The organism is Pseudomonas sp. 2957 (assembly GCF_031456345.1).
GTDB lineage: Bacteria > Pseudomonadota > Gammaproteobacteria > Pseudomonadales > Pseudomonadaceae > Aquipseudomonas > Aquipseudomonas siliginis.
Genome location: NZ_JAVDUL010000008.1, coordinates 113,329 through 170,999, shown reverse-complemented (window position 1 = coordinate 170,999; position 57,671 = coordinate 113,329). Strand labels below are relative to the sequence as shown.

General features: G+C 60.1%; 46 protein-coding genes, 3 tRNA genes and 1 pseudogene (1 of these 50 running past the window's edge). 36 read left to right on the top strand and 14 right to left on the bottom strand.

Going from position 1 to position 57,671, the window contains the following annotated elements:
• Positions 1-94 precede the first annotated feature (94 nt).
• The 6 genes from dnaJ (at position 95) to J2Y39_RS25535 (ending at position 7,685) form a co-directional block, all read left to right on the top strand.
• Positions 95-1,219: a molecular chaperone DnaJ gene (dnaJ, locus tag J2Y39_RS25560; protein WP_016771767.1), complete on the top strand. Its 1,125-nt coding sequence runs from the start codon at positions 95-97 to the stop codon at positions 1,217-1,219.
• A 9-nt stretch (positions 1,220-1,228) separates the two neighbouring features.
• A complete protein-coding gene (gene dapB, locus J2Y39_RS25555) occupies positions 1,229-2,032 on the top strand; it encodes a 4-hydroxy-tetrahydrodipicolinate reductase (protein WP_041477928.1) in 804 nt (267 codons plus the stop codon).
• Between the two features lie 258 nt (positions 2,033-2,290).
• Positions 2,291-3,427: a glutamine-hydrolyzing carbamoyl-phosphate synthase small subunit gene (gene carA / locus J2Y39_RS25550; protein ID WP_310220329.1), complete on the top strand. Its 1,137-nt coding sequence runs from the start codon at positions 2,291-2,293 to the stop codon at positions 3,425-3,427.
• 124 nt (positions 3,428-3,551) lie between these two features.
• Positions 3,552-6,773: a carbamoyl-phosphate synthase large subunit gene (gene carB / locus J2Y39_RS25545; RefSeq protein WP_016771764.1), complete on the top strand. Its 3,222-nt coding sequence runs from the start codon at positions 3,552-3,554 to the stop codon at positions 6,771-6,773.
• Between the two features lie 2 nt (positions 6,774-6,775).
• A complete protein-coding gene (gene greA, locus J2Y39_RS25540; protein ID WP_038861135.1) occupies positions 6,776-7,252 on the top strand; it encodes a transcription elongation factor GreA in 477 nt (158 codons plus the stop codon).
• Between the two features lie 28 nt (positions 7,253-7,280).
• Positions 7,281-7,685: a hypothetical protein gene (locus tag J2Y39_RS25535; RefSeq protein ID WP_056782864.1), complete on the top strand. Its 405-nt coding sequence runs from the start codon at positions 7,281-7,283 to the stop codon at positions 7,683-7,685.
• Between the two features lie 9 nt (positions 7,686-7,694).
• Here J2Y39_RS25535 and J2Y39_RS25530 read toward each other — a convergent pair whose 3' ends face one another.
• The gene (locus J2Y39_RS25530) at positions 7,695-8,003 is read right to left on the bottom strand and encodes a YhbY family RNA-binding protein (protein WP_016771761.1); all 309 of its coding nucleotides are present in this window, start codon (positions 8,001-8,003) and stop codon (positions 7,695-7,697) included.
• 101 nt (positions 8,004-8,104) lie between these two features.
• Between J2Y39_RS25530 and rlmE the strand changes: the two genes are divergently transcribed.
• The 16 genes from rlmE (at position 8,105) to J2Y39_RS25450 (ending at position 23,697) form a co-directional block, all read left to right on the top strand.
• The gene (gene rlmE / locus J2Y39_RS25525) at positions 8,105-8,734 is read left to right on the top strand and encodes a 23S rRNA (uridine(2552)-2'-O)-methyltransferase RlmE (RefSeq protein WP_310220326.1); all 630 of its coding nucleotides are present in this window, start codon (positions 8,105-8,107) and stop codon (positions 8,732-8,734) included.
• Between the two features lie 202 nt (positions 8,735-8,936).
• Complete coding sequence (ftsH, locus tag J2Y39_RS25520; RefSeq protein ID WP_016771759.1) at positions 8,937-10,844, top strand: ATP-dependent zinc metalloprotease FtsH; 1,908 nt, start codon at positions 8,937-8,939, stop codon at positions 10,842-10,844.
• Between the two features lie 8 nt (positions 10,845-10,852).
• Positions 10,853-11,704, top strand: coding sequence for a dihydropteroate synthase (folP, locus tag J2Y39_RS25515; protein WP_310220324.1), 852 nt, complete (start codon positions 10,853-10,855; stop codon positions 11,702-11,704).
• A 16-nt stretch (positions 11,705-11,720) separates the two neighbouring features.
• Positions 11,721-13,058, top strand: coding sequence for a phosphoglucosamine mutase (glmM, locus tag J2Y39_RS25510; RefSeq protein ID WP_310220322.1), 1,338 nt, complete (start codon positions 11,721-11,723; stop codon positions 13,056-13,058).
• A gap of 65 nt (positions 13,059-13,123) precedes the next feature.
• Positions 13,124-13,879 carry a triose-phosphate isomerase gene (gene tpiA, locus J2Y39_RS25505; RefSeq protein WP_056782873.1) on the top strand — a complete coding sequence of 252 codons (756 nt, stop codon included), beginning with the start codon at positions 13,124-13,126 and terminating at the stop codon, positions 13,877-13,879.
• Between the two features lie 4 nt (positions 13,880-13,883).
• On the top strand, positions 13,884-14,267 hold the full coding sequence (gene secG, locus J2Y39_RS25500) for a preprotein translocase subunit SecG (protein WP_016771756.1): 384 nt from the start codon (positions 13,884-13,886) through the stop codon (positions 14,265-14,267).
• A gap of 22 nt (positions 14,268-14,289) precedes the next feature.
• Positions 14,290-14,375, top strand: a tRNA-Leu gene (locus J2Y39_RS25495).
• A gap of 97 nt (positions 14,376-14,472) precedes the next feature.
• A tRNA-Met gene (locus J2Y39_RS25490) sits at positions 14,473-14,549 on the top strand.
• A gap of 139 nt (positions 14,550-14,688) precedes the next feature.
• Entirely contained in the window at positions 14,689-15,147 is a 459-nt protein-coding gene (rimP, locus tag J2Y39_RS25485; protein WP_007973115.1) for a ribosome maturation factor RimP, read from the top strand.
• A gap of 47 nt (positions 15,148-15,194) precedes the next feature.
• Positions 15,195-16,676 carry a transcription termination factor NusA gene (gene nusA / locus J2Y39_RS25480; protein ID WP_024011569.1) on the top strand — a complete coding sequence of 494 codons (1,482 nt, stop codon included), beginning with the start codon at positions 15,195-15,197 and terminating at the stop codon, positions 16,674-16,676.
• 27 nt (positions 16,677-16,703) lie between these two features.
• Positions 16,704-19,229 (top strand): translation initiation factor IF-2, encoded by a 2,526-nt coding sequence (gene infB / locus J2Y39_RS25475; RefSeq protein ID WP_041477933.1) that lies wholly within the window; start codon positions 16,704-16,706, stop codon positions 19,227-19,229.
• Positions 19,230-19,388: 159 nt separating this feature from the next.
• The gene (gene rbfA / locus J2Y39_RS25470) at positions 19,389-19,790 is read left to right on the top strand and encodes a 30S ribosome-binding factor RbfA (protein ID WP_252887304.1); all 402 of its coding nucleotides are present in this window, start codon (positions 19,389-19,391) and stop codon (positions 19,788-19,790) included.
• Positions 19,791-19,794: 4 nt separating this feature from the next.
• A complete protein-coding gene (gene truB / locus J2Y39_RS25465) occupies positions 19,795-20,712 on the top strand; it encodes a tRNA pseudouridine(55) synthase TruB (RefSeq protein WP_024011571.1) in 918 nt (305 codons plus the stop codon).
• A 143-nt stretch (positions 20,713-20,855) separates the two neighbouring features.
• A complete protein-coding gene (gene rpsO / locus J2Y39_RS25460) occupies positions 20,856-21,125 on the top strand; it encodes a 30S ribosomal protein S15 (RefSeq protein ID WP_016771751.1) in 270 nt (89 codons plus the stop codon).
• 204 nt (positions 21,126-21,329) lie between these two features.
• Positions 21,330-23,435: a polyribonucleotide nucleotidyltransferase gene (gene pnp / locus J2Y39_RS25455; RefSeq protein WP_024011572.1), complete on the top strand. Its 2,106-nt coding sequence runs from the start codon at positions 21,330-21,332 to the stop codon at positions 23,433-23,435.
• A 189-nt stretch (positions 23,436-23,624) separates the two neighbouring features.
• A tRNA-Thr gene (locus tag J2Y39_RS25450) sits at positions 23,625-23,697 on the top strand.
• A 20-nt stretch (positions 23,698-23,717) separates the two neighbouring features.
• On the opposite strand, the gene J2Y39_RS25445 is transcribed toward J2Y39_RS25450, so the two are convergent.
• Positions 23,718-24,059 (bottom strand): type II toxin-antitoxin system HicB family antitoxin, encoded by a 342-nt coding sequence (locus J2Y39_RS25445; RefSeq protein ID WP_056782875.1) that lies wholly within the window; start codon positions 24,057-24,059, stop codon positions 23,718-23,720.
• Positions 24,056-24,307 (bottom strand): type II toxin-antitoxin system HicA family toxin, encoded by a 252-nt coding sequence (locus J2Y39_RS25440; protein ID WP_056782877.1) that lies wholly within the window; start codon positions 24,305-24,307, stop codon positions 24,056-24,058. The genes J2Y39_RS25445 and J2Y39_RS25440 overlap by 4 nt, the downstream gene beginning before the upstream one ends.
• A gap of 354 nt (positions 24,308-24,661) precedes the next feature.
• Between J2Y39_RS25440 and J2Y39_RS25435 the strand changes: the two genes are divergently transcribed.
• Positions 24,662-24,961 (top strand): DUF6388 family protein, encoded by a 300-nt coding sequence (locus J2Y39_RS25435; protein ID WP_076565788.1) that lies wholly within the window; start codon positions 24,662-24,664, stop codon positions 24,959-24,961.
• Positions 24,962-25,041: 80 nt separating this feature from the next.
• Here the strand turns inward: J2Y39_RS25435 and nadC are convergent, their stop codons facing one another.
• Complete coding sequence (gene nadC / locus J2Y39_RS25430) at positions 25,042-25,890, bottom strand: carboxylating nicotinate-nucleotide diphosphorylase (RefSeq protein WP_076565789.1); 849 nt, start codon at positions 25,888-25,890, stop codon at positions 25,042-25,044.
• A gap of 266 nt (positions 25,891-26,156) precedes the next feature.
• Here nadC and J2Y39_RS25425 point away from each other — a divergent pair, with 266 nt between their 5' ends.
• The 5 genes and pseudogenes from J2Y39_RS25425 to J2Y39_RS26645 all read left to right on the top strand — a co-directional run bounded on the left by J2Y39_RS25425 (position 26,157) and on the right by J2Y39_RS26645 (position 32,068).
• Positions 26,157-28,334: a DUF1631 domain-containing protein gene (locus J2Y39_RS25425; protein WP_310220318.1), complete on the top strand. Its 2,178-nt coding sequence runs from the start codon at positions 26,157-26,159 to the stop codon at positions 28,332-28,334.
• A gap of 64 nt (positions 28,335-28,398) precedes the next feature.
• The gene (ampD, locus tag J2Y39_RS25420; RefSeq protein ID WP_095180353.1) at positions 28,399-28,959 is read left to right on the top strand and encodes a 1,6-anhydro-N-acetylmuramyl-L-alanine amidase AmpD; all 561 of its coding nucleotides are present in this window, start codon (positions 28,399-28,401) and stop codon (positions 28,957-28,959) included.
• Positions 28,956-29,795 (top strand): regulatory signaling modulator protein AmpE, encoded by an 840-nt coding sequence (gene ampE / locus J2Y39_RS25415; RefSeq protein WP_041477938.1) that lies wholly within the window; start codon positions 28,956-28,958, stop codon positions 29,793-29,795. The genes ampD and ampE overlap by 4 nt, the downstream gene beginning before the upstream one ends.
• A 275-nt stretch (positions 29,796-30,070) precedes the next feature.
• Positions 30,071-31,162: pseudogene (locus tag J2Y39_RS26650) on the top strand (methyl-accepting chemotaxis protein); the annotation flags it as partial.
• A complete protein-coding gene (locus tag J2Y39_RS26645) occupies positions 31,139-32,068 on the top strand; it encodes a methyl-accepting chemotaxis protein (RefSeq protein WP_371915159.1) in 930 nt (309 codons plus the stop codon). The pseudogene J2Y39_RS26650 and the gene J2Y39_RS26645, both read left to right, overlap by 24 nt.
• Positions 32,069-32,190: 122 nt before the next feature.
• Here the strand turns inward: J2Y39_RS26645 and J2Y39_RS25405 are convergent, their stop codons facing one another.
• Positions 32,191-32,967: a TatD family hydrolase gene (locus J2Y39_RS25405; protein ID WP_310220314.1), complete on the bottom strand. Its 777-nt coding sequence runs from the start codon at positions 32,965-32,967 to the stop codon at positions 32,191-32,193.
• 3 nt (positions 32,968-32,970) lie between these two features.
• The gene (gene cra / locus J2Y39_RS25400) at positions 32,971-33,966 is read right to left on the bottom strand and encodes a catabolite repressor/activator (protein WP_122699955.1); all 996 of its coding nucleotides are present in this window, start codon (positions 33,964-33,966) and stop codon (positions 32,971-32,973) included.
• Between the two features lie 305 nt (positions 33,967-34,271).
• On the opposite strand from cra, the gene ptsP reads away from it, so the two are divergent.
• From ptsP to J2Y39_RS25380, 4 genes are all read left to right on the top strand, one after another.
• Positions 34,272-37,133 carry a phosphoenolpyruvate--protein phosphotransferase gene (gene ptsP / locus J2Y39_RS25395; RefSeq protein ID WP_122610853.1) on the top strand — a complete coding sequence of 954 codons (2,862 nt, stop codon included), beginning with the start codon at positions 34,272-34,274 and terminating at the stop codon, positions 37,131-37,133.
• Positions 37,133-38,074 (top strand): 1-phosphofructokinase, encoded by a 942-nt coding sequence (gene pfkB, locus J2Y39_RS25390; protein ID WP_150743380.1) that lies wholly within the window; start codon positions 37,133-37,135, stop codon positions 38,072-38,074. The genes ptsP and pfkB overlap by 1 nt, the downstream gene beginning before the upstream one ends.
• Positions 38,075-38,085: 11 nt before the next feature.
• Positions 38,086-39,819 (top strand): PTS fructose-like transporter subunit IIB, encoded by a 1,734-nt coding sequence (locus J2Y39_RS25385; RefSeq protein WP_095180358.1) that lies wholly within the window; start codon positions 38,086-38,088, stop codon positions 39,817-39,819.
• Between the two features lie 114 nt (positions 39,820-39,933).
• Positions 39,934-41,475 (top strand): alkaline phosphatase, encoded by a 1,542-nt coding sequence (locus tag J2Y39_RS25380; protein WP_305382207.1) that lies wholly within the window; start codon positions 39,934-39,936, stop codon positions 41,473-41,475.
• Positions 41,476-41,941: 466 nt separating this feature from the next.
• Here the strand turns inward: J2Y39_RS25380 and J2Y39_RS25375 are convergent, their stop codons facing one another.
• The 3 genes from J2Y39_RS25375 to J2Y39_RS25365 all read right to left on the bottom strand — a co-directional run bounded on the left by J2Y39_RS25375 (position 41,942) and on the right by J2Y39_RS25365 (position 47,615).
• The gene (locus tag J2Y39_RS25375; RefSeq protein WP_056782898.1) at positions 41,942-42,310 is read right to left on the bottom strand and encodes an endonuclease domain-containing protein; all 369 of its coding nucleotides are present in this window, start codon (positions 42,308-42,310) and stop codon (positions 41,942-41,944) included.
• Between the two features lie 225 nt (positions 42,311-42,535).
• Positions 42,536-45,064 carry a sulfite reductase flavoprotein subunit alpha gene (locus J2Y39_RS25370; RefSeq protein WP_310220373.1) on the bottom strand — a complete coding sequence of 843 codons (2,529 nt, stop codon included), beginning with the start codon at positions 45,062-45,064 and terminating at the stop codon, positions 42,536-42,538.
• Positions 45,065-45,299: 235 nt separating this feature from the next.
• A complete protein-coding gene (locus tag J2Y39_RS25365; RefSeq protein WP_150743585.1) occupies positions 45,300-47,615 on the bottom strand; it encodes a TonB-dependent siderophore receptor in 2,316 nt (771 codons plus the stop codon).
• Positions 47,616-47,822: 207 nt separating this feature from the next.
• Between J2Y39_RS25365 and J2Y39_RS25360 the strand changes: the two genes are divergently transcribed.
• Together J2Y39_RS25360 and J2Y39_RS25355 are read left to right on the top strand one after the other, a co-directional pair.
• The gene (locus J2Y39_RS25360) at positions 47,823-48,503 is read left to right on the top strand and encodes a Fe2+-dependent dioxygenase (protein WP_024011586.1); all 681 of its coding nucleotides are present in this window, start codon (positions 47,823-47,825) and stop codon (positions 48,501-48,503) included.
• On the top strand, positions 48,500-49,255 hold the full coding sequence (locus tag J2Y39_RS25355; protein WP_310220310.1) for a tetratricopeptide repeat protein: 756 nt from the start codon (positions 48,500-48,502) through the stop codon (positions 49,253-49,255). The genes J2Y39_RS25360 and J2Y39_RS25355 overlap by 4 nt, the downstream gene beginning before the upstream one ends.
• A 294-nt stretch (positions 49,256-49,549) precedes the next feature.
• On the opposite strand, the gene J2Y39_RS25350 is transcribed toward J2Y39_RS25355, so the two are convergent.
• The 5 genes from J2Y39_RS25350 to J2Y39_RS25330 form a co-directional block, all read right to left on the bottom strand.
• Complete coding sequence (locus J2Y39_RS25350; protein ID WP_016771733.1) at positions 49,550-50,713, bottom strand: type III PLP-dependent enzyme; 1,164 nt, start codon at positions 50,711-50,713, stop codon at positions 49,550-49,552.
• 654 nt (positions 50,714-51,367) lie between these two features.
• Complete coding sequence (locus J2Y39_RS25345) at positions 51,368-52,525, bottom strand: betaine/proline/choline family ABC transporter ATP-binding protein (protein ID WP_016771732.1); 1,158 nt, start codon at positions 52,523-52,525, stop codon at positions 51,368-51,370.
• Entirely contained in the window at positions 52,522-53,175 is a 654-nt protein-coding gene (locus J2Y39_RS25340) for an ABC transporter permease (RefSeq protein ID WP_039759484.1), read from the bottom strand. Before J2Y39_RS25340 ends, J2Y39_RS25345 begins: the two co-directional genes overlap by 4 nt.
• 13 nt (positions 53,176-53,188) lie before the next feature.
• Positions 53,189-54,082, bottom strand: a complete 894-nt coding sequence (locus tag J2Y39_RS25335) for a glycine betaine ABC transporter substrate-binding protein (protein WP_236169299.1) — start codon at positions 54,080-54,082, stop codon at positions 53,189-53,191.
• A gap of 20 nt (positions 54,083-54,102) precedes the next feature.
• The gene (locus tag J2Y39_RS25330) at positions 54,103-54,792 is read right to left on the bottom strand and encodes an ABC transporter permease (RefSeq protein ID WP_166554532.1); all 690 of its coding nucleotides are present in this window, start codon (positions 54,790-54,792) and stop codon (positions 54,103-54,105) included.
• A gap of 358 nt (positions 54,793-55,150) precedes the next feature.
• Between J2Y39_RS25330 and J2Y39_RS25325 the strand changes: the two genes are divergently transcribed.
• Positions 55,151-56,734 carry a peptide chain release factor 3 gene (locus J2Y39_RS25325; protein ID WP_016771727.1) on the top strand — a complete coding sequence of 528 codons (1,584 nt, stop codon included), beginning with the start codon at positions 55,151-55,153 and terminating at the stop codon, positions 56,732-56,734.
• A gap of 822 nt (positions 56,735-57,556) precedes the next feature.
• A protein-coding gene (locus J2Y39_RS25320; protein ID WP_310220306.1) for an MFS transporter crosses the window boundary here: on the top strand, positions 57,557-57,671 show its 5' end (the start). 1,067 nt of this gene lie beyond the right edge of the window; 115 of the gene's 1,182 nt are visible here — the first part of the coding sequence; its start codon is at positions 57,557-57,559; its stop codon lies beyond the right edge, outside the window.

Here is a 57,671-nt window from a genome sequence, read left to right as displayed (position 1 = left end):
GACGTGAGTTGGGTCCGGGCCTTAATGGGGGCTCAACGAGTTTGGCGAGGCTCAGGAGGGGTTTGCCGAACGTCCTTAAGAGTGCAAAGAACTTATGGCAAAGCGTGACTATTACGAAGTATTGGGTGTCGAGCGGGGCACGAGCGAAGCGGACCTGAAGAAGGCCTATCGCCGCCTGGCCATGAAGCACCACCCCGACCGTAATCCCGGCGACAAAGCTTCGGAAGAAGCATTCAAAGAGGCCAACGAGGCCTATGAAGTGTTGTCCGACGCCAGCAAGCGCGCGGCATACGACCAGTATGGTCATGCCGGCGTCGATCCGAGCATGGGTGGCGGCGGTGCCGGTTTCGGTGGCCAGAACTTCTCGGACATCTTCGGCGATGTCTTCAGTGATTTCTTCGGTGGCGGTCGCGGCGGTGCCCGTGGCGGCGCTCAGCGTGGCAGCGATCTGCGCTACACCCTGGAACTGAATCTGGAAGAAGCGGTGCGCGGCACGTCGGTGAATATCCGCGTTCCGACACTGGTCAACTGCAAGCCGTGCGATGGTTCGGGGGCCAAGAAAGGCTCGTCGCCGACGACGTGCCCGACCTGCGGCGGCATCGGCCAGGTGCGCATGCAGCAGGGCTTCTTCTCGGTGCAGCAGACCTGCCCGCGCTGCCATGGCCAGGGCAAAATCATTTCCGATCCGTGCGACTCCTGCCACGGCGACGGTCGTGTCGAAGAGTACAAAACCCTGTCGGTCAAAGTGCCTGCCGGTGTTGATACTGGCGACCGTATTCGTCTGTCCGGCGAAGGCGAGGCGGGTACCCAGGGCGGGCCGACTGGCGACTTGTACGTTGTGATCAATGTGCGCGAACACGACATCTTCCAGCGTGACGGCAAGCATCTGTTCTGCGAAGTGCCGATCAGCTTCGTCGACGCTGCACTGGGCGGCGAGTTGGAGATTCCGACCCTCGACGGTCGCGTCAAACTGAAAATCCCTGAAGGCACGCAGACCGGCAAGCAATTCCGCGTACGCGGCAAGGGCGTTGCGCCAGTGCGTGGCGGCGGTGCCGGCGACCTGATGTGCCGTGTCGCTGTGGAAACGCCGGTCAACCTCAACCGTCGTCAGCGTGAGCTGCTGGAAGAATTCCGCAGCTCTCTGGCCGACGACAACAGCCACTCGCCGAAAACCACCGGTTGGTTCGACGGTGTGAAGCGTTTCTTCGGCGATTTGTAAGGAGTCGGCATGCGACGTATTGCAGTGATGGGCGCCGCCGGGCGCATGGGCAAGACCCTGATTGAAGCGGTGCAGCAGACGCCGGGGGCCGGTCTGACGGCTGCGGTCGATCGTCCCGACAGCACGCTGGTCGGCGCGGATGCCGGTGAGCTGGCAGCGCTGGGCCGTATCGGCGTGCCGCTGTCCGGTGATCTGGATCGTGTGGTTGAGGAGTTCGATGTGTTGATCGACTTCACTCACCCGACCGTGACCCTGAAGAATCTCGCGTTCTGCCGCAAGCACGGCAAAGCGATGATCATCGGCACCACCGGTTTCAGTGTTGAAGAGAAGCAATTGCTGGCCGATGCGGGCAAGGACATTCCGATCGTCTTCGCCGCCAACTTCAGCGTCGGCGTCAACCTGTGCCTGAAGTTGCTCGACACCGCTGCGCGCGTGCTGGGCGACGATGTCGATATCGAGATCATGGAAGCCCATCACCGCCACAAGGTCGATGCTCCGTCCGGTACGGCGGTGCGCATGGGTGAAGTGATTGCTGATGCGCTGGGGCGTGATCTGAAGAAGGTCGCGGTCTACGGTCGCGAAGGCCAGACCGGTGCGCGTGAGCGTGAAACCATTGGTTTCGCCACCGTGCGTGCTGGCGATATCGTCGGTGATCACACCGTGCTGTTCGCTGCCGATGGCGAGCGCGTCGAGATCACCCACAAGGCATCTAGCCGCATGACCTTCGCCAAGGGCGCGGTGCGTGCGGCGCTGTGGCTGGACGGTCGCGAGCCGGGCCTGTACGACATGCAAGACGTGCTCGACCTGCGTTGAGTCGTTGCTGAACCCGGCGCAAGCGTCCCGTTTTGCGCCGGTTTTTACCGCTTGGCGACGACCTGTCGCATTCTCCGGCCTTTAAGGCTCTTTAGCGGTGGACCAAAAACGCCCTTTTCTGTAAGCTACAGCTTTAGTGTGTCCACTAAAAGCGCGCAGAATAATTTCAGTGAAGAAGCGGGGTGACGTGTCCATACGTCACTCCGCTTTTTTACAACCTGCGATTGCCCTTTCATGCGTTATTTACGGGAGGTCTTCTTGACTAAGCCAGCCATACTCGCCCTTGCTGATGGCAGCATTTTTCGCGGCGAAGCCATTGGAGCCGACGGTCAGACCGTTGGTGAGGTGGTGTTCAACACCGCAATGACCGGCTATCAGGAAATCCTTACCGATCCTTCCTACGCCCAACAGATCGTTACCCTGACTTACCCGCACATCGGTAACACCGGCACCACGCCGGAAGACGCCGAGTCCAACCGCGTCTGGTCCGCTGGCCTGGTCATCCGTGACCTGCCGCTGGTAGCGAGCAACTGGCGTAACACGATGTCCCTGTCCGATTACCTGAAAGCCAACAACGTGGTGGCAATCGCCGGTATCGACACCCGTCGCCTGACCCGCATCCTGCGTGAAAAAGGCGCTCAGAACGGCTGCATCATGGCCGGCGACAACATCTCCGAAGAAGCGGCCATCGCCGCTGCGCAAGGCTTCCCGGGCCTGAAGGGCATGGACCTGGCGAAAGTCGTCAGCACCAAGACCCAATACGAATGGCGCTCGACTGTCTGGGATCTGAAAACCGACAGCCACGCGACCATCGAAGCTTCCGAGCTGCCATACCACGTGGTCGCCTACGACTACGGCGTCAAGGTCAACATCCTGCGCATGCTGGTCGAGCGCGGCTGCCGCGTCACCGTAGTGCCTGCGCAGACTCCAGCCGCCGATGTGCTGGCGCTGAAGCCGGACGGCGTGTTCCTGTCCAACGGCCCTGGTGATCCGGAGCCATGCGACTACGCGATCCAGGCGATCAAGGAAGTGCTGGAAACCGAGACGCCGGTATTCGGCATCTGCCTCGGCCACCAGTTGCTGGCTCTGGCCTCCGGCGCCAAGACCTTGAAAATGGGCCACGGCCACCACGGTGCCAACCACCCGGTGCAGGATCTGGACACCGGCGTGGTGATGATCACCAGCCAGAACCACGGTTTTGCGGTAGACGAAGCCACCCTGCCAGCCAACGTGCGCGCGATCCACAAATCGCTGTTCGACGGCACCCTGCAAGGCATCGAGCGCACCGACAAGAGCGCGTTCAGCTTCCAGGGTCACCCTGAAGCGAGCCCGGGCCCGAACGATGTCGCGCCACTGTTCGACCGCTTCATCAACGAGATGGCCAAGCGACGCTAAGCGTTCGCCTTGAGACTGTAGAGAGAAGGCCTCGAGGGCGGCCCCGGTACCGGCGGCCCCTTCGGGACTTCAGAAATCGATCAAGACGGCTTGCCGACTGACCTGCGGATTTGAGTGACAAACCATGCCAAAACGTACAGACATTAAAAGCATCCTGATTCTCGGCGCTGGCCCGATCGTGATCGGCCAGGCCTGCGAATTCGACTACTCCGGCGCCCAGGCCTGCAAAGCCCTGCGCGAAGAGGGTTACCGCGTCATCCTGGTGAACTCCAACCCGGCCACCATCATGACCGACCCGGACATGGCCGACGCCACCTACATCGAACCGATCAAGTGGCAGACCGTGGCCAAGATCATCGAAAAAGAGCGTCCGGACGCCGTGCTGCCAACCATGGGTGGCCAGACCGCTCTGAACTGCGCTTTGGACCTGGAGCGCGAAGGCGTTCTGGAGAAGTTCGGCGTAGAGATGATCGGTGCCAACGCCGACACCATCGACAAGGCTGAAGACCGTTCGCGTTTCGACAAGGCGATGAAATCCATCGGCCTGGCGTGCCCGCGTTCCGGCATCGCCCACAGCATGGAAGAAGCCAACGCGGTCCTCGAAACCCTCGGTTTCCCGTGCATCATCCGTCCGTCCTTCACCATGGGCGGCACCGGTGGCGGTATCGCTTACAACCGTGAAGAGTTCGAAGAAATCTGCGCCCGTGGTCTGGACCTGTCGCCGACCAAAGAGCTGCTGATCGACGAATCGCTGATCGGCTGGAAAGAATATGAAATGGAAGTTGTCCGCGACAAAAAGGACAACTGCATCATCGTCTGCTCGATCGAAAACTTCGACCCGATGGGCGTGCACACCGGCGACTCGATCACCGTAGCTCCAGCCCAGACGCTGACCGACAAGGAATACCAGATCCTGCGTAACGCCTCGCTGGCGGTACTGCGCGAGATCGGCGTCGAGACCGGTGGTTCGAACGTGCAGTTCGGTATCTGCCCGAACACTGGCCGTATGGTCGTGATCGAAATGAACCCGCGTGTTTCGCGCTCCTCGGCACTGGCTTCGAAAGCCACCGGTTTCCCGATCGCCAAGGTCGCGGCCAAACTGGCTGTGGGCTACACCCTTGATGAGCTGTCGAACGACATCACCGGCGGCAAGACCCCGGCGTCCTTCGAACCGTCGATCGACTACGTCGTTACCAAGCTGCCACGCTTCGCCTTCGAGAAATTCGCCAAGGCTGACGCGCGCCTGACCACGCAAATGAAGTCGGTCGGTGAAGTCATGGCCATCGGCCGGACCTTCCAGGAATCCCTGCAGAAAGCCCTGCGCGGTCTGGAAGTCGGCGTTTGCGGTCTGGACGAGAAGCTCGATCTGAGCAACCCGGACAGCATGAGCGTGCTCAAGCGCGAACTGACCGTGCCGGGCGCCGAGCGTATCTGGTACGTGGCTGACGCCTTCCGCGCCGGTCTGTCGGTCGAAGACATCTTCGGCATGAACATGATCGACCCGTGGTTCCTGGTGCAGATCGAAGACCTGATCAAGGACGAAGAGAAGGTCAAGACCCTCGGTCTGTCCTCGATCGACCGCGACCTGATGTTCAAGCTCAAGCGCAAAGGCTTCTCTGATCAGCGTCTGGCGAAACTGCTGGGCGTCACCGAGAAAAACCTGCGTACGCATCGTCAGAAGCTGGAAGTGTTCCCGGTCTACAAGCGCGTTGACACCTGCGCCGCCGAGTTCGCTACCGACACCGCTTACCTGTACTCGACCTACGAGGAAGAGTGCGAGGCCGCGCCGTCGGGTCGCGACAAGATCATGATTCTGGGCGGCGGTCCGAACCGTATCGGCCAGGGCATCGAGTTCGACTACTGCTGCGTTCACGCTGCTCTCGCCCTGCGCGAAGACGGCTACGAAACCATCATGGTCAACTGCAACCCGGAAACCGTATCCACCGACTACGACACTTCCGACCGTCTGTACTTCGAGCCGGTAACCCTGGAAGACGTACTGGAAATCTGCCGCGTCGAGAAGCCGAAAGGCGTGATCGTCCAGTACGGCGGCCAGACTCCGCTGAAACTGGCTCGCGCACTGGAAGCTGCTGGCGTGCCGATCATCGGCACCAGCCCTGACGCCATCGACCGCGCCGAAGACCGTGAGCGCTTCCAGCAAATGGTCGAGCGTCTGAACCTGCGTCAGCCGCCAAACGCCACTGTGCGCAGCGAAGACGAAGCCGTTCGTGCTGCGGCGAAGATCGGTTATCCGCTGGTGGTGCGCCCGTCCTACGTGTTGGGCGGCCGTGCGATGGAAATCGTTTACAAGGAAGACGAACTCAAGCGCTATCTGCGTGACGCGGTGCAAGTGTCCAACGACAGCCCGGTGCTGCTCGACCACTTCCTCAACTGCGCCATCGAAATGGACGTGGATGCGGTCTGCGACGGCAAAGATGTAGTGATCGGCGCGATCATGCAGCACATCGAACAGGCGGGCGTTCACTCCGGTGACTCCGCTTGCTCGCTGCCGCCGTACTCGCTGCCGGCACACATCCAGGACGAGATGCGCGAACAGGTCAAGAAAATGGCTCTGGAACTGGGCGTTGTCGGCCTGATGAACGTGCAGTTGGCTTTGCAGGGCGAAGACATCTACGTCATCGAAGTCAACCCGCGCGCCTCGCGTACCGTACCGTTCGTTTCCAAGTGCATCGGTGTTTCCCTGGCCATGATCGCTGCGCGCGTGATGGCCGGTAAGACCCTGAAGGAAATCGGCTTCACCAAGGAAATCATCCCGAACTTCTACAGCGTGAAAGAGGCGGTGTTCCCGTTCGCCAAGTTCCCTGGCGTTGACCCGATCCTCGGCCCAGAGATGAAGTCGACCGGTGAAGTGATGGGCGTCGGCGACACCTTCGGCGAAGCATTCGCCAAAGCGCAGATGGGCGCCAGTGAAGTGCTGCCGACCGGCGGTACCGCGTTCATCAGCGTGCGCGATGACGACAAACCACTGGTTGCAGGCGTGGCCCGTGATCTGATCAACTTGGGCTTCGAAGTGGTCGCCACTGCCGGCACTGCCAAGCTGATCGAAGCTGCAGGCCTGAAAGTGCGCCGCGTGAACAAGGTGACCGAGGGTCGTCCGCACGTGGTCGACATGATCAAGAATGACGAAGTCACGCTGATCATCAACACCACCGAAGGTCGTCAGTCGATCGCCGATTCGTACTCCATTCGTCGCAACGCCCTGCAGCACAAGATCTACTGCACCACCACTATTGCTGCGGGCGAAGCGATCTGCGAAGCGCTGAAGTTCGGTCCGGAAAAGACCGTGCGCCGCTTGCAGGATCTACACGCAGGATTGAAGGCATGAGCATAACCAAGTACCCAATGACTGTTCAGGGCGCTCGCGCCCTGGAAGAGGAGCATGCTCACCTGACCAAGGTCGTCCGTCCGAAGCTCAGCCAGGACATCGGTACGGCCCGCGAGTTGGGTGACTTGAAGGAAAACGCTGAATACCATGCTGCCCGCGAACAGCAAGGCATGGTCGAGGCGCGTATTCGTGATATCGAAGGCCGGATTCAGAATCAGGTCATCATCGATGTCACGACCATTCCTCACACCGGCAAAGTGATTTTCGGTACCACCGTCGAGATCGCCAACGTCGAGACTGATGAAAGCGTCACTTACCACATCGTGGGTGAGGATGAGGCTGACTTCAAACTCGGCAAGATCTCCGTCGGTTCGCCGCTGGCCCGCGCCTTGATTGGCAAGGAAGAGGGTGACGTTGTCGCCGTCAAAACGCCAAGCGGCGTGATCGAGTACGAGATTGTCGAAGTTCGTCACATCTGAAAGAAGGCGCCCGCTGCATGCGGGCGCCATGCTTTGGCAACTGACCCAGATGCTTTGGGTCGGTGGGCTATGGTTGATTCATGTCGGTTTGCAGCCGGCGCTGGGCCAGATCGGCTTGGCGCCGCTGTTGATCGACGAAGTCGCCAGTGCATTCGAAGTGCTGGTGGTGGGGTTCGCCGCTCTGTGCGTGATCTTTCAGGCTTTGGTGCTGGTACAGGCCGAGGGCCTTGCCAGTCTATGGCGGGATTTTCGCGGGCAGGTGCTGTTGATGGCGTTGTACGCGTGCGCGATGTATGTCGCTGTGCGTGTCGGCTGGCCGGATGCGCAGCGCTGGCAGGTATTCAGTTATCTGGTGCTGGGATTTTCCGGGCTGGTGCTGGTCATGCAGCCGGTGCCGGGATGGGGTGGCAGGGTGCGCGAAGCACACCCTTGACCCTGCGCATCACTTGAAGCGATGAACGTTCGACAGCTGCTTGTTGGCGCTGAAGTTCTTGCGGTAGACCAGAGCCATCTTGCCGATGACCTGAACCAGGTCCGCTTTGCCGACCTTGCACAGCTCGGCGATGTGCGCCAGGCGCGACTCGCGATCGAGGATATTGAGCTTGATCTTGATCAGCTCGTGATCGGCCAAGGCGCGTTCAAGTTCGGCTAAAACACCTTCAGTCAAACCGTTGTCCGCTACCGTCAACACTGGTTTGAGGTGGTGGCCGATGGATTTGTACTGTTTCTTCTGCTCTGGAGTGAGCGGCATAATCTGACCCTTTCGTCTGGATTCTGTAAAATGGCGGCCATTTTACCCGAGGGTTCGTGGATCCGCCCAACTAATCACGACCCTAATCATCGAGGTGCCCAATGGCGCGTTCCAAGACAAGCCTTGGTTGGCTGAAAAGACATGTCAACGATCCTTATGTGAAGCAGGCGCAGAAGGATGGCTACCGCTCGCGTGCAAGTTACAAGCTGCTGGAGATCCAGGAAAAATACAAATTGATCCGCCCGGGCATGAGCGTGGTCGACCTCGGCGCGGCGCCGGGTGGCTGGTCGCAGGTGACCAGTCGGCTGATCGGTGGCCAGGGGCGTCTGATCGCTTCGGACATTCTTGAAATGGACGGCATTCCGGACGTGACCTTCATTCAAGGTGACTTCACTGAGGACTCGGTGCTGGCTCAAATCCTTGAGGCTGTGGGTAATTCGCAGGTGGACCTTGTGATTTCCGATATGGCCCCCAATATGAGTGGTACGCCCGAAGTGGATATGCCCAAGGCCATGTTCCTGTGCGAGCTGGCGCTGGACCTGGCGGAACGGATCCTCAAGCCCGGTGGCAATTTCGTCATCAAGATTTTCCAGGGCGAAGGGTTCGACGTTTATCTGAAGGATGCTCGGAAGAAATTCGACAAGATCCAGATGATCAAGCCAGACTCTTCCCGTGGCAGCTCCCGAGAGCAGTACATGCTGGCCTGGGGTTATCGCGGTTGTGATGCGTGAAACGAGGTTTTTCGGCGGAGCGATAGGTTTTTCATATTTCGCTCTGCGGGCATAAGCGAATATTGTGTAGAAAGTGTTTCACAAAGGGTTACAGACGGCGCCTGCCAGAGTTGTAGGTAATGTAGTAAGTTAGGCCGGTGAATATCATGCGAAGCGCGCGCCAGTAGCGGAGCTTGCTTCAGAGGGTAGTTAATTGAACGATATGGCAAAGAATCTGATCCTGTGGTTGATCATCGCGGCAGTCCTGGTGACGGTGATGAACAACTTCTCCAGCCCTAACGAGCCGCAGACCCTCAACTATTCCGACTTCATCCAGCAGGTCAAGGATGGCAAGGTCGAGCGCGTAGCCGTTGACGGCTATGTGATTACCGGCAAGCGCACCGATGGCGACAGCTTCAAGACCATTCGTCCGGCAATTCAGGACAATGGCCTGATCGGCGATCTGGTCGACAATCACGTTGTGGTTGAAGGCAAGCAGCCTGAACAGCAAAGCATCTGGACTCAGCTTCTGGTAGCCAGCTTCCCGATCCTGGTGATCATCGCGGTGTTCATGTTCTTCATGCGCCAGATGCAGGGTGGTGCCGGTGGCAAGGGCGGGCCGATGAGCTTCGGCAAGAGCAAGGCACGCCTGCTCTCTGAAGATCAGGTGAAAACCACTTTGGCTGACGTTGCCGGTTGCGACGAAGCCAAGGAAGAAGTCGGCGAGCTGGTTGAGTTCCTGCGTGATCCGGGCAAATTCCAGCGTCTGGGCGGTCGTATTCCGCGCGGCGTATTGATGGTCGGCCCACCGGGTACCGGTAAAACCTTGCTGGCCAAGGCAATTGCCGGCGAAGCGAAAGTGCCGTTCTTCACCATTTCCGGTTCTGACTTCGTCGAAATGTTCGTCGGTGTCGGCGCGAGCCGCGTCCGCGACATGTTCGAGCAGGCCAAGAAGCACGCCCCTTGCATCATCTTCATCGACGAAATTGATGCCGTAGGTCGCCATCGTGGCGCCGGCATGGGTGGCGGTCACGACGAACGTGAGCAGACTCTCAACCAGTTGCTGGTAGAGATGGACGGCTTCGAAATGAATGACGGCATCATCGTGATTGCTGCGACCAACCGTCCGGACGTACTCGACCCTGCGCTGCTGCGTCCGGGCCGTTTCGACCGTCAGGTGGTGGTTGGCTTGCCAGACATTCGCGGTCGCGAGCAGATTCTGAAAGTGCACATGCGCAAAGTGCCAATGGGCGACGACGTTGCTCCGGCAGTGATCGCACGTGGTACTCCGGGCTTCTCGGGTGCTGACCTGGCAAACCTGGTCAACGAAGCGTCGTTGTTCGCTGCACGTAGCGGCAAACGCATCGTCGAGATGAAAGAGTTCGAACTGGCGAAAGACAAGATCATGATGGGCGCCGAGCGCAAATCCATGGTCATGTCCGAGAAAGAAAAGCAGAACACGGCCTACCACGAAGCTGGCCATGCCATTGTCGGTCGCGTTGTTCCCGAGCATGATCCGGTCTACAAGGTGTCTATCATTCCGCGCGGTCGTGCGCTGGGTGTGACCATGTTCCTGCCGGAAGAAGATCGCTACAGCCTGTCCAAACGTGCGCTAATCAGCCAGATCTGCTCGTTGTACGGTGGCCGTATCGCTGAAGAAATGACCCTGGGCTTCGATGGTGTGACTACCGGGGCCTCCAACGACATCATGCGTGCAAGTCAGATTGCCCGGAACATGGTGACGAAATGGGGTCTGTCGGAAAAACTCGGTCCGCTGATGTACGCCGAAGAAGAAGGCGAAGTGTTCCTCGGTCGCGGTGGTGGTGGTCAGGCTGCCAGCTTCTCCGGTGAGACAGCCAAACTGATCGACTCCGAAGTGCGCAGCATCATTGATCAGTGCTACGGCACCGCCAAGCAGATCCTCACGGATAACCGTGACAAGCTGGATGCCATGGCTGATGCGCTGATGAAGTACGAAACCATCGATGCCGAGCAGATTGACGACATCATGGCCGGCCGCACGCCTCGCGAACCTCGCGACTGGTCGGGTGGCACCGGTACGCCTCCGCCGCCTGTCGTGCAGGATGAGCGTCCGGAAAAACCGATTGGCGGTCCGGCTGCTGACGTTTAAGGCTTGAAATGACTTCTGTACAGTCCCTGACCCGGTTGCCTTGCGGCAACCGGGCTCTTGATTTGGCCCAGACGCATGTCATGGGCATTCTCAATGTCACTCCTGATTCCTTTTCCGACGGCGGCCGCTATAGCCAGCTCGATGCGGCTTTGCGCCATGCCGAAGCCATGGTGCTGGCTGGCGCGACGCTGATTGATGTCGGCGGCGAATCGACCCGGCCAGGCGCGCGAGCGGTTTCTCCTCTGGAGGAGCTCGAGCGCGTCGCGCCGACTGTCGAGCTGATCAATCGCGAGTTGGATGTCATCATCTCGGTCGATACTTCCACCCCGGCAGTCATGCGCGAAACCGCACGGCTCGGTGCCGGCCTGATCAACGATGTGCGTTCGTTGCGTCGCGATGGCGCGCTGGATGCGGCGGCGGCTACCGGATTGCCGGTCTGCCTCATGCACATGCTCGGCGAACCGGGCGATATGCAGGATAATCCGCAGTATCAGGATGTTACTCGCGAGGTCGCTGAGTTTCTCGCCGAGCGCATGGAACAGTGCGCGCAGGCGGGTATTCCCGCCGAGCGGATCATTCTTGATCCCGGCTTCGGCTTCGCCAAGACCTTGCAGCACAATCTAAGCTTGTTCAAACACATGGAGGCTCTGCATGCGCTGGGACGGCCATTGCTGGTAGGTGTTTCGCGCAAGAGTATGATTGGCCACGCGTTGAACCGTCCCGTGGGCGAGCGCCTGCACGGCGGACTGGCGCTGGCGGCGCTGGCGTCAGTTAAAGGCGCACGTATATTGCGCGTCCACGATGTGGCGGAAACCGTCGATGTTGTGCGAATGATCGCGGCCGTTGAATCAGCCGAATAAGAATGATGGAGCACTTATGAGCAAGAAATATTTTGGTACCGACGGCATTCGCGGTCGTGTTGGTGAATACCCGATCACGCCTGAGTTCATGCTCAAGCTCGGCTGGGCGGCTGGTATGGCTTTCCGCAAGATGGGGGCCTGCAAGGTGCTGGTCGGCAAGGACACGCGGATCTCCGGTTATATGTTCGAATCGGCACTCGAGGCCGGGCTGACCTCGGCGGGCGCCGATGTGATGCTGCTCGGCCCGATGCCGACGCCTGCCATCGCTTATCTGTCGCGTACGTTCCAGGCTGAAGCCGGTATCGTGATAAGTGCCTCGCACAACCCGCATGATGACAACGGCATCAAGTTCTTCTCCGGTAAAGGCACCAAGCTGCCGGATGAGTTGGAGTTGATGATCGAAGAATTGCTCGACACGCCGATGACCGTTGTCGAGTCGAGCAAGATCGGCAAGGTGTCGCGAATCAATGACGCATCGGGTCGCTACATCGAGTTCTGCAAAAGCAGCGTTCCTACTGGCTCCAATTTCGCCGGCCTGAAGATCGTCATCGACTGCGCGCATGGTGCGACTTATAAGGTTGCACCTAGCGTCTTCCGTGAGCTGGGTGCCGAAGTTGTCGTGCTATCTGCCCAGCCGAATGGGTTGAACATCAACGATAACTGCGGTTCCACGCATATGGGGCCGTTGCAGGCCGCCGTTCTGGCTGAGCATGCGGACCTGGGTATCGCCTTCGACGGTGATGGCGATCGGGTACTGATGGTCGATCACACCGGCGCCATTGTTGATGGTGACGACCTGCTGTTTATCATTGCCCGCGATCTGCATGAGCGTGGCAAGTTGCAGGGTGGCGTCGTCGGTACGTTGATGAGCAATCTTGGTCTCGAACTGGCCCTTGCGGATCTGTCGATCCCGTTCGTTCGCGCCAATGTCGGTGACCGCTACGTGATTGCCGAACTGCAAGAGCGCAACTGGCTCGTTGGTGGGGAAAACTCCGGGCATGTGGTCTGCTTCAACCATACCACCACGGGCGATGCGATCATCGCGGCTCTGCAGGTGTTGATGGCTCTGAAATCCCGCAACGAAGGTCTGGCGCAAACGCGTCAGGCGTTGCGCAAGTGCCCTCAGGTGCTGATCAACGTTCGCTTTGGCGGCGGTGAAAGCCCGCTGGAGCATCCGGCTGTCAAGGAAGCCAGTGCCCGTGTAACTCAGGCGATGGCGGGGCGCGGTCGCGTGCTTCTGCGCAAGTCCGGCACAGAGCCTCTGGTGCGCGTAATGGTCGAAGGCGAGGACGAAAACCAGGTTCGCGGCTATGCCGAAGAGCTGGCAAAACTGGTAACCGAAGTTTCTGCCTGATACGGCTTGCAAGCCATGATTGTGTTGGGTAACATCTGCGCCCACTTTGACCGACGAGGTACAGCATGCGTCGCCCTATGGTAGCTGGTAACTGGAAGATGCACGGTACCCGCGCCAGCGTCGCTGAGCTGATCAACGGCCTTCGTCATCTGGCCTTGCCTAGCGGTGTTGATGTCGCGGTGTTCCCGCCTTGCTTGTATATCAATCAAGTGATTGATGGCTTGAAAGGCAAGTCGATTTCGGTCGGCGCGCAGAATTCTGCGGTGGAAGCCATGCAAGGTGCGTTGACTGGTGAGATTGCTCCCAGCCAACTGGTGGATGCAGGTTGTTCCCTGGTGCTTGTCGGGCACTCCGAACGCCGCCAGATTATGGGCGAGCGAGACGGGATGCTGAATCGCAAGTTCGCAGCGGCACAGGCATGTGGCTTGACTCCGGTGTTGTGTGTAGGGGAAACCCTCGAGCAGCGCGAAGCCGGAAAAACTCTTGAAGTTGTCGGGCGTCAGCTGGGCAGCATCATCGAGGAGCTGGGTGTCGGTGCCTTTGCCAAGGCAGTGATTGCATACGAGCCGGTCTGGGCCATTGGTACCGGGCTGACTGCAACGCCGCAACAGGCTCAGGATGTGCATAAGGCCATTCGCGAGCAGTTGGCGGCAGAGAATTCTGAAGTCGCACGAGGTGTGCGGCTTCTATACGGCGGCAGCGTGAAGGCGGCCAATGCGGTCGAACTGTTCGGCATGCCGGATATCGATGGGGGGCTCATTGGTGGAGCTTCCCTGAATGCAGATGAGTTCGGTGCGATTTGTCGCGCCGCGGGAAACTGAAAAAATGCTGGAAACAGTCGTAGTCGTTTTTCATCTGCTGGGTGCATTGGGCGTAGTTGCTCTGGTTTTGCTGCAGCAGGGTAAGGGTGCGGACGCTGGCGCGTCTTTCGGAGCAGGTGCTTCAAATACTGTGTTCGGAAGCCAAGGTTCCTCTACCTTTCTTAGTAAGTTTACTGCTATACTTGCCGCCGGTTTCTTCATAACCAGCTTGGGGTTAGGTTACTTTGCTAAAGAGAAAGCTCATCAGCTGACTCAAGCAGGTCTTCCAGATCCAGCAGTGTTGGAAGTACCTAAGCAACAACCGGCTTCTGATGATGTCCCGGTGCTTCAAGAGCAAAAGTCGGCTACTCCAGCGACTGACGTGCCTCCAGCTCAAGAGCAGAAGTAAGAAGGGTTTCAAACGTAGTATTGCCGAGGTGGTGGAATTGGTAGACACGCAACCTTGAGGTGGTTGTGCCCATAGGGTGTAGGGGTTCGAGTCCCCTTCTCGGTACCAATTAGTCAGGAGAGCCCGCTGTTGCGGGCTTTCTTGCAGGTGGAAGGTTACATTGACCCTAAAAGGGATCGGTCGTATACTTCCGCCCCAGCTTTGTCGCGGGGTGGAGCAGTCTGGTAGCTCGTCGGGCTCATAACCCGAAGGTCGTCGGTTCAAATCCGGCCCCCGCAACCAGTTTAAGGAGCCCCTTTTAAGGGGCTTTTTGTTAGCTGGATACTTTCAACGCCGCTGTTCGACGGCGTTTCAAGGATGGGCGTTATGCCCATTTTTTTATTTTGCAAAGCATGCACATATCATGCACTAGGGGGTTCAGGTGTCGAGCAAGCTAGAAGAGTTGCAGGCCTTGCTGGCCCCGGTGGTCGTGGCCCTGGGCTATGAATGCTGGGGTATCGAGTTTTCGGCTCAGGGTCGGCACTCGATGTTGCGCGTTTATATCGATAAAGAGGGTGGCGTGCTGGTGGACGACTGCGCCATTGTCAGCCGTCAGATCAGCGGTGTCCTGGATGTTGAAGATCCAATCTCCGTTGAATACACCCTTGAAGTTTCCTCGCCTGGCATGGAGCGCCCGCTGTTCACTCTTGAGCAGTTTGCCAAATTTGCCGGTGAACAAGTGAAGATCAAGCTGCGCTCGCCTTTCGAAGGTCGACGCAACTTTCAGGGCCTTCTGCGCGGTGTAGAAGAGCAGGACGTCGTGGTGCAGGTAGAAGACCACGAGTTCCTGTTGCCGATCGATATGATCGACAAGGCCAACATTATTCCCAGTTTTGACTGAGACGCGGATCCCGCGGATCCAATGGCTTGCGAAAGGCGAGGCGTACGATGAGCAAAGAAGTACTGCTGGTTGTTGAGTCGGTATCCAATGAAAAGGGTGTACCGGCAAGCGTAATTTTTGAAGCGCTGGAGCTGGCTCTGGCCACTGCTACCAAAAAGCGTTTTGAAGACGAAGTGGACCTGCGTGTGGAAATCAACCGCCACACCGGTTCTTACGAAACCTTCCGTCGCTGGACGGTCGTCGAAGAGAATGATCTCGACGATCCGGCCATCGAGACCTGGCCAAGCAAGGTTGCCGAAACGCATCCTGGTGCCAAGGTCGGTGACGTCGTCGAAGAGAAAATCGAATCCATCGAGTTCGGCCGCATCGCTGCACAGACTGCCAAGCAGGTCATCGTGCAGAAAGTTCGCGAAGCCGAGCGCGCTCAAGTGGTCGACGCCTATCGCGAGCGCCTGGGAGAAATCATCTCCGGCACCGTGAAAAAAGTTACCCGCGACAACGTGATCGTCGATCTGGGCAACAATGCTGAAGCATTGCTGGCCCGTGAAGACATCATTTCTCGCGAAACCTTCCGTGTCGGCGTGCGTCTGCGTGCGCTGCTCAAGGAAATCCGCACCGAGAACCGCGGCCCGCAGCTGATCCTGTCGCGTACCGCGCCGGAAATGCTGATCGAGCTGTTCCGTATCGAAGTGCCGGAAATCGCCGAAGGCCTCATCGAGGTCATGGCCGCCTCCCGTGATCCGGGTTCGCGTGCCAAGATCGCTGTCCGCTCCAAGGACAAGCGCATCGACCCGCAAGGTGCCTGCATCGGTATGCGCGGTTCGCGCGTCCAGGCGGTATCGGGTGAGTTGGGCGGTGAGCGTGTTGATATCGTGCTGTGGGACGACAACCCGGCCCAGTTCGTTATCAACGCCATGTCCCCGGCCGAGGTTGCGGCAATTATCGTTGACGAAGATGCCCATGCCATGGACATCGCCGTTGGCGCAGACAATCTGGCTCAGGCCATCGGTCGCGGTGGTCAGAACGTGCGTCTGGCGAGCCAGTTGACTGGCTGGACCCTGAACGTGATGACCGAATCGGACATCCAGGCTAAGCAGCAAGCAGAAACCGGCGACATCCTGCGCAACTTCATCGACGAGCTGGAAGTCGACGAAGAACTGGCTCAGGTGCTGGTAGATGAAGGCTTCACCAGCCTGGAAGAGATTGCCTACGTACCGGTGGAGGAAATGCTCAACATCGACGGCTTTGACGAGGACATCGTCAACGAGCTTCGTGCTCGCGCCAAGGATCGCTTGTTGACCAAAGCCATCGCTACTGAGGAAAAGCTGGCAGACGCCCATCCGGCCGAAGACCTGCTCTCGCTTGAGGGTATGGACAAGGATTTGGCGATGGAACTGGCGGTGCGCGGCGTAATTACCCGCGAAGACCTGGCCGAGCAGTCTATTGACGACCTGCTCGACATCGACGGCATTGACGATGATCGTGCCGGCAAGTTGATCATGGCCGCCCGAGCCCACTGGTTCGAGTAATTAGGCGCGGCCTGAGGAGAGAAGTGCATGACGCAAGTCACGGTGAAACAACTGGCCGATGAGGTCAAAACACCGGTAGAGCGCCTGTTGCAGCAGATGCGTGAGGCAGGTCTGCCGCACACCGCCGCCGACGAAAATGTGACTGACAGTGAGAAGCAATCCCTGCTGACTCACTTGAAGAGCAGTCACAAGGCGAAAGTGGAAGAACCACGCAAGATCACGCTGCAGCGTAAAACCACCAGCACCCTGCGTGTGGCTGGTAGCAAGAGCATCAGCGTTGAAGTTCGCAAGAAGAAAGTTTTCGTACAGCGCAGCCCGGAAGAAATCGAAGCCGAGCGCAAGCGTGAACTGGATGAGCGTCGCGCAGTAGAAAATGCTGCCCGTCAGAAGGCTGAAGAAGAAGCCAAGCAGCGCGCCGAAGAAGAAGCGCGTCGCCAGCCTGCTGCTGCGCAAACCGCTGCCAGCGACGCCGTTGCGGCACCGGCTGCTGCCGAACCTGTTCGCGAAAGCGCACCGGTGGCTGCTGCTCCTGCTCCATCGGCTGACGTTCGCAACAAGCAGAACGAACAGCGCCGTCCGGACAAGCCACGTGCCGACGATAACAATCGTCGCAGCGGTGGCGGTGATGGCGAGCGCAAAAACGCTCCGCATCGCGCATCGGTCAAAGAAAAAGCCCCGGCACCACGTGTGGCGCCACGCACTACCGACGAAGAAAGCGATGGCTTCCGTCGTGGTGGTCGCGGCAAGGCCAAGCTGAAGAAGCGCAACGCCCACGGTTTCCAGAGCCCGACCGGCCCTGTCGTGCGTGATGTGCAGATCGGCGAGACCATCACGGTTGGCGATCTGGCCAATCAGATGTCGGTCAAAGCGGCTGAAATCATCAAGTTCATGTTCAAACTGGGTACCCCAGCGACCATCAACCAGGTGCTTGATCAGGAAACTGCTCAACTGGTAGCCGAAGAACTGGGCCACAAAGTGACCCTGGTCAGCGATACCGCTCTGGAAGATTCCCTGGCCGAGTCCCTGAAATTTGAAGGTGAGTCGTTCTCCCGTGCACCAGTCGTGACCGTAATGGGCCACGTTGACCACGGTAAGACTTCCCTGCTCGACTACATCCGTCGTGCCAAGGTAGCTGCTGGCGAAGCCGGCGGTATCACCCAGCACATCGGTGCATACCACGTTGAGACTGATCGCGGCATGGTCACTTTCCTCGACACCCCGGGTCACGCTGCGTTTACCGCAATGCGTGCCCGTGGTGCCAAGGCGACCGACATCGTGATCCTCGTGGTTGCAGCGGACGACGGCGTGATGCCGCAAACCATCGAAGCGGTTCAGCATGCTCAGGCAGCTGGCGTGCCGCTGGTGGTAGCAGTGAACAAGATCGACAAGCCGGGCGCCGATCTCGATCGCATCCGCAGCGAACTGTCGGTTCACGGCGTGACTTCCGAAGACTGGGGTGGCGACACGCCATTCGTTCCGGTTTCGGCGAAGATGGGTACTGGCGTGGACGAGCTGCTTGAAGCCGTTCTGCTGCAGGCCGAAGTTCTCGAACTGAAAGCTACTCCGTCGGCTCCTGGCCGTGGTGTGGTGGTTGAATCGCGTCTCGACAAGGGTCGTGGCCCGGTGGCAACCGTGCTCGTTCAGGACGGTACGCTGCGTCAAGGCGACATGGTTCTGGTCGGTTCGAACTACGGCCGTGTACGTGCCATGCTCGACGAGAACGGCAAGCCGATCAAGGAAGCCGGTCCATCCATCCCTGTCGAGATCCTCGGCCTGGACGGTACACCGGACGCTGGCGACGAGATGAGCGTGGTTGCCGACGAGAAGAAAGCCCGTGAAGTGGCTCTGTTCCGTCAAGGCAAGTTCCGCGAAGTCAAACTGGCTCGCGCTCACGCCGGCAAGCTGGAAAACATCTTCGAAAACATGGGTCAGGCCGAGAAGAAGACGCTCAACATCGTCCTCAAATCCGACGTCCGTGGTTCGCTGGAAGCGTTGAACGGTGCCTTGAATGGCCTGGGCAACGACGAAGTACAAGTGCGCGTCGTGGGTGGCGGTGTCGGTGGTATCACCGAATCCGACGCCAACCTGGCACTGGCTTCCAACGCTGTACTGTTCGGCTTCAACGTGCGTGCCGATGCCGGCGCTCGCAAGATCGTCGAGCAGGAAGGTCTGGATATGCGTTACTACAACGTGATCTACGACATCATCGAAGACGTCAAGAAAGCCCTGACCGGCATGCTCGGCAGCGATGTTCGCGAGAACATCCTGGGTGTCGCCGAAGTGCGTGACGTGTTCCGTTCGCCGAAGTTTGGCGCGATCGCCGGTTGCATGGTGATCGAAGGTGTCGTGCACCGTAACCGTCCGATCCGTGTACTGCGTGAAGACATCGTTATCTTCGAAGGCGAGCTGGAATCCCTGCGCCGCTTCAAGGATGACGCTTCCGAAGTACGTGCCGGCATGGAATGCGGTATCGGCGTGAAGAGCTACAACGACGTCAAAGTCGGCGACAAGATCGAAGTCTTCGAGAAGGTTCAGGTTGCTCGCAGCCTCTGACTCGCGCACTTCAAGGGCCACGATGGGCCGTCGCATGCAAATGCACGGCACAGCGTCCGGACTCTAAACGCAACGCCCGGTCTGGCTTTTGTCAGGCCGGGCGTTTGCCGCTTTCAGACCTTGCGGGTTTCACCGCTGGGCAGTAACAGGTAACAAATCATGGCAAAAGAATACAGCCGTACCCAACGTATCGGCGATCAGATGCAGCGCGAGCTGGCGCAACTGATCCGTCGCGAAGTCAAAGACCCGCGCGTCGGTCTGGTCACCATCACTGCTGTGGAAGTGTCCCGTGACGTCGGTCACGCGAAGATTTTCATTACCGTGATGGGTCAGGACAACGCTGAAGACATCGCGCAAAGCATCAAGGTGCTCAATGCCGCCGCAGGCTTCCTGCGCATGCAATTGGCCCGCGAAATGAAGCTGCGCAGCGTGCCGCAACTGCACTTCCACTACGACGAATCCGTCGTGCGTGGCGCGCACCTGTCGGCGCTGATCGAGCGCGCCGTCGCTGAAGACAATCAGCACGTTGCCGCTCCAGCACCTGAAGACTCCAAGGAGTAATTCGGTGGCTCAGGTCAAACGTATCCGTCGTAACGTCAGCGGCATCATTCTGCTCGACAAGCCGTTGGGGTTCACCTCCAACGCTGCCTTGCAGAAAGTGCGCTGGCTGCTCAATGCCGAGAAGGCCGGACACACCGGCAGCCTTGACCCGTTGGCCACCGGCGTGTTGCCGCTGTGCTTCGGCGAGGCGACCAAGTTCTCGCAATACCTGCTCGATTCCGACAAGGGCTATGAGACCCTGGCGCAACTGGGCAAGACCACCACCACGGCCGATGCCGAAGGTGAGGTTTTGCAGGAGCGTCCGGTGACCGTTGGTCGCGCCGATGTCGAGGCGGTTCTGCCGAAATTTCGTGGGCAAATCAGTCAGATACCGCCGATGTACTCGGCACTCAAGCGTGATGGCCAGCCGCTGTACAAACTGGCACGTGCAGGCGAAGTAGTGGAGCGCGAACCGCGTTCTGTTACTATTGCGCGCTTGGAATTGCTGGCCTTCGAAGGCGATACTGCGCGGCTTGCGGTGGACTGCAGCAAGGGCACCTATATTCGCACCCTGGTGGAGGATATCGGTGAGCAACTCGGTTGTGGTGCGTACGTCGCAGAATTGCGTCGGACCCAGGCCGGGCCTTTCACCCTGGCGCAGACCGTGACCCTCGAAGAGCTGGAAGCGGTACATGCCGAAGGCGGCAACGAAGCGGTCGATCGCTTCCTGATGCCATCGGACAGCGGCCTGCAGGATTGGCCGCTGCTGCATTTCTCGGAAGCGAGTGCGTTCTACTGGCTCAACGGCCAGCCGGTACGTGCCCCGGATGCACCGAAGTTCGGCATGGTACGAGTACAGGATCACAATGGTCGCTTCATCGGTATCGGTGAAGTGAGCGAAGACGGGCGCATCGCGCCGCGTCGCTTGATTCGGTCAGAATGACCGGAACCGGTCTGCGTTAAGCGGGCCGGCGAGTGTGGCTGTTAACAGGCATGGTCACTACTCATTTATAGATACAGGGATTTGTCCCTGGCCTGTTGAAGCTGTTTCCCTGAAACAGTTTCCTGATAAGGAAGGATTGCCTCATGGCTCTCGACGTTCAAGAAAAAGCTCAAATCGTTGCTGACTACCAGCAAGCTGTTGGTGACACTGGTTCGCCAGAAGTGCAGGTTGCACTGCTGACCGCCAACATCAACAAACTGCAAGGTCACTTCAAGGCCAACGGTAAAGATCACCACTCCCGTCGTGGTCTGATCCGCATGGTTAACCAGCGTCGCAAGCTGCTGGACTACCTGAAAGGCAAGGACGTAAGCCGGTACGCCGCGCTGATCGCTCGCCTGGGTCTGCGTCGCTAATCAGCGATTGCGCTATGAGGTTGGTGGTCTGTCGGGCGTCAGCGGTTTTCCGCTGGCGTCTTGCAGGCTCCCAGCCTCAAGTTTTATCTGCAGCATGGCTTTACCTGTAGCACCCGGACAATTGCCATCGGGCCGATTCCCGAGATTGCCCAAGAATTCGCAAGAAACCGTTTCCCCCAAGAGCCACAAAGAAGGTAGGACACCGTGAACCCGGTAATCAAAAAATTCCAGTTCGGTCAATCGACCGTTACCCTCGAGACAGGCCGTATCGCCCGTCAGGCCTCCGGCGCAGTATTGGTCACCGTTGACGACGACGTCAGCGTGTTGGTGACTGTTGTCGGTGCAAAGCAAGCCGATCCGGGCAAGGGTTTCTTCCCTCTGTCCGTGCACTACCAGGAAAAGACTTACGCTGCCGGTAAGATCCCTGGCGGTTTCTTCAAGCGTGAAGGCCGTCCTTCCGAGAAAGAAACCCTGACTTCCCGACTGATCGACCGTCCGATCCGTCCACTGTTCCCAGAAGGCTTCATGAACGAAGTGCAGGTTGTCTGCACCGTCGTTTCCACCAGCAAGAAGACCGATCCGGACATCGCTGCGATGATCGGTACCTCGGCTGCCCTGGCCATCTCCGGCATTCCATTCGACGGCCCGATCGGCGCCGCTCGCGTGGCTTTCCACGAAAGCACCGGCTACCTGCTGAACCCGACTTACGAGCAGCAGGCCGCTTCGAGCCTGGACATGGTCGTTGCCGGTACTTCCGACGCCGTGCTGATGGTTGAATCGGAAGCCAAAGAGCTGACCGAAGACCAGATGCTGGGCGCGGTACTGTTCGCTCACGACGAATTCCAGGTTGTGATCAACGCTGTGAAAGAACTGGCTGCCGAAGCCGCCAAGCCAACCTGGAACTGGGCTCCTGCGCCAGAAGCCACCGAACTGCTGGGCGCTATCCGTGCCGAGTTCGGCGAAGCGATCTCCCAGGCTTACACCATCACCATCAAGGCCGACCGTTACGCTCGCCTGGGTGAGCTGAAGGACCAAGTGGTTGCCAAGCTGTCCGGTGAAGAAGGCCAGCCAAGCGCTGCTGAAGTCAAAGCAGCCTTCGGCGAAATCGAATACCGCACCGTTCGCGAAAACATCGTCAACGGCAAGCCACGTATCGACGGTCGCGACACCAAGACTGTACGTCCGCTGAACATCGAAGTCGGCGTTCTGCCGAAGACTCACGGTTCGGCTCTGTTCACCCGTGGCGAGACCCAGGCACTGGTTGTTGCAACACTGGGCACCGCCCGTGACGCGCAACTGCTGGACACCCTGGAAGGCGAAAAGAAAGACCCGTTCATGCTGCACTACAATTTCCCGCCGTTCTCGGTAGGCGAGTGTGGTCGCATGGGTGGCGCCGGTCGTCGCGAAATCGGTCACGGCCGTCTGGCCCGTCGTTCGGTTTCGGCCATGCTGCCAGCCGCTGACGTGTTCCCGTACACCATCCGCGTGGTGTCGGAAATCACCGAATCCAACGGTTCGAGCTCGATGGCTTCCGTGTGCGGTGCTTCCCTGGCACTGATGGACGCTGGTGTACCGATGAAGGCACCGGTAGCCGGTATCGCCATGGGTCTGGTTAAAGAAGGCGAGAAGTTCGCCGTCCTGACCGACATCCTCGGCGACGAAGATCACCTGGGCGACATGGACTTCAAGGTAGCCGGTACCGCCAAAGGCGTTACTGCGCTGCAGATGGACATCAAGATCAAGGGCATCACCGAAGAGATCATGGAAATCGCTCTGGGCCAGGCCCTTGAAGCGCGCCTGAACATCCTCGGCCAGATGAACCAGATCATTGGCCAGTCGCGTACCGAGCTGTCGGCCAACGCGCCGACAATGATCGCGATGAAGATCGACACCGACAAGATCCGTGACGTTATCGGTAAAGGTGGCGCGACCATCCGTGCGATCTGCGAAGAAACCAAGGCTTCGATCGACATCGAAGACGACGGTTCGATCAAGATCTTCGGCGAAACCAAGGATGCCGCAGAAGCAGCGCGTCAGCGCGTTCTGAGCATCACGGCAGAAGCCGAGATCGGCAAGATCTACGTCGGCAAGGTTGAGCGCATCGTCGACTTCGGCGCATTCGTCAACATCCTGCCGGGCAAGGACGGTCTGGTGCACATCTCGATGCTGAGCGACGCTCGCGTTGAGAAAGTGACCGACATCCTGAAAGAAGGCCAGGAAGTGGAAGTGCTGGTACTGGACGTGGACAACCGCGGCCGTATCAAGCTGTCCATCAAAGACGTGGCAGCTGCCAAGGCTTCGGGCGTTTAATCGCCCCAACGCTTTAGCGCAATGAAGATGCCCCCGCCGTGCAAACGGCGGGGGCATTTTTTTATCTGAAATAAAGAAATTGTGGCGAGGGGATTTATCCCCTCGCCACAAATGTGGTTCTCAAAAGAAAACCATCAGACAACCCACAAATTTGCCGGAGCTCGAGACCGGTGCTAGGTTTAGCCCACCGCCCGTGTAGCTCAGCCGGTAGAGCAGCGCACTCGTAACGCGAAGGTCGCAGGTTCGATTCCTGTCTCGGGCAAAAAATTTTCGCCTTCGGTTTTATGCGTGGTGTTGGAGGTATTCGTTCAGTGCTTGACGTGTCAGATCATTCAACGACACATTTTGACGGGTTGCCGCCAGAGCCGCTGCTAAATGCAGATCGTGACCTATGCGAACATTGAACGATCCTTTGCATGGGATTTCAGGCTTCTGCCCGAGCTGCTGACAGGTTTGTAAATAGTCATCTACCGCCTCGCGAAAGGCTGCTTCCAGTTCAGCCACCGTTTGTCCTTCATAATTAACCAGCGCCCTGATGAAAAGGAGTTTTCCGAACAGGCACTTATCTTCCGTGCTCGCCTCGATAGAGCCAACATAGCCTTTGTAGTGCAGCTGGGAACTCATGGAATCAGGCCTCCTGTTTTCAGTTGCTCGATAATCTGGCGTCTTGCGTATGTTTTGATTTCATTTCCGGGATGTGGCTTGTGCAGGTTGATCATTGCGCTCGGATTCCCGTTGTCGAATTTGATCCTGCTACCGGATCCTTCCAGCTGAGAGTAACCAAGACGCGCCAACAGAGTGACAAGCTCGGACCATGTGAATGCGCTTTGGCCGTTGACAAGTTTGGCGAGAAGTTTTTCAGTCTTTGACATGCTGGCCTATGATTGCAACTGAATATAGTTGCCTGTTTTTGGGCGGTCAATGTGAAGGTTTCGTTCGCCTTGACCTCAAAGGCGATGGCGAGGATTTATACGCAGTGAATTTCGCGCATGGAAACCGGAAACTGTAACCAAGCGCATACCACCCTTCATTTCATTCCCCCGGTTGCACTGGCTTGCGTCTCTGTTAGGATTCCTTCGTACCAGACAAGCAAGCACCGTTGTTTTCATATGATCCACGAATGGTCCTGAAGGCCAGGAAAAACCGAGCTTCCAATGGCTTCCTGCGTCAGAGAGATCCTTGATGATCCAGATCCATCCTCCATTCCTAAGATCAGCGAGAACCCCATGACTGAATTGACCCAAGAGCAACGCCACGAACAAGCGCTGGAAAAATACCTTCTGGATGTGCCGGACCTGAAGGATGAGATCAAGGACCTGAGTCCCGATGATCAGAAAGACCAGATCCAGTGGGCCTTCGAAGACGAAGCCGAAGCGCAGGGCTTGCAGCCGTGGGAGCTGACGCTCAAGTACACGAGCACGCCAGAAGAGTTCGAGGCGCAGCGCCTCGTGCTGCACAAGGAAGCGGCGGAAGTATTGGGTGTCGAGTGGGAAGAGTACTGCGAGATGAACAATCTCGTCGTATAAGAGCAGCTGCGAGCTTCTAGCTACAAGCTGCAAGTCAAAGCAGAGTCGCTTGGCTTGTAGCTTGTAGCTTGCCGCTGCGTTTAGAGGCTTAGTCGCATCGACAGATCCACCGCTTTGACATCCTTGGTCATCGCGCCGATCGAGATGTAATCCACGCCCGTTTCGGCGATCGGCAGCAGCGTGCTTTCGTTGATGCCGCCGCTGGCTTCCAGTTTCGCCTTGCCGGCGGTCAGGCGTACGGCTTCGCGCATGTCATCCAGGCTCAGTTCGTCGAGCATGATGATGTCGGCGCCGGCTTCCAGCGCTTGCTTCAATTCCTCAAGACTTTCCACTTCGATTTCCACCGGTTTGCCCGGGGCGATCTTGTGCGCGGCGGCCACGGCTTCGGCGATGCCACCACTGGCGGCGATGTGGTTTTCCTTGATCAGGAAGGCATCGTAGAGACCGATCCGGTGGTTGTGACAGCCGCCGCAGGTCACTGCGTATTTCTGCGCCATCCGCAGGCCCGGCAAGGTTTTGCGGGTGTCGAGCAACTTGACCTGCGTTTCGCCGACGAAGTCCGCCAGGTACTGCGCGCGCGTCGCTACGCCGGACAGCAACTGCAGGAAGTTCAACGCGCTGCGTTCCCCCGTCAGCAGTGAGCGAGCCGGGCCTTCCAGGTGAAACAGCGGCTGATTGGCTTTGACCCGCTGGCCGTCGACCACTTGCCAATGCACCGCTACGCGCGGATCGAGCTGGCGAAACACCGCATCGACCCACGCGGTGCCGCAGATGACGGCGTCGTCACGGGTGATGATGGTGGCTTTGGCCAGGCGTTCGGCCGGGATCAGTTGCGCGGTGATGTCGCCGCTGCCGACGTCTTCGAGCAACGCACGGCGCACGTTGTTTTCGATTTCGGCGGTCAGATCGGCGAGGCGTAGATTCGGCATAACGGACTCCACAAACAAAGTGGTTCGATTATAGGGGCAGGGCGCGAGCCAACCCAAGGCGAGAACGTTCGTGCCTGACGCATCTGGTCGATTTTCCTGCGCTGAGTGCGAGGTGTGGCGTATAGGGGAAACCCTGAGGCCTATAGCATCGCCGGCCTGTTTTGCCAGATAATCCGCCTTGTATTTGACGTCATGGCTTTGACGAACGAGTCCAGTTGGGGCAGTGTCGAAAGCGACGAACCGAATCACCGTTCCAGGAGGCTTGGATGCGCAACGACGGGAAAGTGGTGCCTTTGCACCGGGCGACTGCCGATCTGGCGGACCACTCGCCGCTTGCCCGCTTGCCGGTGATTCTGCTGCAGGTTCGCGACAAGGCTGCGCAGCAGCTGCGCCACGATTTGCAGGAATTGTTCGATAACGCTGACGACACGCTGTTCGAAATGGCCGACCGGGCGCGCAACGATGTCGATCAGAACATTTTTTTTGAAGCCATGCGCGACCTGCGCCTCAAGCGCAAGAACATCGAGCGTGGCTTTCTCGAATTGTTTTTCGAAGCCTTCGCCGGCCTTACCCAATACGACCCCGCCGCCAACACCCTGCCACGCACGCCGGTGGTCGAAGAGTCGGCGCCGCGCACCGATGCCATGGAGCGCACCGTCGCCGTGCAGACCATGGTCAGCCGTGTGCTCAAGCGCGACGGCTTCGCTCTCGACCAACTGACCGCACGCTTCAGCTCGATGCTCGGCAAGCGTCTGGACGATCAGCACAACCCGCTGAGTCCGGCGATGCTCTGCGAATATTTCCTGCAGGCCGGACGTAACCTCGGCGTCGAGATCAAGGTCAAGCTGATCCTGCTCAAGCTGTTCGAACGCTATGTGCTGGCTGACACCGAACAGTTGTATGGCGAGGCCAATCAGTTGTTGCTCGCCACCGGCGTGTTGCCACATCTGAAACCCGCCGTGGCTCGTCGCATGGTCGAGCCTGCGGACAGCGACACATTGATTGAAGATCTCGACGAGCCGCCAGCGGACGAAGGCATCGAGGAAGTGTTCGCCGCGATGCAGCAATTGCTCGCCCAGGTCCGCGGCCGCGTCACACCGACCCTGGAGCCCGGCGCCCCGGCGCATCCGATCAACACCCGCGACCTGCTGCGGTTGTTGTCGCACTTGCAGCAATACGTACCGGCGCTGGAGGCTCAGGAAGATTTCGATCTGCGTCATCAGCTCGAACAGTTGCTGACCCGAGTCAGCGTCCGAAGTGGCCGCTCACGCGTTGTCGCGACTGCCGACGAAGATGTGATCAACCTGATCGCCATGGTTTTCGACTGCATCCTCGACGATCGCAATGTGCCCGATGCGCTCAAGGCGCTGATCGGTCGATTGCAGATTCCGATGCTCAAGGTTGCGGTGCTGGACAAGAGTTTCTTCAGCCGCAGCACGCACCCGGCGCGGCGCCTGCTCAACGAAATCGCCGAGGCCGCAATGGGCTGGAGCGATTGCGACGGCGCTGAGCGCGACAACCTCTATGTGCGCATCGAGCAAGTGGTACAGCGCTTGCTCAGCGAGTTTGTCGACGACCCGGCGATCTTCTCCGAACTGCTCGCCGACTTCCTCGCCTTCACTCAGGAAGAGCGCCGCCGCACTGAACTGCTGGAACAACGCTTGCGGGACGCCGAGGAAGGCCGGGCGAAGGCCGAGCTGGCTCAGCGGCGTGTCGCGCAGGCGTTGCAACAGGCGCTACTGGGCAAAGTGCTGCCGGCGACGGTGGTCAGTTTCGTCCAGCAGGCCTGGAGCAAAGTGCTGTTGCTGACCTGCCTCAAGCACGGCGATCAGTCCGCCGAATGGCATGCCGATGTGCAGACCATGGAACAGTTGGTCTGGAGCGTGCAGCGCCATGACGACGGCGAATCCAGCCTGCGCCTGCTGGCACTGGTGCCGGGTTTGCTCAAGTCGCTGCGCGATGGCCTGAGCAGCACCGCGTTCGACCCGTTTGCCACCAGCGAATTTTTCAGCGAACTGGAGGCTCTGCACGTACGCGTGCTGGAACGTTCCGACGATGCCGAGCACAGCGCCATGCCGCTGATCGAAGTCACGCCCGAAGTCTTGCAGCACAGTGCCGGCCAGACGGCAGCGACCCCGGCGCCGCGCCTGGCGCAAGACGCTGCCGGTCTGTCTCAGGTCGAGCAGTTGCGTGTGGGCCACTGGGTGGTGTTCGACGCAGACGAGGAACAGACCTTGCGTTGCAAACTCGCCGCGATCATCAAAGAGACCGGCAAATATGTCTTCGTCGACCGCACTGGCATGAAAGTGCTGGAGCACAGCAGCACCGATCTGGCCCTGGCATTCAGCCGTGGCGTCGCGCGCGCACTGGATGACACCTTGCTGTTCGACCGCGCACTGGAATCGGTGCTGGGCGACCTGCGGCGACTCAATCGCGGCAAGTGATCGCGCGGTGAGGGTGGATCGCGGCATACTGGGCGCCCACATGGTCGGCGTTGAAGGAATCGGTATGCAGTTGGATCCCGCGAGCGGGTGGTGTCATGGCGTGCAGATCTGCCCGTCGCCCAACTTCAATGAGCGCCCGGCGGGCGAAGTGTCCCTGTTGGTCATCCACAACATCAGCCTGCCGCCGGCGCAATTCGCCACGGGCAAGGTGCAGGAATTTTTCCAGAATCGTCTGGATGTCACCGAACACCCGTACTTTGCAGGCATCGCTGACCTGCGCGTCTCGGCGCATTTTCTGATCGAACGTGACGGCAACGTCACCCAGTTTGTCTCCTGTCTGGAACGGGCGTGGCATGCCGGCGTTTCGATGTTCGAAGGCCGTGAAACCTGCAACGATTTTTCCGTGGGCATCGAGCTGGAAGGCACCGATGATCTGCCGTTCACCGACGAGCAATATCGCGCGTTGACTGCGCTGACCCGGCAGTTGCAGAAACGCTTTCCGGCGATCACCGATCAGCGCATCTGCGGCCACAGCGATATCGCGCCGGGGCGCAAGACCGATCCGGGACCGGCATTCGACTGGGCACGCTACCGCGCTGCCCTGGCAAAAGAGGAAGGACAATGAGTTTTCTGGTGTTACTGCTGGCGCTGTGGATCGAGAAGTTTTCGGCCCTGCGCCATCGGCTTCAACGCGACGGCGGATGGATCCGCGAACTGCACAAACTCGAAAACAGCAAACGGCTGGCCAGGCAACCGTGGCTGGTGCTGACGATTCTGGTGCTGTTCCCGGTGGCGTTGCTGGCGCTGTTGCTGCTGGTGCTGGAACCTGTGGCTTACGGTTTGCTGGCGTTGCCGGTGCATTTGCTGGTGGTGATCTACAGCCTCGGACGCGGCGATCTGCTCGGCGGCCTCGGCCCGTTCCGCGATGCCTGGCGCCGTGAGGATCTGCAAGCGGCGGCGCACGTCGCCAAGCGCGATCTGGATATCTGCGCCGACAACGGCGAGCAGTTGCTCGAGCGGGTGCAAGGGCATCTGCTGTGGCAGGCCTATCAGAGTTTCTTCGCGGTGATCTTCTGGTACTTCCTTCTCGGCCCCGTGGCGGCATTGGCCTATCGTTTGCTGGCGCTGGCCGAAGAGCACGGCTGCAATCCGGCGCTGGTCGAGCGTGCTGCGCAATTGCGTCACGCTTTCGATTGGGTGCCGGTGCGTTTGCTGGCGGCAAGTCTTGCGTTGGTCGGCAACTTCGTTGCGGTCAGCCGAGTGATGCTGCATGAGCTGCTCAACTGGAACATCAGCGCTGCGCAGTTGATCAACAAGGTCGGCCTGGCAGCCGGGGAAGTTCCACCGCCAGTGGTCGGCCCGGACGGCATCAACACTCTCGATTGCCTGTGGGAATTGCTGCTGCGCGCGGCAGTGCTGTGGTATGCCGGGTTTGCCTTGTGGACGGTTCTGGTTCACTGATTACAGCAAGATCAAAAGATCGCAGCCTTCGGCAGCTCCTACCTTGGAACGCATTTCCCTGTAGGAGCTGCCGAAGGCTGCGATCTTTTTGCTTTTGATTTGGCGATCACTGCATTGCCATTAACCTTAAGTTACAAAACCTCCCGCCGATTTACGCTATACAGAGATAGCGCCCGATAGTGGCTATCTGCTCTCGTCCCGCGCCAGCCAATAAAAACAAGAAAAACCAAGGGAGACTTCCAGTGAAGAGCTTGCTCTATCCCGCCGTCTCGCTGATGAACCGTCTGAGCTTCGGCATGAAGTTCAGTCTGATCAGCGTGCTGTTCCTGGTGCCGATGCTGGTGACCAATTTCTATCTGGTACGCGATTCCTATCGCGAATTTCAGGGCACCCGCGTCGAACTGCAGAGCCTCGACCTGCTGGGCAGCAGCCTGAACCTGCGCCGGGATCTGGAGACCCTGAACAATCTGGTGCAGATCGACGTTACCCTCGGCCAGTCCGGCAAGGCCGGCAATGTCGAAGCGCAGATCCAGACGCTGGAGCAGGCTTTGCTCGCGCGGCTCGAAGGGCTGACGGCGATGACCGAAGACCCCGAGCAGATCAAGCAATTCGAGGCCAAGCGCGATGAAATGATCGCCGCGTTCAAGGCCCAGCAAGCAGAGAGCTCGCTGCAAAGCAAAAGCGCGTTGATCGGCAAGTTGCTGGCCAGTGCGCAGATTTTCAGCCAGATCATCACCAGTCAGGCCGGGTTGAGCCGCGACAACCAGAGCGACATTCGTCAGCTCAGCGAACTGGTTACGCTGATCACCCCCAGCGTCACGCAAACCCTCGGCGAAGGCCGGGCGATGGGTTCGTATTCGTTGGGCCAGGGCTTTCTCAACAGTTCCTCGAGCACGCGTTTCGACGAGTTGCTGGTGCAGATCGAAAAACTCCAGGCCGAGTACGCCCTGAAACTGCAAGACGCCCTCGGTTCCAGCAGTGCTGCGCGCGAATCCCTCAGTGCCCAGGCCGACACCAGCAAGGCTTCGCTCAAGCAGGCCAGCGAGCTGTTCGAAGAACAAGTGGTGATGGCCGATACCCTCGATGCGCCGTGGCAGGCATTCTACGATCAGGTCACCGGGCTGATGGAACACACCTACCAGCTCAATCAGGCCACGCTGAAATTCCTCGACAGCCAGTTGCAGCAGCGTCTGGCGCAGAACCGCACGCACATGATTCTGCAAGCCTCGGCGTTGTCGGTGGTGTTTGTGCTGATTTTCTATCTTTATGGCGGTTTCTACGCCTCGACCCGGACCACCCTGAAAAGCCTGGGCGCGATGATGGACAAGGTCGCGGCCGGTGACATGACCGTCAACTTCAAGGCCAGCAGCCGCGATGAACTGGGCGAGTTGGGCGAGGTGTTCAACGGTACGGTGAAGAAGATTCACGACTTGATCGAACGTGTCGGGCATACCGTGGGTGAGGTCGAGCGGCAGGCCGGGCAGGTGGAGAGCGTGTCGGCGCAGAGCAATCAGGCTGTTGCTGGGCAGCGCTCGCAGATCGAACAAGTGGCGACGGCGATGAACCAGATGTCGGCGACCTCAATGGAAGTCGCTCGCAGTGCCGCCGCTGCGGTGAGCAGCGCCCACAGCGTCAACGACGAAACCCTCAGCGGACGCGGGCTGGTGGAATCGCAGCAGGGCAGCATTGCCGCGCTGGCCAGCGAAATCGATCAGTCGGTGCTTGTGATCAATCAACTGGCCAGCGACAGCCAGTCGATCAGCCGTGTGCTTGAGGTGATCAAGAGCATCGCCGAACAGACCAACCTGCTGGCGCTCAATGCGGCGATCGAAGCCGCGCGAGCCGGCGAGCAGGGGCGCGGTTTTGCCGTGGTCGCCGACGAAGTACGCACCTTGGCCAAACGCACCCAACAATCGACCGAAGAAATCGAGCAGATGATCGCCAAACTGCATGGCGGCGTCGGCGCGGCGGTGAAGGCCATGGGCGTCAGCCATCAGATGGCCAACGGCACGGTGGGCCAGTCGGAGAAGGTCCAGCAGGCGCTGGAAAACATCCTTGGCGCGGTGGGCATGATCGTCGATCAGAACCAGCAGATCGCCGCCGCCGTCGAACAGCAGACCGCCGTGGCCCACGACATCGACCAGAATATCGTCGAGATCAACCGTGCCGGCGAACGCACGGCGCAAGGCGCGCACCAGACCGAAGATGCCAGCCGCGCGCTGTCGGCGCAGGTGGTTGAACTCAAACAACTGATCAGCGCGTTTCGCGTCTGAATCCCACATCATCCCTCTGTAGGAGCTGACGAGTGCAACGAGGCTGCGATCTTTTGACTTTGCCTCTGAAGATCAAAAGATCGCAGCCTCGTTGCACTCGTCAGCTCCTACCCGGGTACGTGTTACCAGCCGAAGACTTCGCAGCAGTTGGCGGTGCTGGCGTTGGCCAGTTGTTCAGGCGTGATATTCATCAGCTCGGCCAGCGCCGCGCAAATCGCCGGCAGATGCGCCGGGCTGTTGCGCTGGCCGGGGAACATGGCGGGGGCCATGTCCGGTGAGTCGGTTTCCAGTACCACCGATTGCAGCGGCAGTTCCGGCAGGACCCGATGCATGCGCAACGCCTGCGGCCAGGTCGGAGCACCGCCGAGACCCAGTTTGAACCCGAGCTTGAGGTATTCCCGCGCTTCTTCGCGGCTGCCGGCGAAGGCGTGGATGATGCCGGCGCGTTTGAGTTTGAAGCGCTTGAGCGTGGCAATCACTGCTGCATGGCTGCGGCGTACGTGGATCAGCGCCGGCAGCTCGAAGTCCGCCGCCAGTTGCAGCTGCGCTTCGAACAACGACTGTTGCCGCTCGCGATCGAGGTTTTCGATGAAGTAATCCAGGCCTATCTCGCCCACCGCACACAACTGCCGATGCCCGCGCAGGCGTGTCAGCCAGTCACCCAGTGCGAGCAAATCCTCGGAGCGATGCTGATCGAGGAACACCGGATGCAGACCGAACGCGGCGTACAGGTCGGCATCGCTCTGCACCAGGTCCCACACCCGTTGCCAGTTGCCCTGATGCACGCCCAGCACGACGATGCGCCGCACGCCGAGGGCGCGGCTTTCGGCCAGCAACTCTGCGCGATCGGCGTCGAAGTCGGGGAAGTCGAGGTGGGTGTGGCTGTCGATCAGCTCCACGCTTCAGTCCCGATGAATACGCTGCTTGAAAGTTCGCGCAATGGCTTGCACGCCCGGTTGGTAGTCGTCCTGCTCGACGGCGGCCAGGGCCAGTTCCAGGGCCTTGTCGGCGATCAACTGGTGTTGCTGGGACATGGCGTTGACCGGCAACGGCAGGAAATCCAGCAACTGCGTGTCACCGAACGTGCCCAGGCGCAGCGGCCGCGATTTCAGCGGGAAATCATGCAGCGCATCGAACACGCCTTGCAGCAGTACGTAGGAAGTGGTCACCAGTGCGTCAGGCAAATGCCCCAGACGCTGCAGGAGTTCTTCCATCAATTGCTTGCCGCACTCGCGGCTGAACGACTCGGCGTGCTCGATCAGCACCTCACCTTTGAAGTCTTTGAGCGCTGCGCGGAAACCGGCGGCACGCTCCTGGCTGATGCTCAGCTCCGGGCGTGCGCCTAGCAGGACGATCTGCTTTGGCTGCGGATCGAGCAGGCTCTGGGTCAGATGCAGGCTGGCCTCGCGGTCGTCGCTGATCACCGAGCAGAAATGCTCCGGTTCCATGACCCGGTCGATGGCGATGATCGGCAGACCCTTGGCCTGCAACTGGCGATAGCTGTCATCACCGGCCGGCAGGCAACTGGCGACGATCAGCGCATCGCATCGGCGCGCGCGGAACAGTTGCAGCAACTGGCGCTCGCTGTCCGGCGCATCGTCTGAGCTGGCGATCAGCAATTGATAACCGCGAGCCCGCGCGCCTTGTTCGAGCAACTTGGCGATCCGCGCGTAACTGGGGTTTTCCAGATCCGGCAGGATAAAGCCCAAGGTGCGCGTGTGCCGACTGCGCAGGCCGGCCGCTTGCGGATTGGGCGTGAAGCCGTGCAGATCGACCACCGCGCGCACGCGCTCGACGGTCGCGTTGCTGATGCGTTGCTGTTCGGCCTTGCCGTTGATGACGTAGCTGGCGGTGGTGACGGAGACGCCGGCCAACCGCGCGATATCACTGAGTTTCAACCCGGTATTTCCTTGTTTTTTCGAGCATGCCGCGACATTTTCGCCAATCCTACCCGATAAGGGCAGTCGACTTATTGCCTGGGCAGATCCGACCAGTTGGACTTCAAGGATGAGACATTATCGAGTAACGTGCCGATCAATCTAGATTAAACGTTTCAGCAAGCGTATTTTCTACGTTTTAGACGCCTTTGGCCGGTCCTGCCGTGAAACCGCCAAAACTGCCGCTGAAAAGCGCGGCAGAGCGCCTAAGCTGTGAACCATTCAAAACAATACCTGGCGTTGAACTGCGCCAAAAAGGAGATCGCATGCTCGAGCTCACTATAGAGCAGATATCCATGGGCCAGTCGGCCGTGGATAAACCCGCTGCCCTGCAATTGCTGGCCAGTCATCTGGTTGCCGATGGTCTGGTAGCCGACGGCTACCTCGCCGGCCTGCAGGCCCGGGAAGCCCAGGGCTCGACCTTTCTCGGTCAAGGCATCGCCATTCCCCACGGTACGCCGGAAACCCGCGATCAGGTATTCGCCACCGGCGTGCGCCTGATGCAGTTTCCCGACGGCGTCGATTGGGGCGATGGCCAGATCGTTTATCTGGCGATTGGCATCGCGGCGAAATCCGACGAACACCTGCGCCTGCTGCAACTGCTGACCCGTGCCCTCGGCGAGACCGATCTGGGCCAGGCCCTGCGTCGCGCCAGCTCGCCCGAAGCGCTGCTGAAGCTGCTGCAAGGCGCGCCGCAGGAACTGGCGCTCGATGCGCAGATGATCGGCCTCGGCGTGTCGGCCGATGATTTCGAAGAACTGGTCTGGCGCGGCGCCCGTCTGCTGCGTCAGGCCGATTGTGTGAGCAACGGCTTTGCCGGCGTGTTGCAGCAGGTTGAAGCGCTGCCACTGGGCGACGGCCTGTGGTGGCTGCACAGCGAGCAGACCGTGAAGCGTCCGGGGCTGGCGTTCGTCACCCCGGACAAACCGATGCGCTACCTCGGCCAGCCGCTTAGCGGTCTCTTCTGCCTGGCGAGTCTGGGCGAAGCGCATCAGGCGCTGCTCGAGCGTTTGTGCGCGTTGCTGATCGAAGGTCGCGGCCACGAACTGGGCCGCGCCACCAGCAGCCGCAAAGTCCTCGAAGTGCTGGGCGGTGAATTGCCCGCCGACTGGCCGAGCGCGCGTATTGCCCTGGCCAACGCCCACGGTCTGCATGCGCGCCCGGCGAAGATCCTTGCGCAACTGGCGAAGAGTTTTGACGGCGAAATTCGCGTGCGCATCGTCGACAGCCAAGACAGTGCCGTGTCGGTGAAAAGCCTGAGCAAACTGCTCAGCCTCGGCGCCCGGCGCGGTCAGGTGCTGGAGCTGATTGCCGAACCGAGCATCGCCGCCGATGCCTTGCCGGCCCTGCTCGCGGCGATTGAAGAAGGCCTCGGTGAGGAAGTCGAGCCGCTGCCGGCCGTGAGTCAGCAGCGCGAAGTGATCGCCGACATCGCCGAAGTGCTGATCGCGCCGGCCTCCGGCAGCCTGTTGCAGGCGATTCCTGCCGCACCGGGCATCGCCATCGGCCCTGCGCACATTCAGGTGCTGCAAGCCATCGATTACCCGTTGCGCGGCGAGTCGGCGGCAATCGAGCGCGAGCGCCTCAAGCAAGCGCTGAGCGACGTGCGCCGCGACATTCAGGGCTTGATCGAACGCAGCAAGGCCAAAGCCATCCGCGAGATTTTCATCACCCATCAGGAAATGCTCGACGACCCGGATCTGACCGACGAAGTCGACACCCGCCTCAAGCAAGGCGAAAGCGCCGAAGCGGCGTGGATGGCGGTGATCGAAGCGGCGGCCAAACAGCAGGAATCGCTGCAGGACGCTTTGCTCGCCGAGCGTGCCGCCGATCTGCGCGACATCGGTCGCCGGGTGCTGGCGCAGCTGTGTGGCGTGCAGACCGCGAACGAACCTGAGCAACCGTACATTCTGGTGATGGACGAAGTCGGCCCGTCCGATGTCGCGCGGCTGGATCCTGCGCGAGTGGCGGGGATTCTCACCGCGCGCGGCGGTGCTACCGCGCACAGCGCCATCGTCGCCCGCGCGCTCGGTATTCCAGCACTGGTCGGCGCTGGTGCAGCGGTGCTGTTGCTCGAGCCGGGCACGCCACTGTTGCTCGACGGTCAGCGTGGCCGTCTGCATGTCGACGCCGATGCCGCGACCCTCAAGCGTGCCGCCGAAGAACGAGACACCCGCGAGCAACGCCTGAAGATTGCCGCCGAACAACGCCATCAACCGGCACACACCACCGACGGCCACGCCGTCGAAGTGTTCGCCAACATCGGCGAAAGCGCTGGGGTGACCAGCGCGGTGGAGCAGGGCGCCGAAGGCATTGGCCTGCTGCGCACCGAACTGATTTTCATGGCCCACCCGCAGGCACCGGACGAGGCAACCCAGGAAGCCGAATACCGTCGCGTCCTCGATGGTCTGGCCGGACGGCCGCTGGTGGTGCGCACGCTGGACGTCGGCGGCGACAAACCGCTGCCGTATTGGCCGATCGCCAAGGAAGAAAACCCGTTCCTCGGCGTGCGCGGCATTCGCCTGACCCTGCAGCGTCCGCAGATCATGGAAGCGCAACTGCGCGCCTTGCTGCGCTCGGCTGACAACCGTCCGCTGCGGATCATGTTCCCGATGGTCGGCAGCGTCGAAGAGTGGCGCCAAGCCCGTGACATGACCGAACGCCTGCGTCTGGAAATTCCAGTCGCCGACCTGCAACTGGGGATCATGATCGAGGTGCCGTCCGCCGCATTGCTCGCGCCGGTACTGGCCAAGGAAGTCGACTTCTTCAGCGTCGGCACCAACGACCTGACCCAATACACCCTGGCCATCGACCGTGGTCATCCGACGCTGTCTGCACAAGCGGACGGCTTGCACCCGGCGGTCCTGCAACTGATCGACATCACCGTGCGCGCCGCCCATGCCCATGGCAAATGGGTGGGCGTCTGCGGCGAGCTGGCGGCGGACCCGCTGGCGGTGCCGGTGCTGGTTGGCCTCGGTGTCGACGAGCTCAGCGTGTCCGGGCGCAGCATTGCCGAAGTCAAGGCGCGCATCCGTGAACTCAGCCTGCCCCAGGCGCAAACCCTCGCTCAACAGGCCCTGGCCGTGGGCAGCGCGAATGAAGTGCGCGCATTAGTGGAGGCCCTGTAATGGCCAAGATTCTCACCCTGACCCTCAACCCGGCACTCGACCTCACCGTCGAGCTGTCACGGCTGGATGCCGGTCAGGTCAATCGCAGCGAGGAGATGCACACCCACGCTGCGGGCAAAGGCGTCAACGTCGCCCAGGTGCTGGCGGACCTCGGCCATCAGGTCACCGTCAGCGGCTTTCTCGGCGAAGACAATCTGCAAGCGTTCGAAACCCTGTTCGCCAAGCGTGGTTTTATCGACGCGTTCATCCGCGTGCCGGGCGAGACGCGCAGCAACATCAAGGTCGCCGAACAGGACGGGCGCATTACCGACATCAACGGTCCGGGGCCAATGGTCGATGCAATGGCGCAGCAAGCTTTGCTTGATCGCTTGCTGCAGATCGCACCGGGGCACGATGCGGTGGTGGTCGCCGGCAGTCTGCCGCGTGGCGTCACTGCGCAATGGTTGCGCGAGCTGATTGAACGGCTGAACGCGCTCGGCTTGAAAGTCGCCCTTGATTCCAGCGGTGAGGCTTTGCGCGCCGCGTTGCAGGCCAGCCCCTGGCTGATCAAACCGAACACCGAAGAATTGGCCCACGCCCTCGGCTGCGAAGTGGTGTCGCCGATCGCCGAAGCACAAGCCGCCGCACGTTTGCATGCGCAAGGCATCGAGCACGTGGTGATCTCTCACGGCGCTGACGGGGTCAACTGGTTCAGTGTCGGCTCGGCCCTGCATGCCTCGCCGCCGAAAGTCAGCGTGGCCAGCACGGTCGGTGCCGGCGATTCATTGCTGGCTGGCATGCTCCACGGTCTGCTCAGTGCTGATACGCCGGAGCAAACCCTGCGCACCGCCACCGCGATTGCGGCAATGGCGGTGACCCAGATCGGTTTTGGCATCAACGACGCTGCGCAACTGGCGCAGCTCGAACAGGGCGTGCGCGTGCGCCCCCTGACAGAACAATAAGAGGGTTTGTCATGAAGTTAGCCATTGTTACGGCTTGCCCGAACGGCATGGTCACCAGTGTGCTGTGCGCGCGCCTGCTCGATGCAGCGGCGCAGCGCCAGGGCTGGAGCACCAGCGTTGAAGTGGTCGATCCGGCACATCCGGAACGCGAGTTGTCGGCGGCGACCATCGAAGCCGCCGAGTGGGTGTTGCTGGTCACCACTGGCGCGGTGGACATGAGCCGGTTTGTCGGCAAGCGCGTGTTCCAGATCGCTCCGGCGCAGGCGCTGCAGGATGTCGAAGCGGTACTGCGTCGCGGTGCTGAAGAAGCCGAAGTCTACGTGGCCAGCGCAGTCGAACCGGCGATTGACGCGCCACGTGCGCCACGCATCGTCGCCATCACGGCCTGCCCGACCGGCGTCGCCCACACCTTCATGGCCGCCGAAGCGTTGCAGCAGACCGCCAAGCGTCTGGGCTATGAATTGCAGGTCGAAACCCAAGGCTCGGTCGGCGCGAAAACCCCGCTCAGCGCAACGGCCATCGCCGAGGCTGACGTGGTACTGCTGGCGGCGGATATCGACGTCGCTACCGAGCGTTTCGCTGGCAAGAAAATCTATCGCTGCGGCACGGGCGTTGCGCTGAAGCAGTCTGAAGCGACTTTGAAAAAAGCCTTGGCCGAAGGCGCTGTCGAAAGTGCGGCAAGCGACGGCAAGGCCCCGGCCAAGTCCGAGAAAACCGGCGTCTACAAGCACCTGCTCACGGGTGTGTCGTACATGCTGCCAATGGTGGTGGCGGGTGGTTTGCTGATCGCGTTGTCCTTCGTGTTCGGCATCACCGCTTACAAGGAAGAAGGCACGCTGGCGGCGGCGTTGATGCAGATCGGCGGCGACACCGCGTTCAAGCTGATGGTGCCGCTACTCGCCGGTTACATCGCCTACTCGATCGCCGATCGCCCGGGCCTTGCGCCGGGGATGATCGGCGGTTTGCTCGCAGGCACTCTGGGCGCCGGATTCATCGGCGGGATCATTGCCGGTTTCATTGCCGGTTACGCCGCCAAAGCCATCGCCCGCTATGTGAAATTGCCGCAGAGCCTGGAAGCGCTGAAGCCGATTCTGATCATCCCGTTGCTGGCCAGTCTGGTGACCGGCCTGGTGATGATTTACGTGGTCGGCAAACCGGTCGCCGGCATGCTCGCCGCGCTTACCCAGTTTCTCGACAGCATGGGCACCACCAACGCGATTCTGCTCGGCGTATTGCTCGGCGGCATGATGTGCGTCGACCTCGGCGGGCCGATCAACAAGGCCGCCTATGCGTTTTCGGTGGGGCTGCTGGCCTCGCAGAGTTACGCACCGATGGCCGCGACCATGGCCGCCGGCATGGTGCCGCCGATCGGTCTGGGCATCGCCACCTTCATTGCCCGGCGCAAGTTTGCCCAGACTGAACGCGAGGCCGGCAAAGCAGCGTTCGTGCTGGGGCTGTGCTTTATCTCGGAAGGGGCGATTCCGTTTGCCGCGAAAGATCCGCTGCGGGTGATTCCAGCGAGCATCGCTGGCGGCGCGCTGACCGGTGCCTTGTCGATGTACTTCGGCTGCAAACTGATGGCGCCGCACGGTGGCTTGTTCGTGCTGGCGATCCCCAATGCGATCAACCATGCGCTGCTGTATCTGCTGGCGATTGTTGCGGGGAGCCTGGTCACGGCGGTGGTGTATGCGCTGCTCAAACGGCCTGAGGCTGTCGAGCTACCGCTGGAGCCCGCCAAGGCCTGACCGACAACACCAAATCCCTGTGGGAGCGAGCAGGCTCGCTCCCACAGGAGTCTGCATTGTCATAGCGGGTTCATACACCCGTGCTTAAGTTTTCCCTTTTGCAGGGAGAACACCATGAGCGATTTCAATCTCGGTCGGCGTCGCGTCATGCAAGCGGTCGGCGCCGGGCTGTTGCTGCCGGGGCTGGCGCCGGCGGTGATTGCCTCGGTCAAGGATCGTCCGCAGCTCACCGACGGCGTGCAGTCCGGCGACCTGCTCGGCGACCGCGCGATGATCTGGAGCCGCAGCGATCGGCCGGCGCGCATGGTGGTCGAGTGGGACACCGGCAGCCTGTTCGGCAACCCGCGCAAATTCGTCTCGCCACTGGCCGATGCGCGCAGCGATTTCACCGCCCGCGTCGAACTCACCGGCCTGCCGGCCAACCAGGCGATTTTCTATCGCGTGCACTTCGAAGATGCCCAGAGCGGCGTCGCCAGCGAACCGTGGTTCGGCCATCTGCGCAGCGTGCCGACGGCCAGGCGCGACATCCGTTTTGTCTGGAGCGGTGACACCGTCGGCCAAGGCTTCGGGATCAACCCGGACATCGGCGGCATGCGCATTTACGAAGCCATGCGCCTGCGTCTGCCGGACTTCTTTATCCACAGCGGCGACACCATCTACGCCGACGGCCCGGTGCCCGCGCAACTGACCACAGAAAGCGGGCGCATCTGGCGCAATGTCACCACTGAAGCCAAAAGCAAAGTCGCGCAGACCCTCGACGATTATCGCGGCAACTATCGCTACAACCTGATGGACGAAAACATCCGCCGCTTCAACGCCGAAGTGCCGCAGATCTGGCAGTGGGACGATCACGAAGTGGTCAACAACTGGTCACCGGGCAAGCAGCTGGATGAGCGTTATCAGGAGAAAGATATCCACAAGCTGGTCGGCCGCGCGCGGCAGGCGTGGCTGGAATATGCGCCGATGCGTTTGCAAGCGGCGGACGGCGGCGGGCGCATTTATCGCAAGCTCAGTTACGGGCCGATGCTCGACGTATTCGTGCTGGATATGCGCAGCTATCGCGAAGCCAACGATGCCAACCTCGGCGCGGCAAAACCGTTTCTTGGCCGCGAGCAGCTGGACTGGCTCAAGCGTGAATTGCAGGCGTCGACGGCGCAGTGGAAAGTCATCGCCGCCGACATGCCCATCGGCCTTGGCGTGCCGGACGGCGAGGTCAGTGCGGGCGTTGCGCGTTGGGAAGCCGTGGCCAACGGCGACCCCGGCCCGGCGCAGGGGCGAGAGCTGGAAATCGCCGAGCTGCTCGGATTCCTGCGCGCGCAGCAGGTGCGCAATTTCGTGTTTCTGACGGCGGACGTGCACTACTGCGCGGCGCATCACTATCATCCGGACCGCGCGGCGTTTCAGGATTTCGAACCGTTCTGGGAATTTGTTGCCGGACCGTTGAACGCCGGCAGTTTCGGGCCGAATCCGTTGGACAAGACGTTTGGCCCAGAGGTGGTGTTCGAGAAAGCACCGCCCGCACAGAACACTTCGCCGTTTGCCGGGTTTCAGTTTTTTGGTGAGGTGAATATCGAAGGGCAGAGCGGCGAGATGAGCGTGGTGTTGCGGGATCTGGATGGTGTAGCAGTGTTTGAGCAGAAGTTGCAGCCTGTTTAATCACGCTGGATCAAAAGCCCCTCACCCCAGCCCTCTCCCGGAGGGAGAGGGAGCCGACCGAGGTGTCTCGCGTTAAGCATCGACCTCGAAGACCGAGGTGATTGTGGCTTTGGATTCAGTGAAGAACGCTCAGGTCGGCGTCGATTTCAAGCATCACCCAATCAGTCACCTCGCCCTCTGGGAGGGAGAGGGCCGACCGAAGTGTCTTGCGTCATGCATCGACCTGGAAGACCGAGGTGATTGTGGCTTTGGATTCAGTGAAGAATGCTCAGGTCGGCGTCGATCTCAAGCATCACCCAATCAGTCACCTCGCCCTCTGGGAGGGAGAGGGCCGACCGAAGTGTCTTGCGTCATGCATCGACCTGGAAGACCGAGGTGATTGTGGCTTTGGATTCAGTGAAGAACGCTCAGGTCGGCGTCGATCTCGAGCATCCCCCAATCAGTCCCCTCTCCCTCTGGGAGAGGGCTAGGGTGAGGGCATTTTCCGCTCTGCCGCAATTCTGATGATCTGCTCCAACACGTCATCCATCTGCTGAAGCACCTCAAGATTGCTGAATCGCACGACGTCGATGCCTTGTTGAGACAGGAAGTTCGACCGGCGCCGATCGTGAACCACCCCGGCCGTCTCATAATGCTGGCCACCATCCAGCTCAATCGCCAATCTCAACTCCACACAATAGAAATCCAGCACAAACGGCGGACATGGAAACTGTCGGCGAAATTTCAGGTTGGCTATCTGCCGGGAACGCAGGCGCTGCCAGAGCAGGTGTTCGCAATCTGTCTGGTTGGTGCGCAAGTGGCGGGCGAATTGGGCGAGGGTCGGGCGGCTTGGCATGGCTTCACGGTCCTTGTGAAGTTGAGTGGAGATTTAACAGTAGCCCATTTCCCTCATCGGAACGCCGCCCGCCCAGCCCTCTCCCAGAGGGAGAGGGAGCCGACCGAGGTGATTATGGCTATGGATTCAGTGAAGAACGCTCAGGTCGGCGTCGATCTCGAGCATCCCCCAATCGGTCCCCTCTCCCATTGGGAGAGGGCTAGGGTGAGGGGCTTTTCGCAGGCGTTAGTAAACATCCCGGCGATAGCGGCCCTGTTCGATCAGGCGTTCGACTTCGGCGCTGCCGAGGATATCGTTGAGCGCCTGGTCTACGCCTGAGGCCATCCCTTGAAGGCTGCCGCAGATATAAATGACGGCACCATCAGCCAACCACTTCTTCAGTTCATCCGCCGACTCACGCAAGCGATCCTGCACATAAACCTTCTCAGCCTGATCCCGCGAAAACGCCAGATCCAGCCGCGCCAGATCGCCATTGACCAACCACTCCTCGAGCTCGGCGCGGCAGAGGAAGTCGTGCTCGCGGTTGCGCTCGCCGAACAGCAGCCACTGCCGTTGCTGACCATCGGCAATGCGTGCCTTGAGCAGGCTGCGCAGGCCGGCGAGGCCTGTGCCGTTGCCCAGCAGGATCATCGGCACGGGTTCGTTCGGCAGGTGGAAACCGCTGTTGCGCCGCACGCGCAGGCTGATGCTGCCGCCCACAGGCGCATGCTCGGTGAGCCAGCCGGAGCCTATGCCGAGGCTGCCGTCGTTGTGCTGTTCCTGACGCACGATCAGCTCCAGCACGCCGTCAGCGGCAATCGAGGCGATGGAGTATTCGCGCATGGCCAGCGGCACCATCGCGTCGACCAGCGACTGCGCATGCAGGCCGACCAGATGCGCGCGGTGTTCGGGCAGTTGGCGTGAGGCGAGGGCCACTTCCAGCGGCTCGTCGATGCCGTTGACCTTCACCGGTGTTTCGCCACGGATGCCGAGGCCGTCGAGGAAATGTTCGATCGCCCACGGGCAATTGCGTGGCAGCACTTCGACCAGGTCACCGGCCAGCCAGCTGCGGGTGTCCGGGGCTTTGAGGCCGAGCAGATAGACCGGCGCGCCGCTGCTGTCGGGGTTCATCAGTTCGCGCCGCACCAGCGTCCAGTTGTCGTAGCTGGGTGCTTGCCAGGTTTCGCTCGGCGCCTGTCCGGTGAGCTGGCCGAGTTGCGTTTGCCAGTGACGCAGCGCGTAGGGATCGGCGCTATCGACCTCCACCGGGGCGAACAGCGTCTTGCCGCCGTGCTCGCCGAGCCATTGATGCAAGCGTTTGGCGAAGCCACAGAAGTGCGCGTACTGCCGATCGCCGAGGCCGAGCACGGCGTAGTTGAGGCTGTCGAGTGTCGAGGCTTTGGCCAGCACTTTGCGCTCGAAACCACGGGCGCTGTCCGGCGCTTCGCCGTCGCCGAAGGTGCTGACCACGAACAACGCGTTATTGGAATCCCGCAGATCCTGTTCGCTGAGATTGGCCAGCGGCTGCACGTTGACCGGCAGCCCGGCGGCCTGCAATTGCCCGGCGGTCTGCCACGCCAATTGTTCGGCGAAACCGCTCTGGCTGGCGAAACCGATCAGCCAGGCCGAAGCCTCGGCGGACGGTTGCGCGAGGCCTTGGCGGGCATCCTTGATCTGCTTTTTCTTGCGCCGACGGTCCAGATACAGCAGCCAGCCAGTGATGAAAAACAGCGGCATGCACACTGCTGCGATCGTCACGATGATGCGCCCGACAAGGCCGAAATAGCTGCCCACGTGCAGCGCATAAATGCTGGTCAGCAATTGGGCCTTGAAGCTTTTGTCGGCATAGCGGTCGACGCGTTTGACCACGCCGGTGGCCGGGTCGAGGGTGATCTGGTTCAGCGCGCGGTCATGGGGCGAGCTGTCGAGCAGGTAGAACACCGTCGCCGGCTGGCCGGCCACCGCCGGCATGCGAATGTTGTACGCGGCCAGACCCGGGCCGGCAGCGCTGTAGATGCTGCTCCACATCGCTGCGTAGTCGGCGGTCGGTGCCGGACCTTCCGGCGCCGGGCCGCGACCGCCGCGCACGCGTTCGTTTTGCGGCGCGTCGGAAAGCAGTCGGGTCAGGCCCTTGTTGTACCACTCGTACGACCATGACAAGCCGGTCAACGCCAGCAGCAGATAGACCAAAAGGCACCAGGTACCGGCCACCGAGTGCAGATCCCAATTGAACGCGCGGCCCTTCTTTTTCCAGTCCAGGGTCAACCACACGCGCCAGCTGTTCCACTGGCGTGGCCAGCGCAGATACAGGCCGGAGAGGCAGAAGAACAACAGCATCAAGGTGCAGGCGCCGGTGATGTTGCGCCCGGTGTCGCCCATGGCGAGAAAACGGTGCAGTTGCAACATCAGGCCGAAGAAGTCCTGGCCGGTGGCATCGCCCTTGAACTCGGCGGTGTACGGGTCGAAGTAGCGCATTTCGCCACGTCGTTCGCCCTTGGGCGGGGTGAAGAACACCCGTGCGGCGTGACCGCTGTCGGTCTCGACCCAGAGCATCGCGACTTTCTTGCCGGACGCAGCTTCGATGCGCTCCACCAGTTCCACTGGCGGCAGCACGCCGGCGACCTGTTTTTCCACCTGCAGAACGGACGGATTGAGCGCGCGCAGGATCTCGTCCTGAAACGAATAGGCCGCGCCGGTGATGCCCATCAGGGCCAGCACCAGCCCTGCGGTGATGCCAAAAAACCAGTGCAACTGGAACAGGGTTTTCTTCAACACTTCACTCGCCGTCCGTTCGGAAATTGTCATCACGGCGCGCATTATGCCGTGGGTTATCAAGAAGCGTTTTGCGTAACACACGAAAGCCCCGTTCAACTGAATGAACGGGGCCGAGCCTCGCGGCGCATTCCCTGTGGGAGCGAGCCTGCTCGCGAAAGCGGTGTGTCAGTCAGCATCAATGTTGCTGAAAGATTGCCTTCGCGAGCAGGCTCGCTCCCACAGGTATTCACATCGGTCAGAAGTGGAAATTGGTGCTCAACAGCGCCGTGCGTCCCGCCGCCTGATTGGCGAAGTGGGTCGAGAAGGCTTTGTCGTAATAGGTTTCGTCGGTCAGGTTCTGCACGTTGAGTTGCAGGTCGACGTTCTTGGTCAGCTTGTAGGCCGCCATCGCGTCGTAACGCACGTACGAATCGACCATCGTGGTGTTGGCGACACTGCCGTAGACGTCGTCGACGTAGAACGCGCCACCACCGATCGTCAGCTTTGGCGTGACCTGGTACGTGGTCCACAGGCTGGCGCTGTTTTTCGGTGTGTTCGGCAGATCGTTGCCGTCGTTGGCACGACCCAGCGGGCCGCCATCAACCTGTTCGCTGTCCATGAAGGCGTAACCGGCGAAGACTTGCCATTTGTCGGTGATCTTGCCGCTGGCCGACAGTTCGAAGCCTTGCACGCGGGTCTTGCCGGCGTTCTCGTAGGAACTGGTATCGACTTGCACGCGAGCGTTTTCCTTCTCGGTGCGGAAGATGTCGGCGGTCAGTGACAGGCGATCATTGAGCAGATCCCACTTGGTGCCGATTTCGTAGTTCTTGGTGGTTTCCGGCTCCATGTCGCTGCTCAGCAGGTTGCCGCTGCGATCCGGTGTGCCGCCCAGCGGGTTGCCTTCCTGACCTTCGCCCAAGGTGTTGCCCGGCGGTGTCGCCGAGGTCGCATAAGAGGCGTAGATGCTGCCGTTTTCCGCCGGCTTGTAGACCACGCCGAACTGACCGGTGACGAATTCGCTGGTGTCATCGCCCTTGGAGGTGGTGGTCCCTGCGGCGTTGTAGGTTTTGTAATCGGTGTCGAAGTGGTCGTAGCGCAGGCCCATGTTCACCAGCCATTGCTCGGACAATTCCAGCGTGTCGAACACGTAGAGCGCGTAGGTGTCGGCCTGGGTGTCGGTACCGGCGTAGTTACGCGAGATCGCGCCGTTCCACGGATCGTTCGGGTTCGGGTTCGACAGCGAGGTGCAGTTGTAACCGCTGGCGGCGCCGATCAGGCCCGGGTTGCAATTGGTGGTGACGGCGCTGGTGCGCGGCGTGGTGTCGGTGTTGACGTTGTACGAGGATTTCTCGCTCTGCTCACGGGTGTATTCGACACCGGTGGAGAAGCTGTTCTTGAAACCGCCCACGTAGAAGGTGCCGAACAGATCGGTCTGGTTGGTGGTGGTTTCGGTGTTGCTCACCCGCGTGTTGGCCCGACGCCAGACGCTGCCGTTGTTGACGTTGCCCTTGCTGTCGTCCGGCTGGGTGAGGATGTAATCCTGCATGCTGCTGCCGTGGCGCAGGGTGTTCTTGATGGTCAGCGCGTCGTTGAGGTCGTGCTCGATGGCGAAGGTCGCGGTGTCGGTGCGGCCCTTGCGGAAGTCACGATCCAGACCATAGAAGTTGTCGTGATCGCCACCGGCGTACGGCTTGTCCGGATTGGACTTGGTGCGTGCGGCCGATCCACCGGTGGGAATGGTGTACGGGATGCCCGAGTCCGGGGTGTCGTTGCTTTCCAGATGGTAGTAGTCGAGGTTGACGCGGGTATCGGTGCCCAGGCCGAAGGCCAGCGATGGCGCGATGCCCCAACGGTCGTAATCGACCTTGTCGCGACCGGCGACGTTGCTCTCGTGGCTCATCAGGTTGAGACGGCCGGCAGCGCTGTCGCTGAACTGATAGTTGCCGTCGAGGGTGTAGCGCTGGGTCTGGTCGGAGCCGTAGGTGAAGCCGCCGTCGAACGAGTTGCCCAGATGGGCTTTCTTGCTCACCAGGTTGATGCTGCCGCCGGCGGCGCCGCGACCGCCAATCGCCGAGTTCGGGCCTTTGCTGACTTCGATGTTTTCAACAGCGAAGATTTCGCGGCTCTGCGAACCGGTGTCGCGCACGCCGTCCAGGTAAGTGTCACCCTGAGCATCGAAGCCGCGAATGAATGGACGGTCGCCCTGCGGGTTACCGCCCTCACCGGCACCGAAGGTAATGCCCGGCACGGTACGCAAGGCGTCCTGCATATTCAGCGCGCCGGTGTCCTTGAGCACTTGTTGCGGGATGACGGTGACCGAGCGCGGAGTGTCGACCAGCGGTGCGGTGTACTTGGGCGAGGAGGCTTTTTCGACCTGATAGGAGGTCGAGTCCTGGGCTTCACCAGTGATGGCGGTGGCATCCAGGGCAATGGCGTTGCCGGAAGTTTTGCTCTCGGTTTTTTCCGCCGCGAAGACCATCTGCCCAGCGGAGCCGGCGGTGATTGCGACACCGATTGCCGAGGCGAGCAGACGTGGTGAACTGACCGGTAATTGTGCGTGTTGACGTGCCATTTTTATTCCCCTCCCCAAGGATTTGAGGCGGCGGAATATAGGGTAAACAGGTATTCGTATCAATTGCGAAACATTGTTATTCGCATTGAATTTACATTCTTTACAATTTGCCCTTACGGTTTCTGCCCGTTCATTCGTCTTGCGGGTTTTACACGGTCAATAAGAATCAATACCATTGCCGCCTTCTTGCCATCAGGTGACATCGCCATGCTGCTGCACATTCCCGGGCTGTTCGCAAAAGATGAAGTGCAGCGCATCCGCCAGGCACTGGAGCAAGCGGATTGGGCCGACGGCAAGATCACCGCCGGCTTCCAGTCGGCCAAGGCCAAGCACAATCTGCAACTGCCCGAAGGCCACCCGCTGGCCAAGGAAATCGGCGCGGCGATGCTCGAGCGGCTGTGGAAGAATCCGCTGTTCATGTCTGCCGCACTGCCGCACAAAGTCTTCCCACCGCTAGTGAACTGCTACACGGCCGGCGGCAGTTTCGATTTTCACATCGACAACGCCGTGCGCCAGCCCAAGGGCAGCATCGAGCGGGTGCGCACCGATTTGTCGGCTACGCTGTTTTTCAGCGAACCGGAAGATTACGACGGCGGCGAGCTGGAGATTCAGGACACCTACGGCACCCAGCGAGTGAAGCTGCCGGCCGGCGACATGGTGTTGTATCCGGGCACCAGTTTGCACAAGGTCAATGCGGTCACACGTGGTGCGCGTTATGCCTCGTTTTTCTGGACGCAAAGCCTGGTGCGCGAAGACAGCCAGCGCGCGTTGCTGTTTGAAATGGACGGGGCGATTCAGCAGTTGACCCAGGACGTTCCCGATCACCCTTCGCTGATCCGCCTCACTGGCACTTATCACAACTTGCTGCGGCGCTGGGTCGAGGTATGAGTTTCCAGTTGCGCCGCGAGGAAGTTCTCGACGCCGCCGGGTTGGCGGCAATGCTTGAAGAAAGCCCGGCTCGAGCGGCGCAGGCGATTTTGCTCGCGGCGGGCGAGGGCGAGGTTGAAGCGCAGGCGTTGCTTGGGCAGATCCTGCTGGACGGTCAGGGCATCGCGCAGGATCAACCGCTTGCATTGCGCTGGTTCGGCATCGCCGCCGGTCGCGGGCATCTGATGGCGCGCAACATGCTCGGGCGTTGTCATGAGCATGGTTGGGGTTGTGCGGCGGATGCCTCGGTCGCGGCGCAGCATTATCGAATCGCTGCCGAGGCGGGGCTGGACTGGGCGATGTACAACCTGGCCAATCTACTGGCCACCGGGCGCGGGGTGACGGTTGATCATCAGCAGGCGCTGGCGTTGTACCGGCGCGCGGCTGAGTTGGGTCACGCGAAATCGATGAATCTGCTGGGGCGCTATCTGGAGGAAGGGCAGGTGTGTCCGGCGGATCCGCTGGCAGCGCGCGAGTGGTATCGGCGTTCGGCTGAGGGAGGGGATTTTCGTGGGCAGTTCAGTTATGCGGCGGTGTTGGCGGCTGAGGGGCGGGTTGATGAAGCGGTTGTTTGGCTTGAGAAAGCCTTGGCCGGGGGCAATCTTAATTTTCTGCGGGTGGCGAGCCAGACGCTGGCTGATGCGACAGGCTTGCGAATTCAGGCGATGGCTAGTCGGTATGCCGCTCGGTATGCAGAATTGCAGCGCGGCTGAAACCGCCGAGCCCTCACCCTAGCCCTCTCCCAGGGGGAGAGGGAACCGACCGAGGGATGCTTGGGAGGTACGCCGACCTGCAATGGTTTTGCCGAATCCATAATCGCCAAGGTGGTTCAGGTCGATGTCGGACGGAAGACCACTCGGTCGGCTCCCTCTCCCTCGGGAGAGGGCTGGGGTGAGGGGCTATGGTATCTAGTACAAAAAACCTCCCCAGCCGAACACCCACAAAAAAGCCCACAAATTCGTGGGCTTTTCACTTGCAGCTTGCAGCTAGAAACTTGCCGCTGCCTCTTAAACGTAAAACGACTTCAGCGGCGGGAAGCCATTGAACTCGACCGCGCTGTAACTGGTGGTATACGCACCGGTCGACAACCAGTACAGACGATCACCAATCGCCAGGTTCAGCGGCAGGCCATACTTGTAGTTCTCATACATGATGTCGGCGCTGTCGCAGGTCGGGCCGGCGATGACGACTTCTTCCATCTCGCCTTTCTTCTCGGTCCAGATCGGGAACTTGATCGCTTCGTCCATGGTTTCGATCAGGCCGGAGAACTTGCCCACATCCGTGTAAACCCAACGCTCGACAGCAGTGCGCGACTTGCGCGCAACCAACACCACTTCGCTGACCAGAATACCGGCGTTGGCAATCAGCGAACGGCCCGGCTCGAGGATGATTTCCGGCAGGTCATCACCGAAGTCTTCTTTCAGGAAGCGGATGATCTCTTCGGCGTAGGTTTCCAGGCTGTTGGTACGGGTGATGTAGTTGGCCGGGAAGCCGCCGCCCATGTTGATCAGCTTCAGGTGAATGCCGTCTTCTTCTTTCAGGCGTTCGAAGATCACTTTGACCTTGGCGATCGCCGCGTCCCAGACGCTGATGTCGCGCTGTTGCGAGCCGACGTGGAACGAGATGCCGTACGGCACCAGACCGAGGTCGCGAGCGAGGATCAGCAAGTCCATGGCCATGTCGGTCTGGCAGCCGAACTTGCGCGACAGCGGCCAGTCAGCAGTGGTCGAGCCTTCAGTGAGGATGCGCACATAGACTTTCGAACCCGGTGCAGCCTTGGCGATGTTGCGCAGGTCGGCTTCCGAGTCGGTGGAGAACAGACGCACGCCTTTCTCGTAGAAGTAGCGGATGTCCTTGGATTTCTTGATGGTGTTGCCGTAGCTGATACGGTCCGGGCTGACGCCGCGATCCATGACTTTGTCCAGCTCGTAGATCGAGGCGATATCGAAGCTCGAACCCTTGTCTTTGAGCAGGTCGATGATCTCGACGGCCGGGTTGGCCTTGACCGCGTAGTAGACCTTGGCGAATTCGAAACCGGCGCGCAGGTCATCGTAGGCCTGGGCGATCATCGCGGTGTCGATCACCACGAACGGGGTTTCCTGTTTGTCGGCGAACGCCTTCATTTTGTCGAATGTAGCGCGCGCGAAATAGTCTTCGACCTGGATCGACATGCTGGGTGCTCCTATGGGCAAACTCGTAAAAACAATGGGTGCATGAACGCCCTCCGTATCCCCACTTTGGTTCGCCTACTTCCCAAGGCATTGCCGCCGAAAGCAAAAAGGCCCAGAGATGTGCGGTTATCCCTTGGCCTTGCTGTCTCGTCGTCAGTACTTGAGCCGGATGGATCGTTTCCAGCATGGACGTTCGGCGCGAACTTTAGGGCGTGAGGGGCGCGAGATCAACTAAAAATGTCGCGTTTTTGCACGCTTCTGACGTGCGTCGCGTTCATCACTCCTTCTACCCGACCGAGATGACGGGCAGATGTTCCCGGCGAATTTTCGAGTGTTAAACATATCTGCACGTTCGTGGCTTTTGTCGGCTAGATCACAGGTAAGTGTGATAGCGGCAACATCGGCGACGTTGGCGTCGAGAGAGGGTGTTGAAGGGGGATTTGGACCTTGAAGAAGCTGAATTGACGACGCTCTTGCAGGAGAGGCTGTTGAGATTCTTTGTCACCCAGTGAAGATCAACAAAATTACGTAGATCCTGTGGGAGCGAGCCTGCTCGCGAAGGCATTTTCACAGCCGCCATCAGCGTCGACTGATATTGCGCTTTCGCGAGCAGGCTCGCTCCCACAGGGATCGGGTTTCAACCGCGTAGATGGTTTACGCGACCACGGTCTCAGCCGGCGAGACGATACTGGTCTTCATTCCGCGCGAACGTCCCGAGCTCAGGTACGCCGCGATCGATTCCTGCGTCACTTCACCGAGGAATACCCGTTCGGCATCCATCACCGGCAGCCAGGCGCGGTTGAACTCGTACATGCGCGACAACAGGATGCGCAGGTGTTCGTCGTACGCTGCGGTGGCGTTGAACTCGCGCAGGAATTGCGCGCAGGTGCCGGTCTGGCGATGCAGGTCGCGACGGCGCACGTAACCCAGCGCCTTGTTCTCGGCGCAGGTAACCACCACGTAGCGACGGTCGTGCTCGTCCATCAATTCCAGCGCATCGGCCACTGGCGTCTCCGGACTTACCGACGGCGCGTTGTCCGCCGCGTCTTCGGCTTTCACCAACAGCAGGCGTTTGAGCGTGCTGTCCTGACCGACGAAATTGCTGACGAAATCATCCGCCGGATGCGCGAGCAGGGTGTCCGGGTGGTCGATCTGCAGCAGTTTGCCGGCGCGGAAAATGGCGATCTTGTCGCCCAGTTTGATGGCTTCGTCGATGTCGTGGCTGACCATGATTACGGTCTTGTTCAGCGCGCGTTGCATCTCGAAGAATTCGTTCTGGATCATCTCGCGGTTGATCGGGTCGACCGCGCCAAACGGCTCGTCCATCAACAGCAGCGGCGCATCAGCGGCCAAGGCGCGGATCACGCCGATACGCTGTTGCTGACCACCGGACAGTTCACGCGGGTAGCGATGCAGATACTGCTTGGGCTCGAGCTTGATCATGCTCATCAGTTCGCGGGCGCGGTCGTGGCATTTCTGTTTGTCCCAGCCGAGCAGTTTCGGCACCACGACGATGTTTTCTTCGATGGTCATGTTCGGGAACAGACCGATCTGCTGGATCACATAGCCGATGTTGCGGCGCAGGGTCACCTCGTCGAGATCGGTGGTGTCTTCGCCGTTGATGAGGATCTTGCCCGAGGTCGGTTTGATCAGGCGGTTGATCATTTTCAGCGTGGTGCTTTTGCCGCAACCCGATGGCCCGAGGAACACGCAGATCTCGCCTTCATTGACGGTCAGGCTTACCGAATCCACGGCTTTGACATCTTTGCCGTTGCTTTGGAAAGTTTTGCTGAGGTTTTGAAGTTCGATCATTTCAGGAGTCCTTTTGGAGTCAACGAGCGTTGCAGCCATTGGAGAAACAGGTCGGCGAAGATCGCCAGAAGACTGACCAGCAGCGCGCCGACAATAAGCATCGACATGTCACTGCGGCTGATGGAGGCGAGGATCAACACACCGAGGCCGCCGGCGCCGATGGTCGCGGCGATGGTCATCACGCCGATGTTCATCACCACGGCGGTGCGCACGCCAGCGAGGATCACTGGCACCGCAATCGGCAGTTCGACCATGCGCAGGCGCTGGCCGAAGGTCATGCCGATGCCGCGCGCAGCTTCGCGGATGCCCGGTTCAACGCCGGTCAGGGCGAGGTAGGTGTTGCGCATGATCGGCAGCAGCGAATAAAGGAACACGGCGGTGATCGCCGGCAGCGGCCCCAGGCCCTGGCCGAACTTGGAATAGAACGGCAGCAGCAGACCGAACAGGGCGATCGACGGCACGGTCAGCAGCACCGTGGCGCTGGCCTGCAGCGGGCCGGCGAGGGTGGGGAAGCGTGTCATCAGGATGCCCAGCGGCACGCCGATGACGATCGCCAGGGTCACGGCGATGCCGACCAGAGTGATGTGCTGCCAGGTCAGGTGCATCACCTGCTGCCAGTCGAGATGGGAAAAGGCGTTCAGAAATTCCATGACTTCTCCTCTCTTAATTCAGTGGATGCTGGCGCAGGAAATCGGCGGCAACGGACGAAGGGCTCTCGTGGTCGACGTCGACCCGCGCGTTGAGCTGGCGCATGGTTTCGTCGTCGAACAGTTCGGCCAGCGGCTTGAGTTGTTCGGCCAGTTTCGGGTTGGCATCCAGCGTGGCCTGACGCACCACGGGAGCGGCGGTGTAGTCGGGGAAGTAATGCTTGTCGTCTTCCAGCAATTTCAGGCCGAAGGCGTTGAGACGGCCATCGGTGGTGTAGACCAGACCGGCAAACACCTGACCGTTGCGTAGCGCGGTGTAGACCAGGCCGGCGTCCATCTGGCGGATGTTCTTGCGGGTCAGGTTCATGTCGTAGAGCTTGACCATGCCGTCGAGACCGTCGGAGCGGTTGGCGAACTCGGTGTCCAGCGCCACCAAGTGGTTGGTCTTGGCCTCGGCGCGCAGCACTTCGTTGAGCTGGCTGATGTTGCCGATCTGCGGATATTGCTCGGCGATTTTTTTCGGCAGAGCGAGGGCGTAGGTGTTGCTGAATTTCGACGGCGTCAGCCAGATCAGGCCTTTTTTCGCGTCGAGTTCTTTGACCCGGGCGTAGGACTGCGCGCTGTCGAGTTTTTCAGTGACGTGGTTATAGGCCACCAGCGACACGCCGGTGTATTCCCAGAGCAGGTCCAGCTGGCCACTTTCGTGGGCGCTGCGCGCGAGGTTGCTGCCCAGACCGCCGGTGATTTGCGCGTCGTAGCCTTTGCTGCGCAGGTATTGCGCGGTGATTTCGGCGAGCAGGGTCTGCTCTGTGAAGACCCGGGCGCCGAGGCGGATGACCGGTTTTTCAGCGGCTTGCGCGATTCCTGCGAACAGCAGGACGCAGCCTAAGATCAAGCTAAGTCGTTTCATAAATATTCCTTCGCAAAGCCTTAAGACGGGCGCAGACCGCGTTCCAGCCAGAGACGGCTGGCGAGGGTGACCACGCCATCGAGCAACAGCGCCAACAGCGCGGTGCACGCGGCGCCGAGCAGCAGTTGCGGCTGATTGTTCAGGGCGATGCCGGGGAAGATCAGGCTGCCGAGGCTGTTGGCGCCGATCAGGAACGCCAGCGGCGCAGTGCCGACGTTGATCGCCAGTGCGACCCGCACGCCACCGACGATGATCGGCACGGCGTTGGGCAATTCGACTTTCCACAGCACTTGGCGCGGCGTCATGCCGATGCCGACAGCGGCTTCTTTCAGCGAGCCCTGAACATTTTTCAGGCCTTCATAGGTGTTGCGCACAATCGGCAACAGCGAGGCGAGGAACAGCGCGAAGATTGCCGGACCACTGCCGATGCCGAGGATGCCCAGCGCAATCGCGAGCACGGCCAGCGGTGGCACGGTATTGCCGATATTGAAGATTTGCATGAAGCGTTCGGCGCGGCCGACCATGCTCGGGCGGCTGAGGAAGATACCGGCGGGAATGCCCACGACAAGGGCGGCCAGCATGGAAGCGAGGACGAGAATCAGATGAGCTTGCAGGTAAAACAACAAATCGTCGCGGTAGTGTTCGATCGTGTTGATGCCGATCCAGTGGACCAGCAGGGCCAGGAGCGCGATCACCACCGCACCTCCCATCAGCCCTTTGCCATAGCGGATAGCCACAGGCGGACTCCTTTTTTTGTAGTCGGCGAGCGCAGTCCCGTGTGGCATGCCAAGCCTTGGCTGCCGGGAGCGTCGTTCGCGAAAAGTAGCCGTTTTTCAGAGCCGGCAAAGCGGTCTGAAAGCGAGCCATGAGCGCAGCCTCGTCAGGCTAACTTGCTGATTTTTCAGCCCCTGACGAAAGTTCGTAACAGGGGATGGACGTCTCCGTGCTTTAAAAGGTTCCCATCTGCGGCAGCATTTGGCCACCCTTAATGTGCTCAACGGTTCGGTTATTGCGGCGAGTTGGGCTATAATCGCGGCCCTTTTTTGAATCACCGCCAGGCGATTTCCCATGACCCAACAGGCCGCCGAAGTCGCGAAACGCCGCACTTTCGCCATTATTTCCCACCCCGATGCCGGTAAAACCACAATCACCGAAAAGCTCCTGTTGATGGGCAAGGCGATTGCAGTGGCCGGTACGGTGAAATCCCGCAAATCCGATCGCCATGCGACATCCGACTGGATGGAGATGGAGAAGCAGCGGGGTATTTCCATTACCACGTCGGTCATGCAGTTCCCCTATCGCGAACACATGATCAACCTGCTCGACACCCCGGGCCACGAAGACTTCTCCGAAGACACCTACCGCACCCTGACAGCGGTGGACTCGGCATTGATGGTGCTCGACGGCGGTAAGGGCGTAGAGCCACGGACCATTGCGCTGATGGACGTCTGCCGTCTGCGTGACACGCCGATCGTCAGCTTCATCAACAAACTCGACCGTGACATTCGCGACCCGATCGAACTGCTCGACGAAATCGAAGCAGTCCTGAAGATCAAGGCTGCGCCGATCACCTGGCCGATCGGTTGCTACCGCGATTTCAAGGGCGTGTATCACCTGGCCGACGACTACATCATTGTCTACACCGCCGGTCACGGTCACGAACGCACCGAAACCAAGATCATCGAGAAGCTCGACTCCGACGAGGCGCGCGCGCACCTGGGCGATGAGTACGAGCGCTTCATCGAACAGCTGGAACTGGTGCAGGGCGCCTGCCACGAATTCAACCAGCAGGAATTCCTCGACGGCCAACTGACCCCGGTGTTCTTCGGTACGGCGCTGGGCAACTTCGGTGTCGACCACGTGCTCGATGCTGTCGTCGATTGGGCGCCGCGTCCGCTGGCCCGTGTGGCCAACGAGCGTACTGTCGAGCCAGTGGAAGAGAAGTTCTCGGGCTTCATCTTCAAGATCCAGGCGAACATGGACCCGAAACACCGCGACCGCATCGCCTTCATGCGTATCTGCTCCGGCAAGTACGAAAAAGGCATGAAGATGCGCCACGTGCGTACCGGCAAGGACGTGCGCATCGGCGACGCCCTGACGTTCTTCTCTTCCGAGCGTGAACAGCTCGAAGAAGCCTACGCTGGCGACATCATCGGTCTGCACAACCACGGTACGATCCAGATCGGCGACACCTTCAGCGAAGGCGAAGTCCTTGGTTTCACCGGTATTCCGCACTTCGCCCCGGAACTGTTCCGTCGCGTGCGTCTGCGTGATCCGCTGAAGTCCAAGCAGTTGCGTCAGGGCCTGCAGCAGTTGGCGGAAGAGGGCGCGACGCAGGTGTTCTTCCCGGAGCGCAGCAACGACATCATTCTTGGCGCCGTCGGTGTACTGCAGTTCGATGTGGTCGCCAGCCGCTTGAAAGAGGAATACAAGGTCGAGTGCTCGTATGAGCCGATCACTGTGTATTCGGCGCGCTGGATCGAGTGCGACGACAAGAAGAAGCTTGAGGAATTTTCCAACAAGGCGGTGGAGAACCTCGCGCTGGATGGCGGTGGTCACCTGACTTACCTGGCGCCGACGCGGGTGAATCTGGCGTTGATGGAAGAGCGCTGGCCGGATGTGAAATTCCGCGCGACGCGTGAGCATCATTAAGGTTTGAGGTGTTTTTCTGAAAGCCCCTGAGGTGTAGGCCTTGGGGGCTTTTTTATGGGCTGCCGCTTTTGGTCTTGGCGGCCGTTGGGCCGACCAGGCTGTTGGGGTTTTGGGTGAATATCCGTTGCTGCGGGGGCTGCGGCTGGCGGTTTCGCCCTTACGGCGACTTACTTTTTTACAAGCGCCTAAAAAAGTAAGCAAAAAACGCTTGCTCCTGCGTTCGGCCCTCGCAGGCTCGGGTTCCTTCGCTCCGGGATCGATCCGGGCGCAGCGGCTCCGGTTTGCTTCGCTGCACCTCCTTCCGCTGTGTTCGACTTCGTCGAACGGTCGCTGCGCTCCCACGCCCGGATCAATCCCTCCACTCAGCCTTCCGACGTCGCCCGTGGATCAAAAGCAAGATCAAAGGCACTCGAGCTTGCGCTCATTGTTTTGAGTGGTGAGAAGCGTGTGGTCTGCTTTGGATCTGTGTTGGATTCGCCCCTCATCGGAACGCCGCCCGCCCAGCCCTCTCCCGAGGGAGAGGGGGCCGATTGATGATCTGTCCAAATCCCGAGTTCGGCTCGGTATTTCAGGTCGGCGTACCTTGCCCAAGCGACCCGGTCAGTCCCCTCTCCCTCCGGGAGAGGGTTAGGGTGAGGGGCTTTTGATCTTTAACGCCGCGTGAAAAATCAAGTTGAATCCGGGCGCGGCGATTTTTCCGTAAAGCGTTTTCCCTCTACGTCGTAGCCATACTCTGCTTTTACTTCCGCTGACCTCACCCCCACGACATTCCAATCCAAGCCGTCTACTGTTCATCAAACCCTCGCGCCCATCGGACGTTACATGCTCAAAGGACTGACCCAACTCCTGCGCCCCAACGGCTATTTCACCCCCATGGCCTGGGTCCTCGCGGCTCTATTGTTCATCAACCGCCTCAGCGCCATGGTCAAACTCTTCA

Coding starts and splice junctions, on each gene's coding strand:
- J2Y39_RS25350 (WP_016771733.1), bottom strand. CDS start 50,713: ATGTCGATCCAGGTCGAAGACTATTTCGCGCGCGCTACATTCGACAAA.
- J2Y39_RS25380 (WP_305382207.1), top strand. CDS start 39,934: ATGAGCGATTTCAATCTCGGTCGGCGTCGCGTCATGCAAGCGGTCGGC.
- J2Y39_RS25445 (WP_056782875.1), bottom strand. CDS start 24,059: ATGAGTTCCCAGCTGCACTACAAAGGCTATGTTGGCTCTATCGAGGCG.
- J2Y39_RS25355 (WP_310220310.1), top strand. CDS start 48,500: ATGAGTTTCCAGTTGCGCCGCGAGGAAGTTCTCGACGCCGCCGGGTTG.
- J2Y39_RS25385 (WP_095180358.1), top strand. CDS start 38,086: ATGAAGTTAGCCATTGTTACGGCTTGCCCGAACGGCATGGTCACCAGT.
- J2Y39_RS25340 (WP_039759484.1), bottom strand. CDS start 53,175: ATGGAATTTCTGAACGCCTTTTCCCATCTCGACTGGCAGCAGGTGATG.
- rpsO (WP_016771751.1), top strand. CDS start 20,856: ATGGCTCTCGACGTTCAAGAAAAAGCTCAAATCGTTGCTGACTACCAG.
- infB (WP_041477933.1), top strand. CDS start 16,704: ATGACGCAAGTCACGGTGAAACAACTGGCCGATGAGGTCAAAACACCG.
- J2Y39_RS25425 (WP_310220318.1), top strand. CDS start 26,157: ATGCGCAACGACGGGAAAGTGGTGCCTTTGCACCGGGCGACTGCCGAT.
- rbfA (WP_252887304.1), top strand. CDS start 19,389: ATGGCAAAAGAATACAGCCGTACCCAACGTATCGGCGATCAGATGCAG.
- J2Y39_RS25375 (WP_056782898.1), bottom strand. CDS start 42,310: ATGCCAAGCCGCCCGACCCTCGCCCAATTCGCCCGCCACTTGCGCACC.
- secG (WP_016771756.1), top strand. CDS start 13,884: ATGCTGGAAACAGTCGTAGTCGTTTTTCATCTGCTGGGTGCATTGGGC.
- tpiA (WP_056782873.1), top strand. CDS start 13,124: ATGCGTCGCCCTATGGTAGCTGGTAACTGGAAGATGCACGGTACCCGC.
- pfkB (WP_150743380.1), top strand. CDS start 37,133: ATGGCCAAGATTCTCACCCTGACCCTCAACCCGGCACTCGACCTCACC.
- J2Y39_RS25345 (WP_016771732.1), bottom strand. CDS start 52,525: ATGATCGAACTTCAAAACCTCAGCAAAACTTTCCAAAGCAACGGCAAA.
- J2Y39_RS25365 (WP_150743585.1), bottom strand. CDS start 47,615: ATGGCACGTCAACACGCACAATTACCGGTCAGTTCACCACGTCTGCTC.
- rlmE (WP_310220326.1), top strand. CDS start 8,105: ATGGCGCGTTCCAAGACAAGCCTTGGTTGGCTGAAAAGACATGTCAAC.
- ptsP (WP_122610853.1), top strand. CDS start 34,272: ATGCTCGAGCTCACTATAGAGCAGATATCCATGGGCCAGTCGGCCGTG.
- J2Y39_RS25335 (WP_236169299.1), bottom strand. CDS start 54,082: ATGAAACGACTTAGCTTGATCTTAGGCTGCGTCCTGCTGTTCGCAGGA.
- J2Y39_RS25535 (WP_056782864.1), top strand. CDS start 7,281: ATGCTTTGGCAACTGACCCAGATGCTTTGGGTCGGTGGGCTATGGTTG.
- J2Y39_RS25360 (WP_024011586.1), top strand. CDS start 47,823: ATGCTGCTGCACATTCCCGGGCTGTTCGCAAAAGATGAAGTGCAGCGC.
- J2Y39_RS25435 (WP_076565788.1), top strand. CDS start 24,662: ATGACTGAATTGACCCAAGAGCAACGCCACGAACAAGCGCTGGAAAAA.
- ftsH (WP_016771759.1), top strand. CDS start 8,937: ATGGCAAAGAATCTGATCCTGTGGTTGATCATCGCGGCAGTCCTGGTG.
- ampE (WP_041477938.1), top strand. CDS start 28,956: ATGAGTTTTCTGGTGTTACTGCTGGCGCTGTGGATCGAGAAGTTTTCG.
- J2Y39_RS26645 (WP_371915159.1), top strand. CDS start 31,139: ATGACCGTCAACTTCAAGGCCAGCAGCCGCGATGAACTGGGCGAGTTG.
- ampD (WP_095180353.1), top strand. CDS start 28,399: ATGCAGTTGGATCCCGCGAGCGGGTGGTGTCATGGCGTGCAGATCTGC.
- nadC (WP_076565789.1), bottom strand. CDS start 25,890: ATGCCGAATCTACGCCTCGCCGATCTGACCGCCGAAATCGAAAACAAC.
- folP (WP_310220324.1), top strand. CDS start 10,853: ATGACTTCTGTACAGTCCCTGACCCGGTTGCCTTGCGGCAACCGGGCT.
- J2Y39_RS25530 (WP_016771761.1), bottom strand. CDS start 8,003: ATGCCGCTCACTCCAGAGCAGAAGAAACAGTACAAATCCATCGGCCAC.
- J2Y39_RS25325 (WP_016771727.1), top strand. CDS start 55,151: ATGACCCAACAGGCCGCCGAAGTCGCGAAACGCCGCACTTTCGCCATT.
- carB (WP_016771764.1), top strand. CDS start 3,552: ATGCCAAAACGTACAGACATTAAAAGCATCCTGATTCTCGGCGCTGGC.
- J2Y39_RS25330 (WP_166554532.1), bottom strand. CDS start 54,792: ATGGGAGGTGCGGTGGTGATCGCGCTCCTGGCCCTGCTGGTCCACTGG.
- dapB (WP_041477928.1), top strand. CDS start 1,229: ATGCGACGTATTGCAGTGATGGGCGCCGCCGGGCGCATGGGCAAGACC.
- dnaJ (WP_016771767.1), top strand. CDS start 95: ATGGCAAAGCGTGACTATTACGAAGTATTGGGTGTCGAGCGGGGCACG.
- nusA (WP_024011569.1), top strand. CDS start 15,195: ATGAGCAAAGAAGTACTGCTGGTTGTTGAGTCGGTATCCAATGAAAAG.
- glmM (WP_310220322.1), top strand. CDS start 11,721: ATGAGCAAGAAATATTTTGGTACCGACGGCATTCGCGGTCGTGTTGGT.
- J2Y39_RS25440 (WP_056782877.1), bottom strand. CDS start 24,307: ATGTCAAAGACTGAAAAACTTCTCGCCAAACTTGTCAACGGCCAAAGC.